We start from the raw sequence: 52834 nt of genomic DNA on the forward strand, positions 1-52834 counted from the left end.
CGCAAAAACTGCAACGCGGCAGTGGTCTTGCCCGATCCCGGCGCCCCCTGAAGCATGTAAAGATTTGATGCAGGAAGCCCTCCGCGCAGGATTTCGTTCAATCCGGCGATTCCGGTGTTAACGACAGTGGATTTCTTCTGTTTGGGCATGTTCGTCTTCCGTAAAGTGCGCGGCGCATATTGAAATCGATGGCGCCCATCATTCAGGGAAGAGCCACTTTGATCTTATATTTGCCTTTCAAAAAACTTCAATGTGGCCATGGCTTATGCAACATGCCCTTTGAATTTTGATGAAACCGGTCACGATCGGGGGATGTGAGTTTCGCAAGGATTGAAGGGAATTCTTCACTGGTCAGTACAGTAGAAAACTAAAACGTTGACGTCCCAATCTCAAATGCCTATAAGCTGAGCTATCGATTTTTTCTTGCCGAGCTTTGGTTACCACGCGACTGGCACCGCGTTTTGAACGAACCCTCCCTTTAAAACGATCGTTATCATCATCCGCAATGCCTTGCGTTGCGGTCGTCTCTATTGCTATGAAAGGGTTCATCATGACCACTGGCACCGTAAAATGGTTTAATTCCACCAAGGGCTTCGGCTTTATCCAGCCTGACAACGGCGGCGCTGACGCCTTCGTGCACATTTCTGCCGTCGAGCGCGCCGGAATGCGCGAAATCGTCGAAGGCCAGAAGATCGGTTTCGACCTCGAGCGCGACAACAAGTCGGGCAAGATGTCCGCCTGCAATCTGCAGGCTGTATAATCGGTAACTGCTTTCCTTTGACCACGGATGTACTGGCACTGTCGAAAGCAACTACCAATCGAGGTCAGGCAGATTGCCTGGCCTTTTTTTGTGCCTGACGCCAAGGCACACGCCTGCGGCGAGACCGGCCAGAAATCACAAGAGATCCGATGAGCGATAAAACCAGTGAACTTCAGGCGATCAACACCGCGTGGCAAATTGCGATCCAGGAAATTCTGAGAATGGTCGTTCGCGACCTTTACAGATCCGGCGACGAAGCTTCGTTTCACGCTCATATCAAGCGGATCGAAGAGGCTGCCGTCGACAGTATCTACACCGGGCTGATGTTGCGGGGAACTGACGAGTGGACCGAGGTTCTCGTCAAAGAGAAGGCGAGCAATTTCGTCACAAGCCTCCTGACATCGTTCACATACGATCGGGTCTAAAGCGTCGTAGCGCCCGCGAATAACCTCGGCGGCCTGTTTTTTTCTGTCTGACAAGAATATTGCGCGTGCCACCGCCATTGTTTTCGGACGAGGGGTGTTGAGCGATGTGGTCCGCGAGCCGAGTGTTCTCCATCCAACCCATGGCTTGAGCGTAATCCAATCCCCGATCTGTCACCCGGACGGTCTGTTGCGCTAACACCATATAGCAAATGAGCTTTACGCTTGAAACTGCCGAAAATTTTCACCGCGATATGCGTTGACTTGCTGATCGGAAGCTCTCAAATAAATGGAGGGCGAGAGGGCTTTCAATGCATAATCACGATCCGGCCACCCCCGATCACGGCTCGATGGCTGGCATTATTCGCAACCACGACTGGGTAAGCACCAGCCTTGGACCGATGTCGTCGTGGCCGCCCCAATTGAAGTGTGCGGTTGACATCGTAATTCCGTCGGGTGCGCAGATCGTGATGTTTTGCGGGGATGACTTCACCGCCGTTTATAATGACGCATATGCCCCATCGATCGGGAACAAGCACCCGAGAGCCTTAGGGAGGCCGGCGAAAGAAAACTGGGCTGAACTTTGGGACGACCTGGAGCCGCTTCTGCTGAAAGTTCGAGAAGGCGGCGAAACAATCGTTGCCAAGGATAGGCCCTTCTACATCGAACGACACGGCGTGCCGGAAACAGTCTACTTCGACATTTCCTATTCGCCCGTTTCCGATGAACACGGCCAGGTGCTCGCGGTGCTCTGCATCGTGAATGAAACCACGGAACGGGTTGGCTACGAGGCAAAACTCAAGCGCCTGGCGTCAATCATCGCCTCGTCGGAAGATGCGATCCTCGGTATTGACCTCGCCATGACGGTTACCGATTGGAACAGTGGCGCCGAAAAGCTCTATGGATTCTGCGCCGAGGAAATCGTTGGTAGGCCTGTCACCCTTCTCGTTCCAGACGACCGCATCGACGAGGAGGCTCGCATCATCGCCCGCATCAAGGCGGGAGAGCGGGTGGAAACCCACGAGACCGTCCGGCGGCACAGCAACGGACGGCTCCTGGACGTTTCTTTGACTGTCTCACCCATCTATGACGCAGACGGCAGGATCATCGGGGCTTCAAAGATTGCCCGCGATATTACGGCCCGAAAAGAAGCTGAGCGTGTTCAGGATCTCCTGATTGGCGAACTGAACCATCGTGTGAAGAACGTACTTGCGACGGTCGCCGCGATCGCTCGTCAAACTTTTGCCGGCGTGCCGGACATCGAACCCGCAAGGGCAGCCTTTGACGCCCGCTTACAAAGCCTGGCCAGAGCGCACGACCTGCTGACGAGAGGAAGTTGGGAAGCTGCCAGCCTTCGCGCGGCAGTCACCGAGGCGCTGTCTCCCTATCCGCCCGAGCAGTTCGAGATCAGTGGGCCTGATGTCGACGTCTCACCCAAGGCCGTGGTCGCCCTCACGCTGATATTGCACGAGCTTGCTACGAATGCCGCGAAATATGGTGCCTTGGGAGCGAACTCGGGAAAGGTGACTGTGTCATGGAACGTATCAGAGGCAAAACTCACTCTGTTGTGGAAAGAAACCGGGGGGCCACAGGTCCAGCCTCCGAGCCGTAAAGGCTTCGGATCTCGGTTGATCGAAGCGCTGTCATCTGGCCATCTTCGGGGCGAAGTCGAACTAAATTACGATGTTTTGGGCGTAAATTGCATAATCGGGGCGCCGCTTGAAACGGAATGGAGCGACCACGACCATATTCATTAACGAACCTGACGCAATGTCAGTTGCACCGTCAGGATCGTCGCAATCGCTTGATGCGGTCGACAAGCTGCTGGGGATGGTGCGGGTGGTCGAGCGGACCATCTTCACAAAGGTCGCCGGCGATCTTGGCGGTTCGCTCAGCCGAGTGTGTCACCACCACCGTGAGATCCGGTCGGATTTCCCTGGCTTTTGCAGAAAGCTGGAACCCGGACGCATCGCGCAAAGCTATGTCTGTCACCAAAATCTCGATATCTTGATGAGAGAGAGCAGTGATTGCCTCCGCGGCATCAGTCGCTTCAATGACCCGGTACCCGCAGTCTCTGAGATACTGACCAACGGTCGAGCGCTGTAGAGGATCGGCGTCGACGAGGAGGATCGTTTCGGATGCTGGCTCGTCAGTCATCGATGTTGCCCGCCAGCGGAGATAAAGCGCTTACGAGGTCCAAAACAGGTTTTTGCAGAAACAAGTCAAACAGATGCCGGTCATCATCGGTGGGTCGATGCTGGCCAGACATGACGGCAACCTTGATGTGACGATAGGACCGCTTCACCATCCTTGCCAGGTCCAGGCCTGTGGGGGCACCGGGCATATGAACATCGGTCAGCACGATTTCGAACTGTTGGTCGCGCGCCAGAACGGCAAGGGCATCGCCCGCCGTTCCCGTTTCTACGACCTCCCAGCCTTGCCCACGAAGCGTGTCTGCTATGTCCATCCGGATAAGGATTTCATCTTCGGCGATCAGCACGCGTCGCCGTGACGCCGAAGCTTGAGCGAGGTTCGATTTGTCTGCCGAAATCACAATTCGCACCTCTTACCCGCGAACGTTTCGCGGCTATGCAATGCAATGCGCAAAGTAAGAAATTGTTCCCCTGCCGCTTTAATAGATCATCGCAAGCAGCGACGTAAGATTTCAGAATTATAGTGGCCGTCTACCGAATTTTATGGAGGGGCCGGAATTCACCTGTGTCAAATACCAGCTCTTTGCCACGGCCTGCGCAGGTCTGTGCGTATCCCGAAAAGTAGACGCTTGCACTGAGACGACCGTTACCTTTGGCGGAGGCAGAATGCCGCCGAGCTGACGCGAAACCACCGGCTCGACGGCAGAACTGCTGACCGGCACGCAATATAGATCCGGGAAGGTGATAATGAGCGGGAATTCTTATCAAAGCGTTGAAAGGGTTTTCCGTGAATCTGAACGCGGCGCCGCAGCCGACTGCGGAAGCGAACGTTACAGCGAAGGTGGCCGTTGTAACTACGTCTTTGCTAAATTTTTAATCATTTATGTTCATGCTTTACTAGATATAGCACTCTCTGCCGTGTTGTGCGGAAACGTGGGCACCGGAGAGGCGCGTGCAGTCACTGAACCTAGGGGGCGTACAGGATGTTCGGCAGTTCCAACATATCGCGGATGCAGACGAAGTCGCTGAAATCGATCACGGCCAACATCATGATTGCCGACGCGGGTCTCAACATCCGCTACATGAACGATGCGGTCATGGAGCTTCTTAAAGAGGCTGAGGCGGATCTCAAGAAAGAGCTGCCTCGCTTCGACTTTGCCAAGCTTGTCGGGAGCAACATCGACATCTTTCACAAGAACCCGTCTCACCAGCGCAACATGCTGGCTGCCCTGAAGACGCAGCACAGGGCAACGATCTGGGTGGGTCACCGCGCTTTTGACCTGATCGTGACGCCTCTGCTCGAAGGACAGAAGACAACCGGATTTGTCGTTGAATGGGCCAATGCAAAGGAAAGGCTGCAGAATCTGGACTTCGCAGGCCAGATGGTGGCGATCAGCCGTGTTCAGGGCATCATCGAGTTCACCACCGAAGGTGAGATCGTCACGGCCAACGACAACTTCCTCAAGGCGATCGATTATCGACTGGACGAGATCAAGGGCCGTAGCCACAGTATGCTGGTTGATCCAGATTACGCGAAATCTCCTGAGTACAAGCAATTCTGGGACGCGTTACGCCGAGGCGAATTTCAGGCAGCCGAATTCACCCGCTATGGCAAGAACGGCAAGGTGGTCGTCATCAATGCCTCGTACAATCCGATCCTGGACGCCAAGGGCAAGGTCACCAAAGTCGTGAAGTTCGCAACCGATGTGACCGAGCGGGTTCATGCCGTCAATACCTTTGGTGAAGCACTGACCAAGATTGCCCAAGGAGATCTATCGTTCAACATCGACCAGCCGTTTGCGCCGGATTTCGAAGGACTTCGGCGCACGATGAACGAGGCGCTGAGCCAGATGCGCAATACGCTCGGCGCTGTGGCACACTCGACTGATCAGATTGACACGGGAACCCGCGAGATCAGCCAGAGCGCGGAGGATCTTTCCAGGCGAACGGAACAGCAGGCGGCGTCCCTTGAGGAAACCGCTGCGGCGCTTGATGAGATCACCGTCAATGTCAGCAATGCTGCCAAGCGCGCGGATGAGGCCCGTCATGCCGCGGCCACCGCAAGCGATAACGCGGAGCGCTCCGGCAAGGTGGTCGCCAATGCGGTTGGCGCGATGTCTCGCATCGAGAATTCATCGAACCAGATCTCGAACATCATCGGTGTCATCGATGAGATCGCTTTCCAAACGAACCTGCTCGCACTCAACGCAGGCGTTGAAGCGGCCCGCGCCGGCGAGGCCGGCAAGGGTTTTGCCGTCGTGGCACAGGAAGTGCGTGAGCTTGCGCAGCGATCCGCTCAAGCCGCAAAGGAAATCAAGGAGCTTATCTGCAACTCGAGTGACGAGGTCAGCACAGGCGTGAAGCTCGTCAGCGAGACTGGCGAGGCCTTGCGCACGATCCAGCAGAACATCGTCTCCGTGAATGAGCACATGGAAGCGATTACCAGTTCGGCAAAGGAACAGGCGACGGGCCTGTCCGAAGTCAATTCCGCCGTCAATCAAATGGATCAGGTGACGCAGCAGAACGCCGCGATGGTGGAAGAGACCAATGCCGCCAGCGCGACGCTCGCTCAGGAGACGGCGAAGCTGCGTGAGCCAATCCAGGGCTTCCAGCTTGGTGCCGATGCCCCAAGCCTCGCAACGCGCCAAATTGCGGTGGCAAATGCAAGCCATAGGCCCGTGGCATCGCCGGCCCGCCGGATGATGGCCAAGGTGGCGGCCGGATCATCGGGCGGCTGGGACGAGTTTTGAGTTCGAAGCGAAGGTGCGAACTCCGTCCGGTTTCGACGGATGATAGGCGGACGTGGGTTGGTCGAACATTCCAATGCCCGACCGGTCGATACCCACGCCACCCTCTATGACTGATATCGCCGATCGAGTTCGATAAGGGCTGACTGGATCTCGTTGATCTGGACAGCCTCTGGCGTTCCGGGCAATTGCCGAAGCGCCGGCTTCGACTCGACCACAGAGAAATCGGAAGCCCAGGCGGCGAGGATCGTCCGTTTATCATCGATCGACAGGGATGGCGCTTTCACGACATCGATTGGCCGTCGAAGCTGCATTCCTCGCATCAGAACTGTCGGCCCCATTGCCACTGCAGTGCCGACCACCTGCTGCAACCTGATGTCTCTCATGAGGCCACCCTCACTGCACATGGGGACCGCTGTTGCCCCGCATGCGAGAAGCCGCGATCACGGACGTATCAGGGGCAAGAATCTCATGCTTTTCCGCGAAGGCTGCGAACAGGCCGCGCGCGGTCTCCGCTTCGATCTCGCCGCGAAGCGCCGCCTGGCATGCTTTCATGGCAACGGTGTGTACCGTGTCTCTGAACGAGGCCGGCCACTCGACAAGGTGTCGGTAGGCGTCCATGACGCTATGAACTTCCGCAGGGAAGCCCAGGCCGACGAGAATGGTGACAGGCTTTGCGAACATATCGGGTTTCATAGCTCTCTCCTTCCCAAACCCGGAATGTTGACGGGCGCCGTACCAGCGGCGCCCTGATTTAGCGGATTATGTAGATATCAAGCCGCCTTTTGCGCCTCGATCTGCGCTGGAGCGACCGAGGTCAAAGCGGGTGTGCTCTGGATCGTGATCTTGCGCGGCTTCAAGGCCTCAGGGATCTCACGGACAAGCTCGATCGACAGGAGACCGTTGTTCAGATCCGCTCCGTTCACGCGGACATGGTCGGCAAGTTCGAAGCGGTGTTCGAACGGACGCCCGGCAATGCCGCGATGCAGGTATCCATCCGTTGAGGTCTCCTGCTTCTTGCCGGCGACCGTCAGCAGATTGGACTGGAAACTGATATCGAGGTCGTCCTGGGCAAAGCCCGCCACCGCGATCGAGATCCGGTAGCTGTCATCGCCGGTCTTGACGATGTCATAGGGCGGCCAGTCGCTGATCGAGCGGGCGCGCTGGGCATTTTCCAAAAGATTGAACACCCGATCGAAGCCGACGCTCGAGCGGTAGAGAGGTGCGTAATCATAAGATGTTGCCATAGCCATATCCTCCTTGAAGCAACATGGATACGGGATGCTACACGTAGCGCTCCCGGCGATGCCAGCCCTTTATCAGCGGCTGGCGGCGATCGATTTGGTTTTGCCGAATTTCGGATTCAAGATCTGCGACAGAAAAAATTGCACCCTTTTCGACGCCGTACGACCGCTTCGGCATTCTATCCGCGCTGCAAGGTCAAAGTGGCGTTTTTACCGCTCGCTCGCTATTGGCGCCGTGAATGCATGATCTCCAGGTACCGATGAGAAGAGCCCTCCCATCTACGACATAGCGATCGCCTTGGGCCAGGCGCTCCATGATTGCTGCGAAGCATGGGAATTCAATCCGCCGGGGGCCTCGGTTTAATGGACGGACCGACTGAAGACACGATGGGGATAGGCAGCTTTGAATTGCGATATCATGGCGCAGGCCTGCTGCAGGACACGCTCGGCCGCCTCCGGATTATCACGTGCAAGTTCGTCTGCATTGACCCGTATTGCGTTTGCCATATTCGCAGACATCACGGCAAAGCGCCCTTCGCCATAGACGAGCGCCTCCTGTGAGGCGGTCTCAAGCCAGCGGGCGAAATCCACCATGATCTCCTCCCTTACCGGGACGCTCGCACTCTTGATGATTTTGATGTTTTCTTCCATTCGGGTCTCACTCCATACACACGTGGTCAAGCGACCGGGCTCATCAAGCCCCGATCGCCGGGTGAGCTAGGAAGTGGAAAAATAAAATTCAAGGTTCATTGCAGCTTGAATTCACCGTCGACGCGCCGCCATTCGTTGGGCCCGATCAGGCGCTGATGGCTGTAGCGAACCGAATGCAGCGGCCCATCCAGAGACGACTGCCAGAAATCGAGGAATTTGCGCATTTCTGGGAAATCTGGCGCAAGGTCGTAATCCTGCCAGACATAGCTCTGCAGGACGGTTTCGAAATCGGGAATACGATAGAGGATATGCGCTGTGGTAAGGCCATAACCGTTGAGCTGCCGCTCAAGATCCGACGAAAACTGCATGCTTCATCTCCTTTTCATGACAGGCAGAAGGATGACGCAAGTGTGCTGCGGCATCAATCTTTTTTCAACTCGCCACCTCGATTATCGTTCCTTTACAGCATGTTAGCAGCCATCACCCGAGAGTGCCAATTTTTCCTGTCCACCCTCTTGAAATCAGAAAATCTCGAAAATAAATTTTTCGCGCGAAACGCTCAAAGAGGCTTCGCACCCGTCCGGGCCGGTCATCCGGTTTCGGCGCGGGGGATCAACGTCATCTTGTTTGTCCATGGAGGAAAACATGTCGTTTAGACCGCTGCATGATCGCATTCTCGTACGCCGGGTCGACTCTGAGGAGAAGACCAAAGGCGGGATTATCATCCCTGATACCGTCAAGGAAAAGCCGCAGGAAGGCGAAGTCATCGCCGTCGGCTCCGGCACCCGGAACGAAGCTGGCCAGATCCAGGCGCTCGACGTCAAGGCCGGCAATCGCATCCTGTTTGGCAAATGGTCCGGCACCGAGATCAAGATCAACGGTGAAGACCTGCTGATCATGAAGGAAAGTGACGTCATGGGTATCATCGAAGCCCAGGCCGAACAGAAGCAGGCTGCCTAGGTACGCCCGCTCATCAGTCAAAAAGCTGCCTATTGAAGGAGTGAACAAATGGCTGCGAAAGAAGTCAAATTCAACACCGATGCCCGCGAACGCATGCTGCGTGGTGTCGACGTGCTCGCCAATGCTGTCAAAGTAACGCTTGGTCCGAAGGGCCGCAACGTCGTCATCGACAAGTCGTTCGGCGCGCCCCGCATCACCAAGGACGGCGTCTCGGTCGCCAAGGAAATCGAGCTCGAAGACAAGTTCGAGAACATGGGCGCCCAGATGCTGCGCGAAGTGGCATCGAAGACCAATGACCTTGCCGGCGACGGTACCACCACGGCCACCGTTCTTGCCCAGGCCATCGTCAAGGAAGGCGCCAAGGCGGTTGCCTCCGGCATGAACCCGATGGACTTGAAGCGCGGCATCGATATCGCCGTGGATGCAGTCGTTAAAGAGCTAAAAGCCAACGCTCGCAAGATTACCAGCAATTCCGAAATCGCCCAGGTCGGTACCATCTCGGCCAATGGCGACGAGGAGATCGGCAAGTATCTGGCCGAAGCGATGGAAAAGGTCGGCAACGAAGGCGTCATCACTGTCGAGGAAGCCAAGACCGCCGAGACAGAGCTGGAAGTCGTCGAAGGCATGCAATTCGACCGTGGCTATCTCAGCCCGTACTTCGTCACCAACCAGGACAAAATGCGGGTCGAGCTCGAGGAGCCTTATATCCTCATCCATGAAAAGAAAGTCTCCAACCTCCAGGCGATGCTGCCGGTGCTGGAAGCCGTGGTGAAGTCCGGTAAACCTCTGCTGATCATCGCCGAGGACGTGGAAGGCGAGGCGCTCGCGACGCTCGTCGTCAACAAGCTGCGCGGCGGCTTGAAGATCGCGGCCGTCAAGGCTCCGGGCTTCGGCGATCGCCGCAAGGCCATGCTGGAAGACATCGCTATCCTTACGGGTGGCACGGTCATTTCCGAAGACGTTGGCATCAAGCTGGAGAACGTCACGCTGAACATGCTGGGTCGCGCCAAGAAGGTAGCGATCGAGAAAGAAAACACCACCATCATCGATGGTGTCGGCTCCAAGGGCGAGATCGATGGTCGCGTCGCGCAGATCCGCGCCCAGATCGAGGAGACCACCTCAGACTACGACCGTGAGAAGCTGCAGGAACGTCTTGCCAAGCTCGCGGGCGGCGTTGCTGTCATCCGTGTCGGCGGATCGACCGAAGTCGAGGTGAAGGAGAAGAAGGATCGCGTCGATGACGCCCTTCATGCGACCCGTGCCGCTGTCGAGGAAGGCATCCTGCCGGGCGGCGGTGTTGCCTTGCTGCGCGCGGTGAAGGCCTTGGACGGTCTGCCGACAGCCAACGACGATCAGCGCGTCGGGATCGACATCGTCCGCCGGGCGATCGAGGCGCCCGTTCGCCAGATCGCCGAGAATGCTGGCGCGGAAGGTTCGATCATCGTCGGCAAGCTGCGCGAAAAGACTGACCTTTCCTTCGGCTGGAACGCCCAGACCGGCGAGTATGGTGATCTCTACGCTCAGGGCGTCATTGACCCGGCCAAGGTGGTGCGCACTGCACTGCAGGATGCAGCCTCGGTCGCTGGCCTGCTGGTCACGACAGAAGCGATGATCGCAGAGAAGCCGAAGAAAGACGCCGCTCCGGCGCTGCCCGCTGGCGCCGGCATGGATTTCTAATCACTCACAGGCCCGCCCCATCCGCCGGGGTGGGCCATTTTGGGAGACTAAAGAGTGCCCGAGCCCATTTCGAGAGAAGATGCACGTTTGTGCGCCAGCGTTGTCAAGGAGATCGCTCGAGCGAGAGATATTGTCAAAGATCCGGTCGCGATCGGGAGCTTGACGGCATCCGTCGCCAGACTGTTCAATAGAGGCATGCGCGATCGCGAGGAGCTCCTGGCGGCAGCCATGCAGGCTGTCCCTATGTCGGCTGACTCAACCTCGCAGCAGTGAGAACCTAGGCTCTCAACAAACCACGGAACCATCGATTCGCCAAACCAGCCAAGTTAAGAGAAAGGAAACACGTATTTCTAGTCCGGGAGCAAGCCAGCGCTGACATCAACGCTTTCAGCGCGCTTTAGTCCGGCGCGAGCGCAAAGGCGTCGGGTCGACACAGCCGCGAGAGCGTTGCAATGATTGGTAAGTTTCGCGAAGCTTGGACCTTATGGCTGCACCCTTCAAAACGAGGAGGACGGTTCCTTCGTCCGATTTCACACCTAAGGGACGCAGATGAAGCGCTCTGCAGGCGTCGGGGTCGCCGATCTTATCCCGTCGGTTGCGTCCGTGCCGTGAGTTTATGTCCGTCCGGATCGCGAATATACGCGACGAATGACCCGTTCGGACGCTCCGCGGGAGGGCTCTCGATCGCTTCGCCACCGTGCGTAATGCCGGCTTCGTGCCACGCTAGAACGTGAGCGGCGCTCGCGGCCCCAAGACCAATCGTTCCACCGTTAGCTACGGTCGCCGGCCCTCCATTGATTGGTTTCGTGATCATCAACCGACCACCCTCGTGGACGTAGATCAGCCTGCCTCTCGCATCCATTTCGCCGAGCTTGCCACCCAGCGCAACCAACGTGGCGTCGTAGAAATTTCTGGCTCGCTCCAGATCGTTGCTGCCGATCATGATATGGGTGAACATTTTCTATCTCCGGTAAGATATCAAGCAATCAGAATACCGTTAGCGTCGTCGGTACGCCACGATTAAGGGAATTTGCTACCGTGCAGATCGACCAAGCACGATCGATCAAGGTTTGCGGGTCAGACCCATCCAGTGTCGTGCATCTCACGGATAGGACGGCGTTGGTGGCAACAAGAGGCGCACCATCAAGTTCCAGCTGAACCGTCACGGCTATGTCTCCGATTTCGACACCGAGGTCATGGGCAATATAGCGAAGGTCGTTGCAGTAGCAACCTCCGACTGCCAGACCGAGGAGCTGCCCGCCATTGAAGCCTAGGCCCAACCCGCCGGCCTTGCCTTCCGGCCTATCAACGACAATGGTGTGTCCACCAGCCCAACCAACTGCTGCCTCCGTAGCCGCCATATTGCGCAATTCCACGATCGACTGAACCATTTCCTTAACTCCCTCCGCGAAAGTTTGATGGCACGCTCCTGGCACAAGCTCATTGTGTCAATGGTAAACCAGACCCTTTTTGGGCAGGACGGCCGGCGTGCCATTGCTATCCGGATATCTGAAGGCTGCACGAGATGACTTGTTTCGTGGGGGGGGTGGAACGGGATCTTTCTCGGCGGCAGCGCGTCAAGACAGCGGCCAGCCGGCGGTTGAGCGGTCGTTCAGTCAAATACGTCTTAAATCTTCCATCCGGTGTTTAACCCTCGCATGTAGCCGTCATCCGGTCTCTAAACAGGATGCCGTATGCCGGATTTCTTCACGCTGTTCGTTGTCGTCCTGCTGCTCAATCTTTCACACAGCATGCTGTGGGGAATGATTGCCTATCGGTACAAGGATCTGCTAGCTCCGCGCTATTGGCTTGCCGGTAGCGCGGCAGGTGTAATTGGTGGGCTCGCTCTCTCTGTGCAAGGGGAGAGTGGCCTCATCGCCAACACAGTTGCCGGCAATGGCTTTATCATTCTGGGATTCTATCTGACCTGTGTGGCACGCGTCAGTTTCACGGTGACAAAGTTCAAGGAGCGAGAACCTCCATCCTAGTCGCTGGCAGCATATTGGCCATGCTCGCGACTTTCCACATGTGGTATGGCCGCAATCCTGTTTACACGCTGGCACAGTCGATACCGCTGATGCTAACCGCCACCTATCTTTTGCGAATACACGGAAGGGATCTCGGAGCGGTCGTCGCCGGCATAGCCATGTTGGCAGGCGTATTGTCCCACATCGTGATCGCCGGCGGCAACGTTCTGATCGTGATTGGCGCAGCGCCTGGTCTCCAACTATATCGGGCTGCGTCGATTGACCTACTGATCTTCCTGTTCGCATCGGTCGTCTGGAACTTTGGATTTCTCATTTCGGCAGTCGAACGGCTGCGCACTGAAGTCGAGCGCCTGGCAAATGAGGATGAGCTGACAGGGATCGCCAATCGCAGACTTTTTATGAAGCACCTGAGCAGTGTTTGCAAAACGGCGCACGGTGGGCAGGGTTTCAGCTTGCTCCTGTTTGATCTCGACAGCTTTAAAACGATCAACGACAAATATGGCCATGCGGCAGGTGACGCTGCCTTGAAGCATGTGGCAGATTTGATCACGAGACAGTTGGGACAGGGCGATGTCTTTGCTCGTCTTGGAGGAGACGAGTTCAGTCTGTTGATGATTGGCGCAGATGTGAACGACGCTGAGGCTATCGCCAAGCGGATCGTTGGCGAAGTCGGGAGCACGCCGCTGCATTGGGGCGCCCTGCAGGTGCCTCTCTCGGTCAGCATCGGGATCGTTTCACGAGGTCCGTCCGGGTTAAACCCTGAGATCCTTTTGGACAGCGCGGACCGCGCGCTCTACGAGACCAAGCGGCGCGGCCGGAACGGCTATACAGTTTTCGAGGCAACCGACACAGAATCGAATGTCATCCATCTTGCTAAATTTTCCCCATCCGGTTCTGCAGCCGGATCATAGCTTCGCCCTCACGAACCGCCTCTTTTGCCAATAGGTTCGGCGCGAGCAATCCCAGCGGGATGCCAGATACAGGTGAGGACTTTAGCTCTCCCCGTTAGAATGATCATACCCGGCCACAACTCTCGTAAAATAGAACTGACAGAGCATGATTGAAACACCTCGTCTTATTCTTCGTCCGCCGATTTATTCCGATTTCAAGCCTATGATCGAGATGTTCTCGGAAGAGCCTGTGTTACGACAGATCGGCAAGCTCAACCGCAGCGAAATCTGGACCAGGCTCTTACGCGACGTCGGGCACTGGCAGTTGATGGGTTTCGGGCAATTTTCGATAATTGAACGCGCGCAAAACACTTACGCAGGCAAAGTAGGGTTTGCGGTGTTCGAACGCCCGCTGGGCCGAGCGGACACAAATATTGAAATGTCCTGGACTCTTCAAAGCGGGTTCCATGGGCGCGGATATGCGACCGAGGCAGCGCAAGCAGTGCAGCATTGGTTCGAGCGCGATCACAGGCAGCCAACAGCATGTCTTATTGCTGTGGGAAACGTTCTATCACTTCGTCTCGCTGAACGCTTGGGCTACAAAGAAATCGATAAGGTGTGCCGTGACAAGGGAGACGCCATCATCTTACAACGAGATCCTTAAAACATTATCCTAGCTCGGTAGGGAGCCGAGCTGTTCAAGTTCTCGATCGGAAGCGAACCTGTGTTTCCGAGCATTAAGCGCGCTATAATCGTAACGACTTGGGCCATCTCTGAGCGCAGACCGATGATTTGATCGTCACTATTCCGTCGGTCGGTTGCTGAGGCCCGTGGCGGAGCAGCGAGAAATTCCTTCGGCCACCCTCATGGTGATACCAGCAGTTCGATACTCCTCTGCTGGACCACGTCGCCGTTCAGGATGAGCACGATCAGCTGCCGCGAAACAAGCAATTCGGTTGCTGAAAGGCACGTGCCGCATTCTCGATATTCCAGCCGAACACCCACGCCTCTGCTCTCTGCAGCCAGCCATCCCTCTCTTGGGGACACTCTGTTCTTTCAAGATACGGCATTACTGGATTTTCGCTTGCAGAGAGACCCAGAACCCGGGCGTTTATTCCCCGTTGTTGCCAGTCAAGGATTATTTCAACATCGAAAGTCATTCGATCCTCATGATCGTCGCTGGGCTCTCGCAGGCTTTAGAGCTGCCGAGGCCTTCTGCGAATCAAGGCTTGCTCGAAGCTTACCTCAGCCCATAAAGAGTTCTCACTTCAAGCGGCCGATCGCACTGGTACGTTAGCGTACACAGGGCCTTTAACCAGCTTCTAACCAACTTGCTTGGCGTCGTTTTAACAGCCGCTGTTTTACCGTCTCATCAAATAAAGGATGACGGCCCGCGAATGACAATGCAGCTTCAATCACAGTGGTTTCTACGATGGGTTTTGCCGTTTTGTGCCTCCTTGGCGCTTTGTGGTTTGCTTCTCATCAGTTTGACTTGGGCGGCAGCAAGAACCGATGAAGTCGCGGCGCTTCGGCAACGCGATCTCGTCACGCTCACGGTCGCGAAGCTAAAGGTTGGCGTTGCGAATGATCAGGAAAGCGCAACGGTTTGGGACGATGCCGTCAGAAATGCAACCAGCGGGAACCTCGAATGGATCGAGGCGAACCTTGGCTCCTGGATGCACAGCTATTTCGGCCACGACGCCGCGCTAATCCTGAGGCCTGACCTTTCATCCTTATACCAGTTCTCATCAGATCCAGACCATGCTCCAACGCCCGGCGATTTTCAGAAGGCCTATCTGCCGCTTGCCAAAATGCTCCAGGCGCGACTGTCTGTCGGAGATACCGAAGGCACCAGTGACACGATCCTATCGATAGGAGAAGCGGATCTTGCCTATGTGGGCTTTCGACCCGCGATCGTTAGTGTGAAGCCGATCGTGTCGGACACTGGTAATCTTGAGCAAATTCCTGGCCAAGAGATGCTACACGTGGCAGTCCGCTATCTCGACGGTGATCTGCCCGCAGTGATCGGCCGAGAATATGAGTTCGCTGACCTAGAATTTGCGGCAAAACAGCCGACAGGACGCAACATCGCCTTCGTACCGCTGATTGCCCGAGATGGACAGGTATTCGGCTATTTCCGTTGGAAACCATTTCGACCTGGGCAGCACGTACTTGAGGCCACTACCCCTGCCCTCATGCTCGCGTTCATCGCATTGTTTGCGGGGACCAGTTTGGCTGGACGCGCAATTTGGCGTCGCTCGGAGCGCTTGGCTGCGAGCCGCGCCGAGCTTAGGCATCAAGCCTCTCACGATGCACTAACAGGTCTTGCAAATCGCGGTCACTTTGGCGAGCAACTCGATCGAAGGCTCCCAAACGCACAGGCCGACGAGCTGCACTGCGTCTTGTTTGTAGATCTTGATCGCTTCAAGGCTGTCAACGACACGTTCGGCCACCCGGTTGGCGATAAGCTGATCAGTTCGGCCGCAACCCGTATGCGCGACCTTCTCCCTAACGCTCTCATAGCCCGCATAGGAGGCGACGAATTTACGATCCTGCTGCAGGGCGACGACGCGCGGAACGCCGAGGAACTGGCCAGAAAGCTCGTTCATGGTCTGAGAATGCCCTTCGAGATCGAGGTGGCGCATATCGTTATTGGTGCAAGCGTCGGCGTGGCGTTTGCAGCCGGCTCTTGCGATCCGGTTGAACTGACCCGCCAGGCCGATATAGCGCTTTATCACGCCAAGGCCGCCGGCAGGAATACTTACGCGCTGTTCGGGGAGCATATGGACGAGCTGTTGCGCAAGCGTAGAGCGTTGGAAAACGATCTAAGATCAGCGGTTGAGACCCGGATCCAGTTTGAAACCTTCTACCAGCCGGTGTTTGCTGCAAATAGTGGGGCCCTCTGCTCGCTGGAGGCTCTTGCCCGCTGGAACCATCCGACACTTGGCTATATCAGTCCCGATCAGTTCATTCCTCTGGCCGAAGAGATGGGCCTTATCAGCGACATCGGTGCATTTGTGTTGGAAGACGCATGCAGGACGCTGGCCGAGCTTCCTGACATCTCGGTGGCAGTCAATGCTTCTACGCTTGAACTTGAATCGCCTGGCTACGCGCTGCGCGTTTTGACAGCTCTGGCCAAGTGGCAGGTAAGCCCGGCCAGACTGGAAATCGAGATGACTGAAACGGCGACCGCAGACGACCGGGGCGAGCTCGAACGAACAATCTCGATGCTGCGAGCAGCTGGCGTTAGTTTCGCTATTGATGACTTCGGAACCGGCTATTCCTCGTTTTCACGCGTGCAAAAGATCGAGGTCGACCGGATTAAAATCGACAAGTCCTTTGTTGACGAGATGCATCGCAGCGATAGCAGAGCGCTGGTTGTTGCGATGATCGACATGGCACGAGCGAAGGGCCTCAAGATCACCGCAGAAGGTGTAGAGACCGTGGAGCAACGAGCGGCTCTTGAAAGTCTCGGCTGCGACGATCTTCAGGGTTTTCTTTTATCCCGGCCTTTGCCTCGTCAGGCTGTTGTCGCGCTCGTGACCGGGGCAAAACAAACTCTGAACGTGGCAAGCTCCGGCACCGCCTAAGCAAGGATCAAGCTGCGTGGGCAAGTGGCCACGAATAACCTCTTGACGGGCCACCGTCATCCTTGTTCACTCGTGCTATGTTCAAAGCTCCGAACGCCGCGCAGATCAGAGTTTCTATCGACGAGATCAATCCGGACATCTGGCGCCGCTTGATCCTGCCGGTTCATTGGAACCTGGAACAGTTGCACCTTGGGATCCAGGCCGCCTTCAATTGGTGGAACTATCACCTTTATGAGTTTCGCATCGGCGGTCTGCGTTATGGCGACGTCGAGATCCTGACTGAAGACGCGACTGACGAGGATCCCCGAGTGTTCGATCAGACGGAGGTTCGCCTTCTGGATTTCGAGCAAGGCGCAGAATTCAGCTACCATTATGATTTCGGAGACGGCTGGCGGCACACCATTGCGATCGAGGAGTTCTTGACGCTCGCGACTACGCCGAAACAAGGCAGCTGTATTGCCGGCGAAAGAGCGCGCCCTCCTGAAGATGTTGGCGGCGTGTCGGGCTACGAGCGGTTTCTCGAGATCATCGCCGACCCGGATGATCCGGAGTTCGAAGAGACCATTCGCTGGTGTGGTGGTCATTTCGATCCGGAATGGTTCGATCTTGCGATGACGGACAAAGATCTCCGGAATGCTCTTCGGTCGAATGCCAGGCGACGCCTGTATCAACCGAAGCTGAAAGCGGTCTCGAAGAAATGAGTTGAGCAAGCAGGCGGGCTTATCGGCAAGAACCCGTGGATTTGAGAGATTCCGTCGAAGGATCGGCCGATCAACTTACAGGATCAAATGGCCTGTCTGCGACCGCCCTCCGTTATCGATGCTGGAGGCGCTCTCGAAGCCACGAATTTTCCTTGCGGAGTTTTGCCGCCAGCATCGTCCTTAAAAGACGGTTCTCTTCCTCGAGCTGCTCGAGATCATCCGGTTCATTTTGCTCGACCGGTGTTTGTCTGCGGTCTTGTGGAAGCCGCCGTCCAGCAGGCGATCGGCGCTCGCTGACAGCCCGTCCCGACTTGCGCCGACGTATCGCCGGCACAGCAGCGCCAATGTCTTGCTCATTAGCCCTTTCCGGCGCTGCGCTGACATCATCGGTTGAAACCTCCAAACCAGCAATGTCGACCATGTCGATGCTTGCTGAGGTCGGGGCGGATTGTTCAGGGATATGAGCTGGTGCTGACGTATCCCGCGGCTTGGAAGGTTCGCTCTGGACAGGTAAAACAACCTCGACATCGCGGGCCACGGACCTCAAATACAGATCGCCCCAGATGGAGCTCGGTGCTTTGCTGTCGAGTTTTCGACGACCGGATTTGTATTCGACGACGAAACTACGCTGAGGCTTTTTCATATGGCTGTTGAAGACCTGGGATGCGCATGGAACGCTGTGTTGGATGGCGGCAGATGTCTACATCAACTTTTGCTGGAATCAAAACGGCGCCATTTGCCTCTTAGCCGGCTTGCAAAAACTCGACGTCCTCCGGTAATCTTGAGCCTGCCGATCAACAGTGCCAGACCCATGACCCAGACAGATCTTCCCTCCTGCGAACGCTCAGAACTCTCCGGCCGCTACACTGAAAACGACATCACCGTCATTGTGGAAATCTTCCGCCCCTCAGCCGGTGATGATTGGCGGATGGAGGTCACAAGCTTAGAAGACCAGGTCACCGAATGGAATGAATCCTTCGCATCTGCGCACGAAGCATGGGAAGAATTCATCTATGTCGTCAATACGGAAGGTCTCGCGGTCTTTCTCTAGACGCCTTCATCAAGGGAGATATGGTCTGGTGATCGACAGCGACAGACGGCGAATGATTTTCGATCAGGTTCGCACCAAGGCTGTGTTGCGGGGAACGCCCATCGACGATGACCCCGAGTTCGTGGGATGGGTCGAGCTTTGGATCAGCGGCGAGTACGACATGTCTGAGCTAAGGTCTCGTTACAACGACCTCGCAGTCCGTCGAGCACAACGATCGAGGTCTTTGCCTGGCGCAATAGTACCGACCGTCACCGATGCGGAACCGATTGATATCCCTGGTGCCGATAATGATCCCGGTTATCCAACTGTCCGGGATGTCGACTGAAATCTGACGGCATCTTTTCCGGCCGCCTTCACATCGTAAAGAAGTGCGTCGGCCTCTTTCAGGAGCTCCGTCACATCACGCTTTGCGTGCGTCCAGATCCCGCCGATGCTCGTGCGGACGTCAGCTTTTTCCTCGGCGATCGCGATAGGCTCGCGCATCAGCTCGAGAATGCGTTCGGCGGCGGCCTCGCCTGCGGCTCGACCACCTGCGACAACCACGACGAATTCATCCCCGCCTGTGCGTGCCACAAGATCGTTTTCTCTGATGGCGGAGGTCAGGCGCGCAGCAGTCGTTTGCAGGACAATATCGCCCATCGCATGGCCATGAGCATCGTTCACTTGCTTGAAGCCGTCGAGATCGAGTGCGAGAATGGCAAAGCCATCCGCAGATTGCAGGCTGACGTATTCGATCGACAGTCCACGGCGGTTCAGCAGCCCCGTCAGGGCATCCGTGCGCGCTGTCTCTTCCAGAATCTCGATCCGGCGTCGATCTTCGGTAAAGTCGATCGCCATTCCGACGATCTTGACTGGACGACCGTCGCTGTCGCGCAAAAGCCGGCGATCACAGCGCATCCACCGTTCGCCGTGAACTGTGTCGAGACGATACTCGGCAACATTCTGATCGAGCTTTCCGGCAATCAGCGGCGTCAGATCCGCCTGGGCGCCGTCGTTCACGTTGACCCTGTTGACGTAGCGCTCAAGGTCGAGCCGTGCGGCCGTCGGGCCACCGATAAACTGCGCCAGCCGATCTGACGTCTCAAACTTGCCTGTCAAAATATCCATTTGCCAGAAGCCACCACGGACGGCTTCCAGCGCCAGCTCAAGCTGCGCTGCCCGCTCGGCGAGCTGACGCTCATGGTCCTTGTGGCGGGTGATGTCCTCGATCTGCGAAATGAAGCGTACGACCTTACCCTGACGATCGCGCATCGCAGCGATGTGGATCAGGACGTGGACAATCTCTCCGAATGGCCGCAGGTAACGCTTTTCGATCGTGTAGCCGTCCCGCCTTCCCTGCAGCACCTGCTGAAACAGGATCAGGTCCGCTTCGATATCGTCCGGGTGGGTGAAATCCTTGAAATGCTTACCGAGCACCTTCTTGAGAGGAAGCGATAGCAGCTTGGCGAAAGCGGTGTTGCCGCGAATGATTCGCCCCTCAAGGTCTACAAGGGCAATGCCGATCGGGGCATTTTCGAAGGCGAAGTCAAACAGCGCCAGGCGGGTTTCGGGATCATCGACTGTGTAGGGTTCCGCTACCATCTATCCTCCGAAGACAGGTGCATTACCGCGATAGGTGTGTTTTAGGTAATGATAATCAAGGTGCCGGTTTTATTCCGGCACCGGTAAGCTAGGCCGGCAACTTACATTCCGCCGATCTTGGCGCCCGTGTCACGCCGTAGATGCGGCGGGACATCTTCGAGTTCGGCAAGTTTGTCATTCTGCTTCAGAAACACTCGAAAGTTCTCGCGAACCGCGTCGATGGGCCAGCGACCGTTTGCCGCCTCTCGGCAGTACCGGATAAGCGTCTCATAGGCGAGGTTGCGCTTCTCCTGTGGCCAATCGTCGAGAAAGTCGAACACGTCATCCAGCCCCGTGATTTCCTGCACAAAGTACCGGCGCTGCGCGTACAGCGGTTTATCGAACAGAGCGAGTAACATCGGAGCCTCCTTCTTTGCTCTGCATGAAAAGGGAAGCCGGCCTCGCTGAGGCCGGCGGTGCTATGGGTGATACAAGACCTTGGTCGAACGTCACCCGATCATGATTTGAGGGCTATCAAGCGAATGACCTCGCCGACTGCCGGTTCTTGCTCAGGCAACTTGACGGTCAGTTTCCAACCGAAGCGGTTCGCTGTTGGACGATCCCTGGCCGATCTCAACCTTGCGGGGCTTCATCGCTTCCGGCACCTCGCGCTTCAAGCTAATCGTCAGCAAGCCGTGTCGGAGATCGGCACCTTCCACCCTGACATGATCAGCAAGCTCGAACTTCCGCTCGAACGAACGACCGGCAATGCCGCGGTGGAGATATTCGCCCTGCAGCTCTTCGGCTCTCCCGCCTTTTATGACCAGAACGTTGCGCTCCTGGGTGATATCGAGATCGCCCTCGCCAAAGCCGGCCACCGCCATCGTGATACGATAGTCGTCTTCGCCGGTCTTGACGATGTCATAGGCGGGCCAAGTATCGATTGCATTGAGGCGCTGCGTATTGCTCAGCAGGTTGAACACACGGTCGAAGCCGATGCTCGAGCGGTACAGCGGGGCGAAATCAAGTTCAGTTCTCATAACCATATCCTCCGTAAAGCAACATGGAAGGAAGCGGTTTATCCGCTTCCTCGGTTAACCGACCCCCTCACTGGGCCGTCGGCGCCGATCGATTTGGTTTCGCATATTTCTCCGTTCAAGACCTCTTGGAAAAATTTTTCGAGCGAATGTGATGGCGTCTTGTTCGTCGCAAATCCCATCCTATTTCGATGCCCAATCCTCGACTTGGGAGCATCGAGATGGACGACTTAGCCAGCGACGGAGTTTTGGACGCTGATGTGGAAATTTTGCCGCCAGAGCATGTCACCGAGTGCGAAACGGCTATCTGCGCTTGTTGTTGTCGCCAGCGCCCGCGCTCCATGATGGACGAAGATGGCTGCGGCATTTGCGATGAATGTCTGGCGCCTTGACCCTCCCAACAGCAAACGAATGTTGCATTTCCAGCATCCGCCTGGGACCTTTGTCAGAAAGGAAAAGAACATGGCTGGTATCGCTGAGTGGCTGGACGATCGAGTACAGGAATCATTCGAGCCCCGGGCTTGCATGACGACAAGGCCGATTTCCGCGACCAGGCGAAAGTCTTGGTAGAGAGTGCCGGAGCCGAAGGTTTCACCGTCGCCGAGATCAAGGAGGCTCGTGGCGGCGACGTGGAGCGATATCTCGATCGGCAGAACGCGATGACCGATGTGAGCCGGCAACAAAGACTGGTAGACGACGAATAGCAAAGCCGGCCAGAGCCCATCGTCCTCCCGCGAAACGAAAGTCGTCAAGAAGTCTCAATGCCCGGAGCTTTGTCTCGATCTAGGTCATGGCCTTCTTACCGCACGTTGACTTTGGCACGCCGGGAAACGACTGCCGTCTCCCGGCAATCAGCATGGCTTACTTGTCGAGATCCTGGGCCATCTTATAGTGATGCTCAAGAGCCGGAAGCGTCTTCGCGGCCCAAGCCTTCAGGTCGGCGTTTTCGCCTTCTTGGCCGTAGCGCTTGAAGAGATCGACGGCGTCCTCATGAGCTTCGACCTGATCGTCGATATATTCCTTGTTGAACTCTGCGCCTTCAAGCTTGGCGAGATCATCGACTTCTTCCTTGTGATCGTCTGTCAGCGCCGTAACAGGGTTTCCCTGGACTTTGCCGCTCGTTAGCAACGCCTTAAGCTCTGCGGTGGTCTTCTCGTGATCAGTGATCATCTGCTGAGCGAACGCTTTCGTGGCATCGTCGCCCTTCTGCAGCGCGAGCTTGCTGGACTCGATCTCGAACACGTCGCTGGCCGACGCCTGAAGGATAAAGTCTTCCGTTTTCGGTGCGACGCCGAGTACGGAGTTCACGCCAGTGGATTCAGTGGCCGACTGGGCAAAAACGGCGGATGCGCTCATGACGAGTGCAGCAGTGAGTAGGGTCTTTTTCATCGGGGTGTTTCCTCATTTGCCGACCTCCAGACGGTGTCCATGGGTCGGTCATTCCAGTGATTGGCACGCAAGCTTCAGAGCGCTGTGGCTGTCGTTTCGAACCAGGTGCGATGCCGCACCTCGTCCTGATGCGCTTTCATGAAAAATGCCTTGGTCTCCGGGCGCGCGTCTTCGTGCTGCGATGCCCGCTCATAGGCCGTCACAGTGTCATCCTCGTTGGTCTTCATGGCCTTGAGGATCGTCGCATCACCCATCAGATCGGCCAGCGCGATCTTGCCGGTGGTCAGCATCTGCTTCATGTCGCCCTTAGTCGGCGCTTCGATGCCCGCTTTCGTCGCGATCTCGTTCAAGGTGGAGAGGTGATGGAGGTGATCATCGCGAAACGACGCAACTTGAGCGCTCAACGTCTTGTCGTCCAGGCGCTCGATCGTCGACTCGTAAGCCGCGATCGCATCGTACTCCAGATAGATCAAATCCTTGATCAGTTTGTCGAACGTGCTCTCGTTTCCAACCATGGTGACCATCGGCCTATCCTCCTGTGATTGTTGGCAACCAGTAACGGAACGTGCCGTCGGAAGTTCCCCAGATCTGTCAAACTGGAGCCATCGATTCCGGGTTTGTACGGCATCGTACGGTCGGGCACACCGAGGTCCTTGAACGCTTCTCAGGAGGAACCGCGCGGGAAACAATCCGTTATGACGAGGCATCGCAAGTTGCGCAGTGCGGATCAAACCCTTTACGAGGAGAATGACCATGGCAGAGAAGACTTTGGACGACCTGTTTCTCGATACGCTCAAGGACATCTACTACGCCGAGAAGCAGATCCTGAAGGCGCTTCCGAAAATGGCGCGTGCGTCGCAATCGGAAGAAGGCAAGGCCGCGTTCTTGAAGCACAAGGAGCAGACCGAAGGTCAAATCGAGCGCTTGCAGCAGGTGTTCGAACTGATCGGCAAGCCTGCACGCGGAAAGACCTGTGAGGCCATCCAGGGGATCATCTCTGAAGCCGAAGAAATCATCGACGAATTCAAGGGCTCCGTTGCACTTGATGCCGGCCTGATTTCGTCAGCGCAGGCGGTGGAACACTACGAAATCGCTCGTTACGGCACGTTGAAGAGCTGGGCTGGGCAGCTCGGCCTCAAGGAGGCGGTCGCGCTGCTCGACGCGAACCTCCAGGAAGAACTGGAAACTGATGAGCTCCTCACGAAACTTGGCGAGACGTCGGTGAATCCGAAGGGCGCCAAGCAGGCCGCATAACGGCTTAAGGTCCGGGCCTCTTGTCCGGACCTTGTTTGGTTCGTAGTTATGGGAGGATTAGATGAACAATGATCGAGAAGAATGGATCACCCGCCGCGCGTATGAACTTTGGGACCAAGCCGGCCGTCCCCATGGACAAGATCATGAGCATTGGAGGCAGGCGAGTGCCGAGTGGGAAGAGGAACAGGGCAAAGCGAGCCAACTCGACCCGTGGGAAGAAGAGACCTGATGCAGGGATCCGACATTATTGAATCGATCAGCCATTCCGGCTCGCACTGCGGAGGAACACCTCCGTTGAAACAACCTCAAGCTGGATAGAAAACCGGTCTCCCAAAAGCCTGAGAGCGGCGTCATGCGTGTCATCGGCGCCGCTGCAGACCGCGTCAGACAGTATCGCCACCTTATAGCCGAGATCGACTGCACCAAGCACGGTTGCCATTACGCAGAAATCGGTTTCGCCACCGGATATGACAAGCGTTTCGACACCGTGGCGACTTAGATCTTCATGTAGTCGTCCACCGATCCAGGGACTGTATGTCGCCTTATCGAAAACCATCGCTGGCGGCACGAAGCGTTTAAGCTCAGGGATCAGATCGATCAACCCGATGTCCATTCGCTCCAGCGTCATGTCCTCCCATTTGTCGTAGTATTTCCTCCAGGCTCCGGCGACCTGAGCGGCGTTCTGCGGCGGCATGAAGCGCGTGAATACTGTCTTGTCCGGCGACCACTCTACCGCCGCCTCGACCTGCGGAAGCACCCGGTTCATCCACTCCACATGCCAGAGCGTATCCTCAGCAAACATTCGTTGCATATCGATGCAGAGGTGTCGCCATCTGCCCATCATGATGTCACCATCTAAAGAGAAGGGGGCGCGGTGACCCGCGCCCCTCGAAATCACCGAGATTTCTTGTAGAGCTTTTCGGCGATCTCGAACATTTCCTCCGGAGCGTAATCCGGGGTGAATGCCGAGGGGACACCAACAAGCTGCTGGATCTTGCCCCCATCGGGCATCCCGTCGACAACCTCAAGCTCGCCCGGCGGATCTCCAGGGAGTGCTACTTCGTCGTTGCTCCAGATCCCGGCGATTTCCTTGTAGTCGTTCGGGCTCCAGGTATAGAGCCGGCGATGCGATCCCTCATCAAGGTATTTTTGGCATTCTGGTATCTTGTCGAGCGGAATATTGGGCGTCGGCAGGAACTTCTTGATGTCGACGCCGGTGATTTTCTGCAGGGCGAGCGCATAAGCATGCGCGTGAACAGAACCGCGCACCAAGAGGTAGCCGCACACTTCCCGCCCTGTCGGATCAGTCACCGTCTCATAGACGCGCAGTTTGTGCAGGCGTGCGCCGCATTCGAGATGGAAATTGTGAAGCAGGTCGATGACGACGTTGCCAGTGGTGGTGATGAAGTCATTGTTCCAGGAGGCGCCGTTGCTATTAACCGGCATTGCACCTCCGCCGCCCGACAAAAACGCTGCCGCGAGTCTGATATCCTTCATATCCTCGAAGGGCGCGCCGGAGATGTCTCCGCCGTCACCGACGTCGCCATCGGGAATATCAGGCCCGTTATTCAGCATCGCAACGCCGTTGCTCACGAGCTCCACATGTCCAAGCTCTTCAGCCGTGATGCTGGCGACGAGGCTATAGAACGGCTTCAGTTTCGACTTGGACCTGAAATTGAACGACTGAAACATGTAGTTGCCGAGCGTCGACATCTCGCCGTATTTTCCGCCGAGCAGTTCCTGAAGGGCTGCGGCGGCATTCGGATCGGCCTGTTTCGGCGCTGGTAGCTCCGCCTGCAGTTGGTCTACTCTCATAAACATGGAAGTGCCTTTCGGTTGGAGACGTTAGCCCAACCAGAGGATGAGATGATAGTTCCTCAGGTTTTTGGCCTGTCCGATACCGTACGAGGGATATCTCCTATGCCAACCGCATGACGTCCTTGAACTTGACGATGTCGGCTACCACCCCGTCATCGCTGGTCAACTCAAAGGATTCACCATTGACCAGGTCTCCGCGTAGCACGCGTTGTGACAATAGTTCCCGAGCGGATTTGATGGCTTCGGCTCTGGCTAGATCAAGAGTTGCGAACTCTGCGCCCTCGGGATCCCGAGCGAGATCCTCGCCGTTACGGATGTGAAAATAGTATCGCGGCATCGACCTCTCCTTTTGCAGACATCGGACCGAACTCCGCGTGATGGAATAAGTTTCCCTCGAGGCACAAAGCTTGCAAAGCGTGGAAGTTGCCAAGCAATGCCATATATTCATGCCCGCGAAGACCGAAGACAGACACCGGAGCGCCCATGACCTGGACCAAGAACAAGCTTTTATCGATGCTTCCAGAAAGCGACACGGAGGCCCTGCGTCAGCACCTTGAGCCTGTCATGTTGACCCAAGGAGAAATACTGTTCGGTTCGTATGAGCCGTTCCGCCATGTGTTCTTTTTCGAGGGCGGATTGTCTTCCGAGATCGCTGGTAGCGATGGCACCAAGCGCACCGAGGTCGGGTGCATAGGATTGGAAGGATTCTCGGCAGTCCCGGCAATACTCGGTGTCGACAGCACACCTCACTATGCCTTCATGCAATGCGGCGGCCCAGCGCTTCGGATCGAGATCTCAGCACTCCGCGCGGCAATCGACACCAGTCGCTCTCTTCGGGACATTCTGCTGAAATATGCCCACGTCTTCCTGATCCAGGCTGCGGCGACGGCCTTGGCAAACAGCCGCTACGAAATCGAACCACGTCTGGCACGTTGGGTTCTCATGAGCCAGGATCGTCTGGGCGACCAACTGCCACTGACCCACGATTTCCTCTCGCTCATGCTTGGTGTTCGCCGTCCAAGCGTGACTGACGCGCTCCACAAGCTTGAGGGAACAGGGGCAATCAAAGCGGAGCGTAGCTTGATCGTTGTGCGCGACCGGCAAAAGCTGGAGGATATTGCCGGTCAGGCTTATGGCATTCCCGAGCTAGAATATGAGAGACAACTCGGACGAGACTGGAGGGCATAGTCGTAGGTATATTGAGGAACCATCGAGAGCGACGTCGTCGGCGAATTGTTGACCCCGTAAGCACTATTCGACTGTTTCGACCGCCATCCCCCAGACACCCGGATCGCCCCGCCAGCGCCCAGGCTCCGCTGGACTGCACGGGTCTGGCTAGCGTCAATGTCCGCCGAAACTTCGATCTCGCCTTACAACGGGGCGTCCTGGCGCCCGCCCAATTCATGAGACACACGTCACCGCCAAACGGCACTGAACCCACTGTGTTTCCTGCAAAGGCGGACTGAACGAAGATATCCGCTGTCGAATTTCGTGCTGCTGAACGAGATGTCTCGACGGCGAGGTCTGCCCCCTGCAGGTATCCAACGTGTCGCGGATCGTTGTGGTGCTATTGCCGGCCGTAGGCTCTGTCTGGGTTGATCGGAAGGATGATAACGGCTGAAGGCAGTGGCAGGTGCATGCTAGATCTGGTCTTCTGGCAGATCGCCGGATGCATCTTTCAAACCTTGTTCAGCTTTTTTTCTGAGTTCCTCGCGCTCGCGATCCGCAACCTTTGGATCAGTTCGCGCAGCATCGCTGGTTGGGTCAGGCTTCTTATCTGTCATAGTCGGCTCTCCTTCTGAAATCTGTTCTCTACCGGTACGCCCTTGGCTTGAAATCTTCGCCCCGCACCGCCCTTGCGGTCAGCCGTTCGGCCGGATGACGACCTTCACACAGCCGTCTTCCTTGTCGCGGAACTTTTTGTAGGCGTCCGGCCCTTCCTCAAGTCCGATCCGATGGGTGATAATGAATGAAGGATCGATCTTTCCCTCAGCGATCATGTTCATCAGCGGCTCGAGATAGCGCTGCACATGCGTCTGGCCCGTTTTCAGCGTTAGGCCCTTGCCCACAAATGCTCCGAGCGGTGCTGGAACGGCTGGGCCGACGAACACGCCCGGAAGCGAGACAGTACCGCCCGGCCTGCAGGCGAGGATCGCCTGGCTCAATGCATAGGGACGCTCGGTCGATGTGAGCTTTGACTGCATCGTCTCCATCATTCCGCCCACACCATGGCTCTCCATCCCTACGGCCTCGATTACAGCGTCCGGACCTTTGCCGCTGGTCATGTCAAGGATCCGCTGCTGGAGGTCCTCGTCAGTATAATCTAGAGTTTCCGCACCCGAGGCCTGCGCTAAGGCCAGCCGTTCCGGAACACAGTCCATGGCGATCACGCGTTCAGCGCCGAGCAAAAAAGCCGACTTGATCGCGAACAGGCCAACTGGGCCGCAACCGAATACGGCGATCGTTTGGCCCTGCTTGATGTCGCAATTTTCAGCCGCCATGTAGCCTGTCGGAAAAATGTCCGACAAGAACAGGACCTGCTCGTCGCTCAAACCATCCGGAACCTTGATCGGGCCGACGTCGGCGTAAGGCACGCGAAGATACTGGGCCTGGCCACCGGGAAAGCGGCCGTACATTTCCGAATAGCCGAACAGTCCGGCGGTAGGGTAGCCGATCTGCTTGGCCTGCATAGCGCCCGAAGGGTTTGATCGTTCGCAAAGCGAGAAATGCCCCCATTTGCACTGACGGCACTCACCGCAGGAAATCGTGAATGGCACCACGACACGATCGCCGACCTTGAGCTTGGAATTGCCACGTCCCACCTCGACGACCTCACCCATCGTTTCATGCCCCATGACGTCACCTGCGTGCATGCCTGGCACGAATCCACCGTAGAGATGGAGATCTGATCCGCAGATTGCGCAGCTCGTCACTTTGATGATTGCGTCACGATCGTCCTGAGTAATCGGATCGTCTACGGATTCGCAGCGAATGTCTCCACTACCATGCCAGGTTAGAGCTTTCATAAAGGTCTCCTCGTCGATTGAACGTGACGGCTGAACGAATGAACAGCCGCGAGTGACAAGACCGCAGCTGGACAGGTTGGGTGCTCGCCTGGCGCTTCGTTGCCCGCATCGAGAAACCGGAAAAACCGATGCGTCCACCATCCCTGTCGCGTCCGGTTGACACAGCCGCGATCTCGAAAGCTGAACCTTGCTCGGCGAGCTTTGTTCCCGGCTAACCACTCTCACCCTTGCGATCGATCGTGAGGAACTGCTGATCGTCTGCGTACAGACGGAAAAAAGTCTCGGCACCAGTCTTGGCATGGCCATCACGGCCGAGGGCGTCGAAACTGCCGAGCAATTGGCTCGTATCCGCGGAGAGCGTTGCACGCACGTGCAGGGATACCTTACCGGCCGGCCGATGGACACTGATCAAATCCCTGTCTTCCTGGCGGGAAACGATTTGGACAAAAGGATTTAACAATGGCTGTTAGCATGTACCGGCTCGTTTAATACAGCCGCGACCATATCGCTCACGATCAAGCGCTCTTCGCCTCGAATGTGGAGGAAATCCAGCTAAGAGCCGGATAAACAACCGACGCGACGGAATAACCGGGGCGCTCCTCTTCAACGCCGGGTGCTTTGCCCAGGTGCTGGAGGGCCCCCTCGACAAGGTCGAGGCCGCGTTCGAGCGCATACAGCAAGACGAGCGCCACGGGGATGTGTCGTTGCTTGCGCTAGATCCGATCAATCACCGGTCTTTCTCGAACTGGGCAATGGGCTTTATCGGCACCTCGGACTTCCACGCGAGGCGGTTTGCCGATATTGGTGCATCAAGCGGATTCGACCCTTCCCGGCTGAGTGGCGACGAAATCCATTCGCTGCTGAAAGAACTCGCGATCGAAGAGGAGGCAGCCTGAGATAAATGATGAACGACCGGCTTGTACACGCTGGCTCCGCCCATAGAGCCTCGCAAAGCCCTCGCTCTCGAACTCCATATCTTTTATGTCAGCATTGTAGACGGTGCTCACAATGAACTTCCCACCTACTTCGATAATCTCGACGTTCCACACCACAGATTCTCCTATGCACACGCGCACGCGCACCTTCGATAAAGTGCCGATCAAGACTGGCCAGGAATAGGTCTCAGCCCATTCCCTTACTGTGGAGCTCTTTGAGCGCCTTTTCGGACTTGGGCAGGTGAAGGCCCATGCCGCGCAGAACATCAGGTGCTTTGGTGAACTGCAAATCGCCGTACTCGACCACCTCGATCCGGTTACCCCAGGGGTCGAGGAAGTCGAGAAAATCTCCATCCAGCATTTTGGCGCCCGCTTTGATCGCGAGATCACGCACAGCACTCCGATCATTGACGACAAGACCGAAATGCCGATCCTGATCCGGACGCTGATGGCGTCCTCGGCTCAGAGCAATGAACTGATCGCCCAGATCGATAAATGCCATCACCACCCGACCGTCGCCATCCTTGTGTGACCCTCTCAGGTCGAAAAAAAAATGCTGCCGTAAAAGTGCAGCGCCTCTTCGATATCGCCAACCTCGAGCGCGATATGGTTCAACCCGACCAGCCGGGGCTTGCCTCCAGACATCCGATCAATCCTTCTGTTCGCCGGGATACTGGCTGGCTTTCAGCAAGCCCGCCAGATGAACCGTGTTGCGTACCAGCATATCGACCATGGTGGTGACGGTGTCAGGGACCGCTTTCAGGTCCACGAAATTCGTGCTGCCCATTGCCTCGCCGACCCAGTAAGCCACGGCGTTTGCCGGGATCGTGAAGCCGACATCATTCAGGGCCTGATAGACGTCCGCGGAGACGTTGTGGGCACCGTCCTCGTTTCCGACGACCGCTACCGCCGCCACCCGGCCATAGGAGACCATCCTACCCAGATCGTCGGTTTCCGAAAGGAAAGCATCCATGCGCTCAAGCGCACGCTTGGTGACCGATGACGTCTGGCCCATCCAGATTGGCGTGCCGACGATCAGGATATCGGCCGCAAGCAGTTTTTCGCGGATGGCCGGCCATGCGTCCCCCTCCCCTTCATCCGAGGTAACGCCGGGCAAAATGTTGTGGTCGGCCAGTCGGATGACATCGGTGTCGATACCATGCTTCTTCAGTCCGTCGGCGATCAATGCGAGCAGACGATCGGTGGAAGAGGGGTCGCCACCAGATGATTTCAGCGTTCCGTTGAATGCGATTGCCTTGAGGGTCATGGTTCTCTCCGACTTTGAGCCATCGGCTGAACCCGCAATTCACGGCCAGGTTCCCGAAGAGGGGGCTGCCAGAGACCGATTGCCTCTCCCTGCTGTGCTGAAGCTAGCGAATAGCCGCCTCGATTTTCGCAAACAGATCGAGCTCGGAATAAGGCTTGCTGAGGAACTGTGTCCCCTCCTCAAACCCTTCTGGCAATTCCGCATAGCCGGTGGAGACCATGACGGCGAGTTCAGGTTTGATCAGACGCGCCTCACGCACCAGCTCGGCGCCTGACATCCCGGGCATCGAATGGTCCGTGATCAACAGATCGATCTTCTGCCCGTTGCCGAGGATTTCGAGGGCCTCGGCTCCCGAATGCGCTTCGATTGCCTCGTATCCCAGCGCCTCCACCATATCGACCGCGGTCAGCGCGATCAGAGGCTCGTCGTCGACGATCAGGATGCGTGTTGTCACCGGGGCCTCCATTCGTTGTCCTAAAACACGTTTCGGCCAATAATTTAGGACGCTTCCCGGTTATGTCACGGCCTCTTTGAAGACGCTTGGAACATTCCGCTTGCGCCGTCGGTTTTCCACATTCTGAAACGGGTCTGCGACCCGTCCGCGATCACGCCATTTCAAACGCCGGACTAAGAGTGCTGATGGCCGGTTACGATTGGAAGGTGCTTACAGGAAGGAAAAGCGATGACGAACTACCCGACTCCCCCGTTTGATACCCCTCGTCAGCCAATGCCCGGCTCAACACGTGCCATGTCGCCGCTCCCGGATCACGGCGAAGAAACTTACAAAGGTTCAGGGCGCCTTGCCGGCAAGAAGGCAGTCATTACCGGTGGCGATAGCGGGATCGGCCGGGCCGTTGCCATCGCCTATGCGCGCGAAGGCGCCGATGTGCTGATCTCCTACCTGGACGAGGATGAAGATGCCGAGGAGACCAAGGCCTGGGTCGAGAAGGCCGGCCGCAAGGCGATCCTGATCCCGGGTGATATCCAGTACGCGCCGCACTGCAAGGAAATCATCGATAGGGCCGTCTCGCAGCTCGGAGGGATCGATATTCTTGTCAACAATGCTGCACACCAGGCGAGCTTCTCCGATATTGGCGATATCAGCGACGAGGAATGGGAGGTGACTTTCCGGACGAACATCCACGCGATGTTCTACCTAACGAAGGCGGCCGTTCCCCACATGAAGCCGGGCAGCTCGATCATCAATACCGCATCTATCAATGCCGATAGCCCAAGCCCCCATCTTCTCGCATACGCGACGACAAAAGGCGCGATCCAGAACTTTACGGCAGGCCTTGCACAGATGCTGGCCGACAAGGGCATCCGTGCGAACGCTGTCGCGCCCGGCCCGATCTGGACGCCGCTCATTCCATCGACCATGCCGGATGAGAAGGTGAAGAACTTTGGCAAGCAGGTCCCGATGCAGAGGCCGGGCCAGCCGGCGGAGCTCGCAACATCTTATGTGATGCTCGCCGATCCGCTCTCCAGCTACGTGTCCGGCGCGACCATTGCCGTCACGGGCGGTAAGCCGATTCTCTGATCAGCAATCCAGCAACAGGAGGAGACCATGGGCAAACCGGAAGATGATGCAAAGGGCCAATACGCGCCGTCGCAAGCGGACCGGAAGGCCACTGGCGTTCATAGTGCCAAGCCGACTGTCGTGACGGGATCCGAGGATGCGACCGTCAATCGCACCCCGCCCGGCCAGAAAAAAGAAAAAGACTTCGATCTGAACTATGATCCGACCGACACCAGCGGCGCGGATGAAAATTCACGATAGATTGACGTGCAACGACTTCGTATCAGTATCCGCCCGACATGTCGCTGCCGGGCGGATGGCCTGTAAATTCTTTGCGACTATATAGCGTTCGCCTGATCGCCGGGCTTCGCTTTTGCTCCGCTGCGGGCCGGCTTTGCCGGTTTGCTTTTCGAGGCTTTCGTTCTTTGCGATACCCCTCCAGCGTGATCGGAAGACCAGGTCTGCGGCAGGGCGCTCGATTGCGTTGCCTCTTCAGCTTCGCGCCAATGACGCTCATGCTGACCATCCGGCCGGCCCTCCGCCTCCCAACGTGAATAGGCCTGTCTGCTGATTTCCTCTCTACTCATCAGATCTCCTCCTGATTTTGGCTGGCGAATGTCTCCGCCGGCCAAGTAAATTAGGGCATCTTTTTGTTGCGCCAAGGATCGCATTTGATCCTGCTTGCTCAGGCTCTCATCGCGGAACTTCGTCTGGGTTTCGCAGTTATTTTTGCGTCTGACGAACTTAGGGAGATGTTCCATGCCCCGTGGCGACAAGTCCGCTTACACGGACAAGCAAAAACGAAAAGCTGAACACATCGAGGAAGGCTATGAGGATCGCGGCGTCCCGGAGAAAGAGGCCGAACGGCGGGCTTGGGCGACCGTGAACAAGGAGAGTGGTGGCGGTAACAAATCCGGTTCCGGTCGCGGTCATGCCGAAAGCCATACGTCCTCGGAAAACGGCGGCCGCAAAGGAGGCCAGGCATCTGCTGCACGGACGAAGGAAGAGCGATCCGCCTCGGCGAAGAAAGCTGCTGCAACGCGAAAGCGTAACGAGCACCATGCGCATCACTGATAAATCCGGTGGCGCTGATACACCTCGGCGCCCATTTGTCCAATCAAAGCCCGAACGACGACACCAATGAAATTCTTCGACGAGCTGATGCCAATCACACCCACTTGGCCGGATATTGGCTTGCGGATTGCCGCCACTTTGGTTGCTAGCGTCCTTATCGGCATCAACCGGGAGCGGGGCGGCCATGCAGCAGGCCTCAGGACCACGGTATTGGTCGGGCTGGCGGCCTGCATCTCGATGATTCAGGCCAATCTGCTTTTGTCGACAAGTCAGACAGCGAATGGGTCGATGGACGCGCTGAGGTTGCCGCTTGGCATTTTGACCGGCGTTGGCTTCATCGGTGGCGGTGCGATCCTCCGGCGTGGCGATGTCGCGACGGGCGTCACGACTGCAGCCACGTTATGGCTGATGACGGCCGTCGGTCTGTGTTTCGGCGGTGGGCAGCTGATCGTCGGCGCTATAGCCTCGGCGATCGCTTTTGTCACGCTTTCTCCGCTTAAGGCGTTCGGTCTTTGGTTATCCAGCGAGCAGAAGGGATCGGTCGGTATAAAAGTCCCGGCGGGCGACAAGCTCCCTGACATTGCTCCGTCGCTGCCGCCCGGCGCCGAGGCCTGTTTTATCGCTATTCGTCCGATCGATACGCATCACGAGGAAGTCGTGTTCGAACTGCGCTGGAAGACGAAAGCGGGGAAGCCGACGTCGAGCGAGCTCGTGAGTGCCATTCGCGCTCGTCATGACGTTAAAAGCTTCGAACACCGAACAACAGTGACCTGACATAGACCGGTAGTGCCGGCTGCAAGGTGATGTGAAGGGCCGCGCCGCGGATTGCCACCCAGATAGGGCTGCCGGCGGCGCAGGCCCTTACCTCGCGAAAAGATCATGACCGTCAGCATACTGGAGGCAATGATCCCCAGTATCTTATCGACGCAGCGCCGATCCGCGTCGCGCAGATGCGGCGCGCGAGCTGCGTAAGAAACCCTTCACCGTGACGTCATTCCTGCAGTCTTTCTATCATATCGTCGTCGCGACGGCCTGTCATCGCCAGAACAATGGCACCTATCGCGCCAGCGGCTACCGATCCCGCAAGTATCCCGATTTTCACCCGATCCTGCACCGCCGGGTCGTTGAATGCCAGCAGGCCGATGAACAGGCTCATCGTGAAGCCGATCCCACACAGCAAAGCTGTGCCCGCCATCTGACCCCAGGTCGATCTCGCAGGCAGGTCGGCAAGGCCCAGCTTAACCAGAAGAGCGACCGTGCCCAGAACGCCGACGAGTTTGCCTAGCAGCAAACCGGCGGCGACACCGAGGGTCAGATGTTCCGTCAGGACCGACGTAGAGATCCCGGCAAAGGAAACACCAGCATTGGCAAATCCGAAAATCGGCACGATCACGAAAGCTACCGGCTTGTGAAGCTTGTGCTCGAGCTTGTGGAGAGGCGATTCGTCATGAGTGGCTTCAGGCGTGCCGGGCGTCAGCTTGAGCGGAACCGTAAGCGCCAGAACGACGCCAGCCAGCGTCGCGTGGATGCCGGACGCGAACACGAGAACCCAAAGTACAGCGCCGAGTACCAGGTAAGGCCAAAGAGCCCTGACGCCCATGCGGTTGAAAATGATCAGATTCCCGGTAACGATGCCCGCTCCTGCGAGCGCAAGGAGATTGAGATCCGCCGTATAAAAGATTGCAATGACGATAACGGCGCCGAGGTCGTCGATGATGGCCAGCGCCGCCAAGAAGATCTTGAGCGAGGCAGGAACACGTTTTCCCAGAAGCGAAATGACGCCGAGAGCAAAGGCGATGTCAGTGGCCGTCGGGATAGCCCATCCGCGAAGCGTTCTCGGATCGTTCCAGTTGAAATAGACATAGAACAGCGCCGGAAACAGCATGCCCCCTACCGCTGCAGCGCCGGGAAGGATGCGTCGGCTCCAAGTGGACAGCTGACCGTCGAGCATCTCGCGTTTGATCTCAAGACCGACGAGGAGGAAGAACAAAGCCATGAGGGCATCGTTGACCCAATGCTGGATGCTCAACGGGCCAACATAGACATGAAGCGCGTGGAAGTATGCCCCCGCCATCGGCGAGTTGGCGGTCACGATTGCAAGTGCAGCGACCACCATGAGGATGATGCCGCCGGACGCCTCGTTGTCGAGGAAATGGCGGAGTGTGGAATGAATGCGGCCCTTGGGTACTGTCGAAGACATGGGTTCGCGCTCCCTTGGTTGGAACGTTGATCGAAGTCTCCGTGGATTTCGGGGGAACCCGCAGCACCGCAGCACGCGCTGTACACGGCAGATTAGGATACTCGAGTGCCGAAATCCAATACAATCGCCTCGAAGATATCAGCGCGGCAACCCTTGGCAAAGATATGGAACAGCTCGCTGGTCTTAAGCCTACGCTAGACTTCCCTCCCGCCTGCTCGCCACACGCTGACGGGCAACTGTGTTATCTGACCTGTCGCCTTGAAAGGGATTCGAACCGACAACACGCAATACCATCTCGATAAGCCTCTGATAAGTTGCGTGATTTTCGAAAAAGTGCCGTCCTGCCTGCATGCGTACATCAGCGAACTATTATTCATTTCACCAATACCACAGTTTTCTGGGTGATGCCGCCGGCCAGAAAGACACCGCCGTTGAGACCGATCTGGCCTAATTGAGAAAAGAAATTTTTCGGCTCATCGTGGTTCATTCGAAGATGAGACAGGAAACGGTGCCGCATCTGCCCTCATTCTGGCAAATATTGATATGAAGGAGCTTCACGAGACACTGATCCACACGCCGGGCAAAGAGCGACGCCACCGGCACACCGTCATCACCCTGCTTGAGGATGAACGACTTCTGGGCATCCGAAAAATTTGATACTTTCATTGTTTCCGCTCTTGTTCCCAGCCGGGAATCTAGCGCGGAAAACTCCAATAAAAAACGATCCAGTGCTTGGGGATCAGAGCTGCAATCTACGCATCGTCCTTGATGCCGTTTCGGAATTCTCGAATACCTTTTCCGATATCGAGCATCAGCGCGGGAATCTTACCGCGTCCGAAAAGAATGAGCACGATTGCCAGAACGATGATCCAGTGCCAGACGCTGAAAGATCCCATGTGTTAATATCCTTGGTCGGTTAATTTGCGCGGTTGGACGGTGCCCAATCAGCTTCGACGTCGGGATGCTGCGCGAGCACCTTCTGTATCGCCGCCGTTTCCATCAGCGTAAACGCGGTCGAGAGCGCGTCTGCCCGAGTTGCATCGGGTGCAATGACGGTCATTCTGCGATAGCGCTGCACTGTGGAAACGCCTTGGGGAGAGATGATATGCCCCCAATTCCGTGCCTGATCGAAGTGAAGTCCATTGGAACTCGATGTCGCCACAGCCTTGTTGATGACAAACACCGAATGGTCGATGTCGGTATCGCTTTGGTTTTCAGAGATACCGACTTTCCAGGGCGCTCCATCCGGTTTTGCACCGATCGCGCGGACTTCGCCCATATCGACAAGGCTGCTTTCTACACCGCCACGCCGAAGGAGGGCGACAATCCGGTCCGTTATATAACCCTGCGCGATGCCGTTCAGCGTCACGCCCATACCGCGTTTGGACAGAGCGATACGATGCGCGTTGAAACTGACATGCTGTAAGCCGACGAGTTCACGTGCGCTTTCAAGCACGGATCGATCCGGGCCTGACGGATTTGCGTCGCCTCGGGAAAAATATTCCGCATACAGCTTCCACAAAGGCTGTACGGTGGGATCGAACAATCCGTCTGTTTCTTCCCATACGGAATGACAGACAGTCAGCAGATCCACCAGCTCCTGCGGCGGGAAGGCGAGAGCACCGGCCCTGTTGAGTTCACAGAGCGCTGAAGCCGGACGGTAAAGGCTAAAAATATCCTCCAGCCTGCTCACCTCGGCGATCACCTGACGTACAAGACCCTCCGCGTGATCACGGTCAGGATGGCTCAGGATCAGTGTCGTCGGTGCGCCGAGCGCATGCCCACGCCAGACTAGAGGCTCGGGGTGAGAAAACGCTTGTGTTCCACTCAGAACGAGCGGCAGACCAGCTCCCGCCGCCATGATCCGCAAGGCCCTGCGGCGTGTGATGGTCTCAACCATGGTGATGCCCGCCTGCCCCGTGAGCTTCGGGAGCCTGAGCATCGGAAGGCGGAACTTGCGAACCCAGAATGTAATTCTCGGGAATGTCCTTGAAGCCGACAACACGACCGCCGTTTTTTGCGGCGAAGGCGATGGCATCCTGCTCCACAGAGAATGGTACGGCTTCAGCCGTACCCATGCCGCCCACACGAGAACTCTCGATCACGTAATGCGCCTTGCGAGCATCGACCCAATTTTCAGCGCCGGGCTTTTCCCAGCTTGGCGCCTTGCTCATGTCGGACACGTAGATCGCCGCGATGTCGCGCGGCTCTTCCGGCAGCATCGTGAAGGCAACGGTATCGCGGGCCGACGAGAACCAGATGACCTCTTCCGTCTGCTGCATGATCACCTGCCCCTTCGGACCATCATGCTCCATGACGTTCATGCCGCAATATCGTCCCATGGCTTCAGCGGTCATGGCTGTAGGAGCTGGCATGATGGCATTCTCTTTGGGGCTGCAGCCGGCAAGGAAAATGGCGGCCAAAGCCACGGTCGCGAATGTCAATTTCATGCTTCTCTCCTTGCGAAAACGATATTGGCAATGCCAAGCGGCACGATTGCCCAAAGCAATAGCGCCGCAGTCAGGATAGGTGCGGACAGGCTGCTGCCGGCGGCAACACCGCCCATGCCTGACAATGTGCTGGCGGCACCCGAGCCGAGGTTGAGCAGACGGTAGGCGTCTGTCGGATTTGCCAAAAGCAGGCCGTCCAAGAGCAGTGCCGACACCGAACGTCCATGCGCCGCGACAAGGCCACCAAGCAGCGCCATGTCATAGATCAGCACAAAGAACAGCCATACGCCGATAGCCACACCACCTGCAGTGCTGCGCTCGCGCACCAAAGTGCTGACCAGATAACCGATGGACAGGAAGACTGCTCCAAGAAGGATCGAGGCCCCAAGCATGATGGCGAACGCATGCCAGCTTGCCGGAGAGATCGCGGTTCCGGACGCGACAAGCGCTACGGCGGCGGCGCCAAAGCCGATCAGCGTAGAGAATGCCAGAATGGAAAGATGACCCAAAAACTTGCCGATTACGATCTCGCTGCGACCGACCGGATAGCTGAGGAGCAGGAGCAGCGTTCCACGCTCGCTTTCGCCTACGATAGCGTCATGCGACAAAAGCAAGGCAATCAGCGGCAGCAGGAAGATCGCAAGGCTGGACAGGCTGACGATCACCACATCCAACTGGTTGACGCCGACATTACCGGTGGGTGCGCTTCCCAGAAAAGTCAGGGTCAGTGCAAGTCCTGCCAGAAGAAGCGTGGTTGCCAGAACCCAGCGATTGCGCCGCCCTTCCTGAATTTCTTTTCTGGCGACTGTGAGAATATTGTTCATCGAACCGCCTGCCTTCCCAGAAAATGCGCATAGAGTTCATCAAGCGTCGGCTCGGCAAGCGTCAGGCTTTCGAGAAGCGAAGGCTCCGATGTGATTTCTTTTAAAAGCGCGATCTTGTCTGCCGCATCGACACTGACCTCCCACGCACCACCCGACTGCCGGCACCATTCACCGGACCATTTTGGAGAGGCCTCCATATCCGACATCCTTGTGATCACTCTGGTCGGCAGGCTTGCGATATGGCGCAATTCGTCGAGAGTGCCGTCGGCAATTTTCACGCCCCGGTCGATGATGATGACCCGATCCGCGCGGTTTTCTAATTCCGTCAGCGCGTGTGAAGACAAGAGTACGGTCGCACCATAGGCACGAAGTTCGCTGATCAGGTCATAAAAATTGTGCCGCAGTGCCGGATCCAGACCACTGGTCGGCTCATCCAGCAACAGAACGCGCGGCGATCCAAGCAACGCCTGCGCAAGCCCCAGGCGCTGACGCATGCCCTTGGAATAGGTGCGAACCGGCCGGTCGACGGCGTCCGCAGCCAAACCGACGCGTTTGAACAGAAGTTCGGCGTTGGAAAACTCGACACGTTTCAATCGGGCATAAAAGGCAAGCGTTTCACGCCCTGTCAAAGCCATGTGGAATGACACGCTTTCCGGCAGATAACCGACACTTTGGCGAACATGAAAATCGCCACGAGCCGGATCGCCGCCGAGCATCGTCACAGACCCGCTGGTGGGACGGATGAGCCCAAGCATAAGCTTGATAAGCGTCGTTTTGCCCGCACCATTATGGCCGACGAGCGCGATCGTCTCACCAGCATTCAGCTCGAAGGACACATCCCTGACGGCGGCAACGCCGCCATATTGCTTTGAAACACTTGTGGTAATGACCAAGGCTGTCATTGGGTACTCCTCTCGACAGAGGTAGGCGTCATCAGTGGGCGACTATCGACCACGCCTCCGGGCAGCAGCGCTGGAAACTGCGCCTGCGCCCAGCGAATGACTTGAACGGCTGGACTGGTCATCAGCAGTTTTGCCTGAGGCGCGGTCCACAGGACCTGATCGATCAGGTCGTTTGGCCGATAGGGATTGTCGGCAATGCCATCACCGTTCAGATCGAAGCCGGGATTGTCGCTCCAGTAATTGCCGCGCCCTTCATGCGACCAATCGAGATAGCGCGTGCCGACATATTTGACCTGATTGCGGTTATTTATGAAGGCGTTTCCACTCATGCTGTTGCCTTCGGATCCGGCGGTAAAATGGATACCGATGGCGCAATTCTCGAAATGATTGTCCACGAACCGGTTGCGGTTGGCGTTGTAGATGAAAACGCATTTTTCCGGTCCGAGGCGTCGATTTTCGGTCTCGCTTGCAATGTCGCTATCGCTTGCAGGCATGCCGTGCTCACCGGACTGAATGCCAGCGGAAAGCCAGCGATCGACGGGTTGCATTTCACCCAGAACGATATTGCCACTGATCTGCGAGCCGTTTGCGGTGTTCAGAAGCAGCCCATGGTCACGATCTCCTCGCGACACATTGCCCATGATCTTCAGCCGGCTGGAGAACATGATCGCGTAACCGACCGAGTTACCTGAAGAGATGTTGCCGCTGATCTCGCTGTCATTCGTGTACATGTAATGGATGGCGAAACGCAGATGGCTGAAGCGATTGCCACTGAAGACGTTCATTCTGCTGGCATTGGTCGCGATGCCGTCGCGGCCGAAGCTGATATCATTGTCGAGCACCTTGGCACCGGGCGCATTCCAGACGGTTACGCCATTTCCCATTTCGCTCGACCTGCCGCTTTTGAGGCCAACGATGCGATTAGCGCGCGCAATCGAATTTTTCGCGCCGTACAGATAGATCCCGAACAGGTTGCCCGTCACGGTATTGTCTTCGATCAGCGCATCGGTCGCCGTCCTGTCGGCGTAGATTCCGGAATCGCGGGTTTCGAGGCTTGGCCCCGAACCGCTGACGGAAATTCCACGAACGGCCACACCAGCACTGGCAATGGTGATCACGCTTCCTTTGCCATTGCCGACGACGGCGGCGCCAGTCTTGCCGCGCAATTCGATCGACTTGTCGATCACCACAGGTCCGGCATGCTCGCCCGGTTCGAGCACGAGAACGTCACCGGCGACGGCCGTGCCGATCTGGCTCTGTATAGAGACACCAATCGGCACGACACGTTCGGCAGCGTTCGCAACGGCCGGGATGGCGACCATAATGGCCGCCATCCTTGCTATCCTGATCAGGAGACGTTTCATCAAGCCGACCGTGGCTCAACGAACATGCGACCCTTCATTTCCATGTGCATGGCATGGCAGAACCACGAGCAGTAGTACCACCATACGCCCGCCTTGCTGGCCTTGAAGGTAACCGACGCAGTCGCATTCGGGCCGATTTCCATGTTGACGCCATAGTTGACGATGGCAAAGCCGTGGGTCAGGTCCTCGACTTCATCGATATTGGTCACATAGACAGTGACCTCATCGTCCTGCTTCACCGTGAAATCTTCAAGCCAGAAGGCCGGAGCCGAGGACGGCATGTAGACGCGAACCTTGTTTCCGTCGCGGATGACAGTGGCATCGAGTTTCAGATCGACGCCGTCTGCCTTTGCCTGGGCGACCGCATCCGCGAAAAACGCGTCATCGCGGCTCCAGATATGAACCGGGTTGATCTTCGACGCATGGACGATCGTGGCATCGTGCGGTTCGGCGAAAGAAGGTCCTTCATGAACGATGACCATTTCATCGCCAGAGATATCGATCAGCTCATCGTTTTCCGGCTTGAGCGGACCGACATTAAGGAAACGGTCCTTGGAGAACTTGTTCAGCGAAATCAGCCACTGACCATCGGCTTCCTTGGTCTGTCCCATCGACGTGTGATTATGGCCGGGCTGGTAGTGAACGTCGAGCTTCTGGCGGATCGGGTTGACCTTCTCGCCCCCATAAGCGCGCTTTGCGTCCTCGATACTCCATTTGCAAATCTGGCTATCGATGAACAGGGTTGTGTAAGCAAAGCCCTTGCCGTCATAGGCCGTGTGGAGCGGCCCGAGACCGAGTTCGGGTTCGGCGACGACCGTATCGCGCGGCTTGATCTTGCCGGCGAAAAGGTCATCAAATTTTCTGACATCAAAAACAGTTGCCGTCGGCGAAAGCTTGCCGTTGGCAATGACATGGATGCCGTCAGGAGCGGTGTTGATGCCGTGAGGGCTGTTTGCGACCGGGATGTAGCGTGTATATGGCGAGCCATGGCGACCGTCGATGACAGGCACTCCGCCCATCGTCTTGAAATCACCCTTGGCAACAGCTTCCTCGATCTTTTTGAGATCGAAGATGACGATCCAGTCCTGCTCGTTCGCCATCATCTCTGCGAGATTGACGCCTTCCTCAGAGTTGTAGCAGGTGGCGAACGCATATTTGCCCTGGTAATCGCAATCGACGTTATCGAGGTTGCCATCGACCATAACCTGCCAGGCAACCTTCATCGTGTCGCCGTCAACGGCCGTGAAGATGGCGTGATATTGCTTGGGATCGTTGAGAACCTTGCCATCGTTCGGGATCGGCGCACGGTCTTCGCCGTTGCAGAAGACATAACCCGTACGCGGATATTTCTGCACACGCAGGCCATGGACCGTATGCTGGTTGGGCAACTGGATGATCTTGTCGCATTTCATAACGTCGAGACGAATGCGGCATACCCGCGTATTGGCCTTGTCGTTCGCGAAGAGATACCGGCCATCATATGTGCCATCGGTGAAGGACAAATGGGGATGATGCAAATCGCCGTTCAGGTAGATGCCGCCTTTGTCCGCAAGAAACTCCTTTTCTTCCGGCAACAAGCCTTCGGTCAGAATTTTGCGGCTTTCGTTCGTCAGGCCCCAGCCAGTGGCACTGCAGCGATTGAATACGGGGATACGCATAAGCTCACGCATGGACGGCAAACCGACCACACGAACCTCACCGGTCTGACCGCTGGAAAAGAAAGTATAGTACTCATCCAGTTCGCCCGGCTTCACTTCGTGGCTGTGTCTCTCCGCAGCCTGCGCGAGGGCGGGGGAAGCGCTTGCGGCCAGCAGGCCTGTCCCAGCGCCGACACCTGCGGCTCCGGCGGCCGCTGCAAATGCGGCCGAGCCCAGTAATTGCCGGCGATTGACGCCCGGTTTTTGTGATTGCTCTGACATAGTGTCCTCTCCTTGTGAAATTTCAGTTTGTTCCGCTGAGTGGTGATGGTGAGACTTTTTCAATCGGCGCGCCGTTATGGGTAACGACCGTTCTGGCCGGCGCCTCGCCACGGGATGCGGGGGATGAAAGAGCCATGAATTTTTCCCTTTTCTTGCGGACCTGGATCATGTGCGGACAGCGCTGATCGTCGTGGTAGAGCTCCTGGCAATGCATGCAGTAGATGCATTCGTTGACATTGATCTGGCCCTCGGGATGGATCGCGTTGACGGGACATTCCTTGGCGCAAAGATGGCAGGGAGAACCGCATTCGCCCCAGCGCTTGAGCCATTCGAACATGCGGATCCGACCGGGAATGGCGAGCGCGGCGCCAAGCGGGCAGAGATAGCGGCAATAGAACCGTTCGATGAACAGCCCGGCGCTCAGCATGGTCAGGGCAAAGATGACGAAGGGCCATTCACGGGCAAACTTGAGAATGATCGCAGTCTTGAACGGCTCGACCTCCGCAAATATTTCAGCGAGCGCGACGGAATAGAGCGACAATCCGAACAGGCCGAGGAAGATGATGTATTTCACCGGCCACAGACGCTCGTGCAGACCCCACGGCAATTTCAGCTGCGGCACCTTCAGCCATTGCGCGATATTGTTGGTCAGTTCCTGCAGCGCGCCAAACGGACAGAGCCAGCCGCAGAAAGGTCCTCTTCCCCAGAACAGAAGACCGGCTGCTACAGCAGCCCACAGAACGAAGATCAGCGGCGCGGAAAGGAAGAATTCCCAATTGAAGCCGGTACGAAGCAAGTTGAAGAAGGTAAGAACATTGACGACCGACAGCTGTGCATTGGCGTACCAGCCTAGCCAGACCAGCGCGAACAGCAGATAGCCCCGACGCAGCCACTTGAAGAACACCGGACGCTTCATCAACCAGTCCTGGAAGAAGAAGATCGCGGTCAAGATCAGCAGAGCAACGACCGTGATGCCGATCTTGATACGGTTCATATCCCATATCCGCATCCACAGCGGCACTTCTTCGATGACGGTTCCTTCAGCACGGATTTCGGCAGCGTGCTCGACCACCGGATTGATGGCCGCCGGTTGCGCCTCTAAGCGTTTCTCGACCTTTTCGACGATGACGTAGCTATCAGGCAGTGCGTAGGAGAGAAGATAGGGAATGACAGACTTGTCGCGCCCTTCCGCATTGCGCTGGACCAGCATTTGTAAATCGAAAGACTGGGTGACGTCGAAGGTGAACTCTTCCGGCACCACGAACAGTGCGATCTCGCGAAGTTTTGGCGCACCTTCTGCTGCAAGCACCGGCACGCGGGTATGGTTGCGGTCGCGGAAACGATATCCCTGCCCGTCCTGCAACAGTTCGATACGATCGAAGATACCGCCGCGCACATAACCCGACCCCTTGAAGGAATAGGCACCATCTCCGGCGACGAGAATGGCCGACTGACCGGGCTTGAGGCGCGCCGCGAGACGCTCGTAGGCAACATCACCCAGCAGTGAGCGGCCAATTGACGGAACACTGGCAGGCGCAAGGTAGAGATCGATGAACCTGTCGTTCGGATCGTGGGTTTCCGGCTTGTCTGCAGCCACGGCCTTTCCGGCCTTGCGAAAATCTTCGGAAACCTCACCAACCGTCATGCGCAGGCTGCGCACGGAGCCGTCGCCGATCAAAGTCTGCCAGTCACGGATCTCGGATTTCGAGGTATCGAGCTTGCGAATAAACGTCGGTTCGGCTCTCGTGAGCGCGACATCGCCACCAAGTCGGTTGGACCGGATAAGCTGGACCGCAGCGCGCGAAATACTGTCGCCCATGACCAGAACGGTCACTGTCGCACCGCTGACGATATCGACCTGCGGCGGCATTTCAGCGCCGGAGGCGACACGTCCGAGATCCTTGTTCAACAAGGCGTTCATGGAGGCGACGACTTTCGCCTCGGGAATACCTATCAGGACAATAGGCTCGTCGTGATGAACAAGCTTGAGCCCGCGAATAATGCCCTTCTGGTCGATCCCAACGACGATATGGATAGGCTTGCCCGAATAACCGATGGAGCTGGAGAAATCCGAGTTGAGATAGGCAAAGCCTAAAACCTCATCGCCGCGAAGGACAGGAGCGATGGGCGGCTCGCCCACCGGTGTCCCAAAACGATCCGCGCCCTCGAACAGTTCACTCGGCTTTACATCTTCAAGATAGGTGGGCAACCGGTTGGCTGCTTGACCGGGCGAAGCCCAACCAAACATCAGAACGAGACATGCAAAAACCGCCAGCATGAAAGTTCGAATTGAAAGATATTCCAGCGGATTTCGAGACTGCTCGCACATAAGGCTTTTCGCTTCCTCCACGTTGCCATGGTGTCGCGAACGCGTTTAGAGGCGGTCTCAAGAAAGAACGTTGATCCAAATCAAGTATTTAAGATGCATCTTTTAAGGTGTGTATTATCAGAACTGCGCTTTGTTAAAGCGCTGCAAATAACGTCATAAAACCAAAGGGGGTGGCGCCGTCTATAAACAGCAGCGAATTTTCTAAAAATCGAATATTATCGTGTATCGCGGTTACGGATCGACAATTCGCCAGACAGACGCGGTGACCCGTTGCGCGCATGATGTCGTCGTGTCAGGCGACTCTCAGAAAATCGAAATCTTCAGAGCGGGAGACCATATCGGCAAGCGTATACCGATCAAGCACCTGTAAGAAGGCCTGCATGGCTTCTCCCAGGACGCCACGCAAACGACAGACCTGGCCGATTTTGCAGCAGCCACGTTCGCTCATGCATTCGACGAGATCGAACCCGTTTTCAGTCGCCCTAACCAGGCTACCAACAACAATTTGCTCAGCGGGCCGCGCCAGGCTCAGGCCACCCGTGCGACCACGTACGGCCTGCAAAAAACCTTCCCGCACCAGAAATTGCGCCACCTTCATCAGATGCGCTCGCGAGATGTCGTAGGCTTTGGAGGCGTCTTCAATCGTAACGCGCTGCCCCTTTGACACCGCGACATACATCATCAAGCGAAGGCTATAATTTGAAAAAAGCGTCAGCTGCATCGATTTACCTTACCATACCCACAGATTGCGGCCGATCGCCGTCCACGAAAATCACGGATGAAACTCCATGGCGGCATGTCGGCTTGGCATTTCGCCATCTTGTTTGATCTGGCGCATTGAGCGAACGGAAATGCGCCGATAGCTAACGGAGCGAACAACCAGACACGGACCGTTATGGACGCTCGGCTGCCCTATATCGAACGCCTGCTGATACGCATTTTATGCGTTGTGGCATTCGTCATGGTCGACGCTTCACACCGACTTCCATCTGCCGCCGAGCGTTGGGAGATTGTTCACTCTCACCAGAGCATGCTGCCCGATGGCAGCATTCCGTCATTATGCCTGACGTCCGGAGAAGCACATCCACTCCATGACGGCCATGATCAGCACCAGAAGACGGCATCCGCCGGCTGCGAAGCCTGCCGTCTTGCTGCATCTAGCCTTCTTCCGCTTCCGGCAGACATATCGGGCCTGACGACACGCTTTTACACGGTTGTGGAGCAGATCAAACGCGACATCTTGCCGTCACGCAGGGTTTTCTCGCCGAACAACAGTCCGCGCGCACCACCTTTTTGGATGACTTAAACTGGCTGAGACCCTTTTGGCCCGCCGGGCCAAAATCAGCCGAAAGACTTTCGCATCCACAGCTGCGGCAGGTGCTTTTCTCCTGCCTAAAGCACTGGATTCCACATCGTTATCGGAAAATCATCATGTTTAAATTCGTTCTCCGTGCCGTTCGCATGGCGTGCGTCGCTGTATTGTGCATCGTCGCGTTCACGTCCACCACATATGCAAAGATCGACACCACCGACATTCTCGGTCGCAAGATTACTCTCGAAAAACCGGGCGAACAGGTCATGCTCGGTTTCTATTTTGAGGATTACATCGCCATCACAGGTCCGACTGCAATCGACCGGCTGAAGGCTATCTCGCTGAATTATTGGAAAGGTTACCGGCCGCTTCAGTATGAGGCCTATCTCAAGATCGCACCTGAGATCGCCGATCTTATGGACGTCGGTGATGCCGATGCCGGAACGATGTCGGCAGAAAAGATAATCGCCTCGCAGCCAGATGTCGTCATCCTATCGGCCGGACAGTACAAGTATCTGGGTGCTTCTGCCCAGACAATCGAGCAGGTCGGCATTCCGCTCGTGGTTGTCGATTATAATGCGCAGACGGTCGACAAACATGTCGCCAGCACGCTGATCATCGGTCAGGTCATGGGAGCGGAAGATCGCGCCGCCAAACTCGCCGAGCAATACAAAGCCGGCGTTGACGACACTCTTCTACGCGTCGCCAAGGCCTCGGCAGAGAAAAAGAAAGTGTATGTCGAACTCGGCCAAAAGGGCGCGTCGGAATTCGGAAACACTTATGGCAAAGGCATGTGGGCCGGCGTTGTAGACGCCGCAGGCGGCCTCAACATTGCCGAAGGGCAAATCGCCAACTGGGGACCTCTCAACCCGTAATACGTGCTTTCGGCCAAACCGGACGCCATTTTCATTACCGCCTCTGAATGGGTGAGCCTGCCTGATGCCGTTTTGATGGGGTTCGACATTCCCCGTGAAACCACGATGAAACGTGCTGCCCCTTTCCTTGAACGCGCCGGCTGGGCCGATCTTCCAGCAGTCCGGGAAAGCGAGGTCCATGTGATCTATCATGGCGGCACCAGAACGCTCTACGATTACATATTCCTGCGCTACATCGCCAAGGTTCTGCATCCTCAACTCTTTGCAGATGTCGATCCTGAAGCAGAGATGTATGAGTATTATCGTACCTATCTCCCGGTCACACCGAACGGCACATTCATGATGAAACTGGATGCGAACAAATAACTGTGGGCACTGTTACGCATCAATCGGATCTGTACTCTCTTTATAAAAGGGACCTTAGAAAGCGGCTTGCCCTGATGGCAGGCTGCGCCATTCTTCTGGCAGCAATCATGGCGGTGGATCTGGTGACAGGTCCTTCGCAACTGACGGCGCCGCAGGTTTTCGCAGCATTGGCCGATGGCCCGGAAGGTGGCAACCGGGCCGCAGCCGCCATCATATGGGCGATCCGCCTACCAATGACCTTCATGGGCGCATTGGTTGGCATGGGTCTCGGCATTGCCGGGCTGCAAATGCAGACCATTCTCGATAATCCCCTCGCCAGTCCATTCACCCTCGGCTTCTCGGCCGCGGCCGGTTTTGGAGCGGCTCTGGCGATCATGTTCGGCGGCATCCTGCCGATAGCGGCATGGATCATCGCGCCGATCTCGGCTTTTGCCATGACACTTGTCGCCAGCGGGCTAATTTATCTGATTGCCCGCTGGCGCAGCGCCAATGCCGAAATTCTGGTGCTGGCCGGCATCGCGGTCATGTTCATGTTTCAGGCTTGCCAGTCACTGCTGCATATCTTGCAGAGCCGGAAGTGCTGCAGCAGATCGTCTTCTGGCTATTCGGCAGCCTGCTCAAATCGAGTTGGACAAGCGTGGCGGTACTTGCCGTCGTTCTGGCTGCGAGCGTTCCGCTTCTGGCACGTGACGCCTGGAAACTGACGGCCGTGCGACTGGGAGACGCGCATGCCACAAGTCTTGGAACGAACATTCACGCATTGCGGCGCCGGACGTTTCTGGTGATCGCCATGCTGACGGCAGCATCCGTAGCATTCGTCGGGACGATTGGCTTCATCGGACTGATCGCCCCCCATGCTGCACGTGCCATGGTCGGAGAAGACCAGCGGATATTGCTGCCGGTGTCGGCGCTGACCGGCGCAATGCTGGTGAGTGCCGCTTCAATTCTGTCCAAGCTGCTGGCGCAAGGAGCCGTCATCCCGGTCGGGATCGTGACAGCGGTTGTCGGCGTGCCTGTATTGTTTGCTCTCGTTATGCGCCGTGGCGCGGGAGGATGTCAATGACGCACGATCAAGGCCTGATCCTCCAGAACATATCGGTCGAACGCGGTTCTAAAACGATCGTCCGGAATATTTCCGCCACTTTCCCGCGCGGCGAAATCACCGCCATCTGCGGACCGAACGGCGCAGGAAAATCCACTTTGATGGGAGCAATGGCAGGTAATTTTGCTCATGCTGGCGACTGCACTTACAAGGGGCGCAAACCGACGAGTGAAGAACTGTCATTCATGCCGCAGGCGCTCGGCCTGCGAGCACAGCTATCGGTTCTCGAAGTCGTGCTACTGGGCAGACTGGACCGCTTGGGATGGACCTTGCGGCCCGCCGATATAAGCGCGGCGGAAGCGGCGATGGTCTCTGTCGGCATCGAGGATCTGGCGACCCGACGGGTCGATACGCTTTCCGGCGGCCAGCAGCAACTTGTGCTGCTGGCCCAGCGGCGGATCCGCAAACCTGAAATACTGCTGCTGGATGAACCGACCAGCGCACTCGACCTTCGCAGACAGCTTGTCGTTCTGGACATCCTGAAGACTTACGCACGGACACACAACCCGGTCGTCGTTATCATCATGCACGATCTTTCACTTGCTGCACGTTATGGCGAATATCTGCTTCTTTTGCAGGATGGCCGATGCGCAGGTAGTGGAGTTCCGGCCGCTATTCTCGATGAGCGGACAATTCGCAGTGTTTACGGCGTGGATGCCGAAGTGTTGTACACGTCGGAAGGCATACCCGTCATCGCTCCACTCTGCCCGTCATCTTCGATGCGAAATTTTTCCGGTGTCAGCAATGAACGGAAGATGGCATGACAACCTGAAATGTTGTGATGCAACAAGGTAATGTCGGCGTCAGACCCCGGCAATAATCATCCAGCAGGCCGGAAACTTTTCACCACAGCCGCGTCCGTCTCGATTCGGCCTGCACCGATCAGATCCAGACAATATGGTATTGCCGGAAAAACGGCATCTAGCGACATATCAATCGCTGCTGGCTTGCCCGGCAGATTGAGAAAGAACGTTTTGCCGCGCGTGCCTGCAGTCTGACGGGACAGAATCGATGTCGGGGTTTGTTTCAGCCCTTCTCTACGCAGCAATTCACCGAAACCCGGCAGTTCCTTTTCAAGCACCTGCGCCATTGCTTCCGGCGTCTGATCGCGTGGCGAAGGTCCGGTCCCACCCGTGGTCAGCACCACGTCGGCCTGCTGGCGGTCGCTCAGGTCGATGAGTGTGTCGCGAACACTCGCAACTCCGTCAGGAATGACCACGCGTGACAGTGCGTAAGGGGTCGTGAGCGCCTTGCTCAACCACGCCTCGATGGCAGGCCCGCTAATGTCTTCATACTCACCGCGGCTGGCGCGATCCGAAATCGTCACGACAAAGATTTTCATCTCAAGATCCGTCATTTCATGTCCAAGAAACCATAGTCCGCGTGCATAGCTTGAAAAAGCTCAACTATCTTTAAATCGCACAAAATATGATCTATAATCACGAAAATATCGTAAAAATTAATCAATCACAGGTTGCTACGCCTACATATTCAGCATTTTTCATTTTTACTTGTCCTACGTCAAAGATGACCGACGGCACATTGCATAAACTATGAGCAAACTCCTCCGATTCATACCAAGCGGATGCATACATGAGCGACACCAGAACCCTATCGGAGAAAGCCAGTTTCCGCCAACGGCGACGCCGTGAGCTTTTTACCTTCGTGGTGCTGGCTTTCGGCATCTGGCCCATTGTCGCGGTCGGCACCGTCGCCAGCTACGGCTTCATGGTCTGGGCTTACCAGATCGTCTACGGCCCACCCGGTCCGCACGACATAACCCCGGCGCGGCCGAATTCTGCGGAGTAACCCCATGGCTCAAGTCGCCACCACGCGTCGCGCCTTTTTGAGAGGCAGCGCTTTGCGGGTCGCTCGGGGATATTACCCACCCGGTGTGACGGAAGAATCCGTTCGCAACTGTTCGGGCTGCGCAGAATGCGAAAAAGCCTGTCCCACGCAGGTCATCCTTATGCGGGATGGCGTACCGACCGTCGATTTCAGCGCCGGCGAATGCACTTTTTGCGGTCAATGTTCGGAGCGATGTCCTGAGCGGGTTTTCCCGCCCGAGCCGGCCGTATCGTTTGCCCATCACGCCGTCATTGCAGACACCTGTCTCGCGTTGAACTTCGTCGATTGCCAGGCCTGTCGCGATGCGTGTCCGACAACGGCCATCCGCTTCAAGCCGCGGCTGGGCGGGCCTTTCGTGCCCGTGCTCGACACCGATGCCTGCACCGGCTGCGGCGCCTGCATTTCGGTCTGCCCTACCCGGTCCATCACCATGACGGCAAACACAAGGGAGGGGGCGCATGCGTGAGCCGCAGCATCACATATCGAGCGCGGTCGTCGTCGTGCGACCAGAAGCGGTCGAACGCATGACGGCGGCGCTCATCGAGATCGAAGGTGTCGAGGTGCATGCCACCGGCGGCGGCAAGATCGTCATCGTCATCGAGGGTCCGAGTTCGGGCTTTCTCGGTGAAACACTGATTGGAATTTCGGCGATGGACGATGTCATCGCCGCGCACATGGTTTTCGAACAGACAATTGCAGAAAAGGAGATGTCGGATGACGGCAGAACTCACGCGGCGTGACGTGCTGAAAGCCCAAGCCGCTGCGATCGCGGCGTCGACCGCAGGCATCGCCATGCCGGCAGCCGCCCAGTCCGTGCCCGGCGGTGTGGCGTCGCTGGAAATCAAATGGTCGAAAGCGCCCTGTCGCTTCTGCGGCACCGGTTGTGGCGTCATGGTCGGCGTCAAGGAAAACCATGTCGTCGCCACCCATGGTGACATGGAGGCCGAGGTCAATCGCGGCCTCAACTGCGTCAAGGGCTATTTCCTCTCGAAGATCATGTACGGCAAGGATCGCCTGACGACGCCGCTTTTGCGCAAGCGCAACGGCGTGTTCGACAAGGAAGGCGAATTCGAACCCGTCACTTGGGAGGAAGCCTTCGACATCATGGCCGAAAAGGCCAAGAAGACCCTGAAGGAAAAAGGCCCGACGGCGCTTGGCATGTTCGGGTCCGGCCAGTGGACGATTTTTGAAGGCTATGCCGCCACCAAACTGATGCGCGCCGGCTTCCGTTCGAACAATCTCGATCCTAATGCCCGCCACTGTATGGCGTCTGCCGCTTACGGCTTCATGCGCACCTTCGGCATGGATGAGCCGATGGGCTGTTATGACGATTTCGAACATGCCGACGCGTTCGTGCTGTGGGGCTCCAACATGGCGGAGATGCACCCGATCCTGTGGACGCGTCTGGCCGACCGTCGCCTCGGCCATGAGCATGTGAAGGTTTCGGTCCTCTCGACATTCACCCATCGCAGCATGGACCTTGCCGACATTCCGCTGGTTTTCAAACCCGGCACGGATCTGGCGATCCTCAACTACATCGCCAACCACATCATCCAGACCGGCCGCGTCAATCAGGCGTTTATCGACAAGAACACCAAGTTCATGCAGGCAACGACCGATATCGGTTACG

At 56.8% G+C, this 52834-nt stretch carries 69 protein-coding genes and 3 pseudogenes (1 of these 72 cut by a window edge); 31 read left to right on the forward strand and 41 right to left on the reverse strand.

Annotated features, from left to right (window positions below; translation table 11 throughout):
* On the reverse strand, positions 1-149 hold a 149-nt coding region (locus tag AAIH70_RS24760), incomplete at its 3' end, for an ATPase domain-containing protein (protein ID WP_430036427.1).
* Between the two features lie 401 nt (positions 150-550).
* On the opposite strand from AAIH70_RS24760, the gene AAIH70_RS24765 reads away from it, so the two are divergent.
* From AAIH70_RS24765 to AAIH70_RS24775, 3 genes are all read left to right on the forward strand, one after another.
* Positions 551-760 carry a cold-shock protein gene (locus AAIH70_RS24765; RefSeq protein WP_027687039.1) on the forward strand — a complete coding sequence of 70 codons (210 nt, stop codon included), beginning with the start codon at positions 551-553 and terminating at the stop codon, positions 758-760.
* A 149-nt stretch (positions 761-909) separates the two neighbouring features.
* Positions 910-1185, forward strand: a complete 276-nt coding sequence (locus AAIH70_RS24770) for a hypothetical protein (RefSeq protein ID WP_206828806.1) — start codon at positions 910-912, stop codon at positions 1183-1185.
* A 308-nt stretch (positions 1186-1493) separates the two neighbouring features.
* The gene (locus AAIH70_RS24775; protein ID WP_430036119.1) at positions 1494-2939 is read left to right on the forward strand and encodes a sensor histidine kinase; all 1446 of its coding nucleotides are present in this window, start codon (positions 1494-1496) and stop codon (positions 2937-2939) included.
* A gap of 28 nt (positions 2940-2967) precedes the next feature.
* On the opposite strand, the gene AAIH70_RS24780 is transcribed toward AAIH70_RS24775, so the two are convergent.
* Positions 2968-3339 carry a response regulator gene (locus tag AAIH70_RS24780; RefSeq protein ID WP_153353340.1) on the reverse strand — a complete coding sequence of 124 codons (372 nt, stop codon included), beginning with the start codon at positions 3337-3339 and terminating at the stop codon, positions 2968-2970.
* The gene (locus tag AAIH70_RS24785; RefSeq protein ID WP_430036122.1) at positions 3332-3682 is read right to left on the reverse strand and encodes a response regulator; all 351 of its coding nucleotides are present in this window, start codon (positions 3680-3682) and stop codon (positions 3332-3334) included. Before AAIH70_RS24785 ends, AAIH70_RS24780 begins: the two co-directional genes overlap by 8 nt.
* Positions 3683-4318: 636 nt before the next feature.
* Between AAIH70_RS24785 and AAIH70_RS24790 the strand changes: the two genes are divergently transcribed.
* Positions 4319-6085, forward strand: coding sequence for a methyl-accepting chemotaxis protein (locus AAIH70_RS24790; protein WP_430036124.1), 1767 nt, complete (start codon positions 4319-4321; stop codon positions 6083-6085).
* Between the two features lie 104 nt (positions 6086-6189).
* On the opposite strand, the gene AAIH70_RS24795 is transcribed toward AAIH70_RS24790, so the two are convergent.
* The 5 genes from AAIH70_RS24795 to AAIH70_RS24815 all read right to left on the reverse strand — a co-directional run bounded on the left by AAIH70_RS24795 (position 6190) and on the right by AAIH70_RS24815 (position 8345).
* The gene (locus tag AAIH70_RS24795; RefSeq protein WP_430036126.1) at positions 6190-6468 is read right to left on the reverse strand and encodes a hypothetical protein; all 279 of its coding nucleotides are present in this window, start codon (positions 6466-6468) and stop codon (positions 6190-6192) included.
* Between the two features lie 10 nt (positions 6469-6478).
* Entirely contained in the window at positions 6479-6778 is a 300-nt protein-coding gene (locus tag AAIH70_RS24800; RefSeq protein ID WP_430036128.1) for a DUF982 domain-containing protein, read from the reverse strand.
* Positions 6779-6855: 77 nt separating this feature from the next.
* Positions 6856-7329 carry an Hsp20 family protein gene (locus tag AAIH70_RS24805; RefSeq protein WP_430036130.1) on the reverse strand — a complete coding sequence of 158 codons (474 nt, stop codon included), beginning with the start codon at positions 7327-7329 and terminating at the stop codon, positions 6856-6858.
* A gap of 357 nt (positions 7330-7686) precedes the next feature.
* A complete protein-coding gene (locus tag AAIH70_RS24810; protein ID WP_153353336.1) occupies positions 7687-7977 on the reverse strand; it encodes a hypothetical protein in 291 nt (96 codons plus the stop codon).
* 95 nt (positions 7978-8072) lie between these two features.
* On the reverse strand, positions 8073-8345 hold the full coding sequence (locus AAIH70_RS24815; RefSeq protein WP_153353335.1) for an usg protein: 273 nt from the start codon (positions 8343-8345) through the stop codon (positions 8073-8075).
* 277 nt (positions 8346-8622) lie between these two features.
* On the opposite strand from AAIH70_RS24815, the gene AAIH70_RS24820 reads away from it, so the two are divergent.
* Both AAIH70_RS24820 and groL read left to right on the forward strand, forming a co-directional pair.
* Positions 8623-8937, forward strand: coding sequence for a co-chaperone GroES (locus tag AAIH70_RS24820; protein WP_430036133.1), 315 nt, complete (start codon positions 8623-8625; stop codon positions 8935-8937).
* 48 nt (positions 8938-8985) lie between these two features.
* The gene (groL, locus tag AAIH70_RS24825) at positions 8986-10614 is read left to right on the forward strand and encodes a chaperonin GroEL (protein WP_430036135.1); all 1629 of its coding nucleotides are present in this window, start codon (positions 8986-8988) and stop codon (positions 10612-10614) included.
* A 583-nt stretch (positions 10615-11197) separates the two neighbouring features.
* Here the strand turns inward: groL and AAIH70_RS24830 are convergent.
* On the reverse strand, positions 11198-11572 hold the full coding sequence (locus tag AAIH70_RS24830; protein ID WP_153353332.1) for a VOC family protein: 375 nt from the start codon (positions 11570-11572) through the stop codon (positions 11198-11200).
* Positions 11573-11600: 28 nt separating this feature from the next.
* Positions 11601-12005 (reverse strand): OsmC family protein, encoded by a 405-nt coding sequence (locus AAIH70_RS24835; RefSeq protein ID WP_153353331.1) that lies wholly within the window; start codon positions 12003-12005, stop codon positions 11601-11603.
* A gap of 303 nt (positions 12006-12308) precedes the next feature.
* On the opposite strand from AAIH70_RS24835, the gene AAIH70_RS24840 reads away from it, so the two are divergent.
* The 3 genes from AAIH70_RS24840 to AAIH70_RS24850 all read left to right on the forward strand — a co-directional run bounded on the left by AAIH70_RS24840 (position 12309) and on the right by AAIH70_RS24850 (position 14156).
* Positions 12309-12602, forward strand: a complete 294-nt coding sequence (locus AAIH70_RS24840) for a hypothetical protein (RefSeq protein WP_430036138.1) — start codon at positions 12309-12311, stop codon at positions 12600-12602.
* A gap of 20 nt (positions 12603-12622) precedes the next feature.
* Entirely contained in the window at positions 12623-13513 is an 891-nt protein-coding gene (locus AAIH70_RS24845) for a GGDEF domain-containing protein (protein WP_430036140.1), read from the forward strand.
* A gap of 145 nt (positions 13514-13658) precedes the next feature.
* Positions 13659-14156 (forward strand): GNAT family N-acetyltransferase, encoded by a 498-nt coding sequence (locus tag AAIH70_RS24850; protein WP_153353329.1) that lies wholly within the window; start codon positions 13659-13661, stop codon positions 14154-14156.
* Between the two features lie 265 nt (positions 14157-14421).
* Here the strand turns inward: AAIH70_RS24850 and AAIH70_RS24855 are convergent, their stop codons facing one another.
* Complete coding sequence (locus tag AAIH70_RS24855) at positions 14422-14652, reverse strand: CrpP-related protein (protein WP_153353328.1); 231 nt, start codon at positions 14650-14652, stop codon at positions 14422-14424.
* 237 nt (positions 14653-14889) lie between these two features.
* Between AAIH70_RS24855 and AAIH70_RS24860 the strand changes: the two genes are divergently transcribed.
* Both AAIH70_RS24860 and AAIH70_RS24865 read left to right on the forward strand, forming a co-directional pair.
* On the forward strand, positions 14890-17082 hold the full coding sequence (locus AAIH70_RS24860; protein WP_430036143.1) for a putative bifunctional diguanylate cyclase/phosphodiesterase: 2193 nt from the start codon (positions 14890-14892) through the stop codon (positions 17080-17082).
* 77 nt (positions 17083-17159) lie between these two features.
* Entirely contained in the window at positions 17160-17783 is a 624-nt protein-coding gene (locus AAIH70_RS24865; protein ID WP_430036429.1) for a plasmid pRiA4b ORF-3 family protein, read from the forward strand.
* Positions 17784-17895: 112 nt separating this feature from the next.
* Here AAIH70_RS24865 and AAIH70_RS24870 read toward each other — a convergent pair whose 3' ends face one another.
* Positions 17896-18426 (reverse strand): hypothetical protein, encoded by a 531-nt coding sequence (locus AAIH70_RS24870; RefSeq protein WP_430036145.1) that lies wholly within the window; start codon positions 18424-18426, stop codon positions 17896-17898.
* Here AAIH70_RS24870 and AAIH70_RS24875 point away from each other — a divergent pair, their 5' ends adjacent.
* On the forward strand, positions 18427-18834 hold the full coding sequence (locus AAIH70_RS24875) for a hypothetical protein (RefSeq protein WP_430036147.1): 408 nt from the start codon (positions 18427-18429) through the stop codon (positions 18832-18834).
* Between the two features lie 28 nt (positions 18835-18862).
* Entirely contained in the window at positions 18863-19159 is a 297-nt protein-coding gene (locus AAIH70_RS24880) for a hypothetical protein (RefSeq protein ID WP_430036149.1), read from the forward strand.
* Here the strand turns inward: AAIH70_RS24880 and AAIH70_RS24885 are convergent.
* The 3 genes from AAIH70_RS24885 to AAIH70_RS24895 form a co-directional block, all read right to left on the reverse strand.
* Positions 19132-20415 (reverse strand): diguanylate cyclase, encoded by a 1284-nt coding sequence (locus AAIH70_RS24885; protein ID WP_430036151.1) that lies wholly within the window; start codon positions 20413-20415, stop codon positions 19132-19134. The two genes, AAIH70_RS24880 and AAIH70_RS24885, sit on opposite strands and share 28 nt — an antisense overlap.
* 101 nt (positions 20416-20516) lie before the next feature.
* The gene (locus AAIH70_RS24890; RefSeq protein WP_430036153.1) at positions 20517-20813 is read right to left on the reverse strand and encodes a DUF982 domain-containing protein; all 297 of its coding nucleotides are present in this window, start codon (positions 20811-20813) and stop codon (positions 20517-20519) included.
* Positions 20814-20963: 150 nt separating this feature from the next.
* Positions 20964-21434 (reverse strand): Hsp20 family protein, encoded by a 471-nt coding sequence (locus tag AAIH70_RS24895; protein WP_430036155.1) that lies wholly within the window; start codon positions 21432-21434, stop codon positions 20964-20966.
* Between the two features lie 518 nt (positions 21435-21952).
* Here AAIH70_RS24895 and AAIH70_RS24900 point away from each other — a divergent pair.
* Positions 21953-22135, forward strand: a complete 183-nt coding sequence (locus AAIH70_RS24900; protein ID WP_430036157.1) for a hypothetical protein — start codon at positions 21953-21955, stop codon at positions 22133-22135.
* Positions 22136-22292: 157 nt separating this feature from the next.
* On the opposite strand, the gene AAIH70_RS24905 is transcribed toward AAIH70_RS24900, so the two are convergent.
* Positions 22293-22820: a DUF4142 domain-containing protein gene (locus AAIH70_RS24905; protein ID WP_430036159.1), complete on the reverse strand. Its 528-nt coding sequence runs from the start codon at positions 22818-22820 to the stop codon at positions 22293-22295.
* 74 nt (positions 22821-22894) lie between these two features.
* The gene (locus AAIH70_RS24910; protein ID WP_430036161.1) at positions 22895-23344 is read right to left on the reverse strand and encodes a DUF2383 domain-containing protein; all 450 of its coding nucleotides are present in this window, start codon (positions 23342-23344) and stop codon (positions 22895-22897) included.
* 229 nt (positions 23345-23573) lie between these two features.
* On the opposite strand from AAIH70_RS24910, the gene AAIH70_RS24915 reads away from it, so the two are divergent.
* Both AAIH70_RS24915 and AAIH70_RS24920 read left to right on the forward strand, forming a co-directional pair.
* Entirely contained in the window at positions 23574-24074 is a 501-nt protein-coding gene (locus AAIH70_RS24915) for a ferritin-like domain-containing protein (protein ID WP_430036163.1), read from the forward strand.
* Positions 24075-24135: 61 nt separating this feature from the next.
* Positions 24136-24303 carry a DUF2934 domain-containing protein gene (locus AAIH70_RS24920; protein WP_430036165.1) on the forward strand — a complete coding sequence of 56 codons (168 nt, stop codon included), beginning with the start codon at positions 24136-24138 and terminating at the stop codon, positions 24301-24303.
* 27 nt (positions 24304-24330) lie between these two features.
* Here AAIH70_RS24920 and AAIH70_RS24925 read toward each other — a convergent pair whose 3' ends face one another.
* The 3 genes from AAIH70_RS24925 to AAIH70_RS24935 all read right to left on the reverse strand — a co-directional run bounded on the left by AAIH70_RS24925 (position 24331) and on the right by AAIH70_RS24935 (position 26229).
* Entirely contained in the window at positions 24331-24918 is a 588-nt protein-coding gene (locus tag AAIH70_RS24925) for a cysteine hydrolase family protein (protein WP_430036166.1), read from the reverse strand.
* 50 nt (positions 24919-24968) lie between these two features.
* Positions 24969-25895, reverse strand: a complete 927-nt coding sequence (locus AAIH70_RS24930; RefSeq protein WP_430036168.1) for a manganese catalase family protein — start codon at positions 25893-25895, stop codon at positions 24969-24971.
* A gap of 97 nt (positions 25896-25992) precedes the next feature.
* Entirely contained in the window at positions 25993-26229 is a 237-nt protein-coding gene (locus AAIH70_RS24935) for a DUF6894 family protein (protein ID WP_430036170.1), read from the reverse strand.
* A 146-nt stretch (positions 26230-26375) separates the two neighbouring features.
* Between AAIH70_RS24935 and AAIH70_RS24940 the strand changes: the two genes are divergently transcribed.
* Positions 26376-27080, forward strand: coding sequence for a Crp/Fnr family transcriptional regulator (locus tag AAIH70_RS24940; RefSeq protein WP_430036172.1), 705 nt, complete (start codon positions 26376-26378; stop codon positions 27078-27080).
* Positions 27081-27172: 92 nt separating this feature from the next.
* On the opposite strand, the pseudogene AAIH70_RS24945 reads toward AAIH70_RS24940, so the two are convergent.
* The 4 genes and pseudogenes from AAIH70_RS24945 to AAIH70_RS24960 all read right to left on the reverse strand — a co-directional run.
* Positions 27173-27449 (reverse strand): annotated as a pseudogene (locus tag AAIH70_RS24945) (hypothetical protein); the annotation flags it as partial.
* 83 nt (positions 27450-27532) lie between these two features.
* Positions 27533-27676, reverse strand: coding sequence for a hypothetical protein (locus AAIH70_RS24950; protein ID WP_153354114.1), 144 nt, complete (start codon positions 27674-27676; stop codon positions 27533-27535).
* Positions 27677-27754: 78 nt separating this feature from the next.
* A complete protein-coding gene (locus tag AAIH70_RS24955; protein ID WP_430036431.1) occupies positions 27755-28918 on the reverse strand; it encodes a zinc-dependent alcohol dehydrogenase in 1164 nt (387 codons plus the stop codon).
* 211 nt (positions 28919-29129) lie between these two features.
* Positions 29130-29330, reverse strand: a complete 201-nt coding sequence (locus tag AAIH70_RS24960) for a hypothetical protein (protein ID WP_235938053.1) — start codon at positions 29328-29330, stop codon at positions 29130-29132.
* Between the two features lie 172 nt (positions 29331-29502).
* Between AAIH70_RS24960 and AAIH70_RS24965 the strand changes: the two genes are divergently transcribed.
* Positions 29503-29814 carry a BLUF domain-containing protein gene (locus tag AAIH70_RS24965; protein WP_430036433.1) on the forward strand — a complete coding sequence of 104 codons (312 nt, stop codon included), beginning with the start codon at positions 29503-29505 and terminating at the stop codon, positions 29812-29814.
* A gap of 226 nt (positions 29815-30040) precedes the next feature.
* Here the strand turns inward: AAIH70_RS24965 and AAIH70_RS24970 are convergent, their stop codons facing one another.
* From AAIH70_RS24970 to AAIH70_RS24985, 4 genes are all read right to left on the reverse strand, one after another.
* Positions 30041-30355, reverse strand: coding sequence for a VOC family protein (locus AAIH70_RS24970; RefSeq protein WP_430036174.1), 315 nt, complete (start codon positions 30353-30355; stop codon positions 30041-30043).
* Positions 30356-30390: 35 nt separating this feature from the next.
* On the reverse strand, positions 30391-30498 hold the full coding sequence (locus tag AAIH70_RS24975; RefSeq protein WP_410769434.1) for a VOC family protein: 108 nt from the start codon (positions 30496-30498) through the stop codon (positions 30391-30393).
* Positions 30499-30502: 4 nt separating this feature from the next.
* Positions 30503-31120, reverse strand: coding sequence for a flavodoxin family protein (locus tag AAIH70_RS24980; RefSeq protein WP_153354113.1), 618 nt, complete (start codon positions 31118-31120; stop codon positions 30503-30505).
* 103 nt (positions 31121-31223) lie between these two features.
* A complete protein-coding gene (locus tag AAIH70_RS24985) occupies positions 31224-31574 on the reverse strand; it encodes a response regulator (protein WP_430036177.1) in 351 nt (116 codons plus the stop codon).
* A gap of 228 nt (positions 31575-31802) precedes the next feature.
* Between AAIH70_RS24985 and AAIH70_RS24990 the strand changes: the two genes are divergently transcribed.
* Together AAIH70_RS24990 and AAIH70_RS24995 are read left to right on the forward strand one after the other, a co-directional pair.
* The gene (locus AAIH70_RS24990) at positions 31803-32660 is read left to right on the forward strand and encodes an SDR family oxidoreductase (protein WP_430036179.1); all 858 of its coding nucleotides are present in this window, start codon (positions 31803-31805) and stop codon (positions 32658-32660) included.
* Positions 32661-32687: 27 nt separating this feature from the next.
* Positions 32688-32900 (forward strand): hypothetical protein, encoded by a 213-nt coding sequence (locus AAIH70_RS24995; protein WP_430036181.1) that lies wholly within the window; start codon positions 32688-32690, stop codon positions 32898-32900.
* Positions 32901-32977: 77 nt separating this feature from the next.
* Here the strand turns inward: AAIH70_RS24995 and AAIH70_RS25000 are convergent, their stop codons facing one another.
* A complete protein-coding gene (locus tag AAIH70_RS25000) occupies positions 32978-33400 on the reverse strand; it encodes a DUF2934 domain-containing protein (RefSeq protein WP_430036183.1) in 423 nt (140 codons plus the stop codon).
* Between AAIH70_RS25000 and AAIH70_RS25005 the strand changes: the two genes are divergently transcribed.
* Both AAIH70_RS25005 and AAIH70_RS25010 read left to right on the forward strand, forming a co-directional pair.
* Positions 33399-33713: a plasmid stabilization protein gene (locus tag AAIH70_RS25005; RefSeq protein ID WP_430036185.1), complete on the forward strand. Its 315-nt coding sequence runs from the start codon at positions 33399-33401 to the stop codon at positions 33711-33713. The genes AAIH70_RS25000 and AAIH70_RS25005 overlap by 2 nt on opposite strands.
* A gap of 66 nt (positions 33714-33779) precedes the next feature.
* Positions 33780-34487, forward strand: coding sequence for an MgtC/SapB family protein (locus tag AAIH70_RS25010; protein ID WP_430036187.1), 708 nt, complete (start codon positions 33780-33782; stop codon positions 34485-34487).
* 217 nt (positions 34488-34704) lie between these two features.
* Here the strand turns inward: AAIH70_RS25010 and nhaA are convergent, their stop codons facing one another.
* The 11 genes and pseudogenes from nhaA to AAIH70_RS25065 all read right to left on the reverse strand — a co-directional run bounded on the left by nhaA (position 34705) and on the right by AAIH70_RS25065 (position 46422).
* Positions 34705-35913 carry a Na+/H+ antiporter NhaA gene (nhaA, locus tag AAIH70_RS25015; RefSeq protein WP_430036189.1) on the reverse strand — a complete coding sequence of 403 codons (1209 nt, stop codon included), beginning with the start codon at positions 35911-35913 and terminating at the stop codon, positions 34705-34707.
* Between the two features lie 373 nt (positions 35914-36286).
* Positions 36287-36430, reverse strand: coding sequence for a hypothetical protein (locus AAIH70_RS25020; protein ID WP_430036453.1), 144 nt, complete (start codon positions 36428-36430; stop codon positions 36287-36289).
* A 241-nt stretch (positions 36431-36671) separates the two neighbouring features.
* A pseudogene (gene tatA, locus AAIH70_RS25025) lies at positions 36672-36809 on the reverse strand (twin-arginine translocase TatA/TatE family subunit); the annotation flags it as partial.
* A gap of 20 nt (positions 36810-36829) precedes the next feature.
* Positions 36830-37774: an FAD:protein FMN transferase gene (locus AAIH70_RS25030; protein WP_430036435.1), complete on the reverse strand. Its 945-nt coding sequence runs from the start codon at positions 37772-37774 to the stop codon at positions 36830-36832.
* A gap of 31 nt (positions 37775-37805) precedes the next feature.
* Positions 37806-38363, reverse strand: a complete 558-nt coding sequence (locus tag AAIH70_RS25035; protein WP_430036190.1) for a nitrous oxide reductase accessory protein NosL — start codon at positions 38361-38363, stop codon at positions 37806-37808.
* Positions 38360-39187 carry an ABC transporter permease subunit gene (locus AAIH70_RS25040; RefSeq protein WP_430036192.1) on the reverse strand — a complete coding sequence of 276 codons (828 nt, stop codon included), beginning with the start codon at positions 39185-39187 and terminating at the stop codon, positions 38360-38362. The genes AAIH70_RS25035 and AAIH70_RS25040 overlap by 4 nt, the downstream gene beginning before the upstream one ends.
* Entirely contained in the window at positions 39184-40089 is a 906-nt protein-coding gene (locus AAIH70_RS25045; RefSeq protein ID WP_430036194.1) for an ABC transporter ATP-binding protein, read from the reverse strand. Before AAIH70_RS25045 ends, AAIH70_RS25040 begins: the two co-directional genes overlap by 4 nt.
* Entirely contained in the window at positions 40086-41423 is a 1338-nt protein-coding gene (locus AAIH70_RS25050; protein WP_235937961.1) for a nitrous oxide reductase family maturation protein NosD, read from the reverse strand. The genes AAIH70_RS25045 and AAIH70_RS25050 overlap by 4 nt, the downstream gene beginning before the upstream one ends.
* Positions 41424-41452: 29 nt before the next feature.
* Positions 41453-43372 (reverse strand): TAT-dependent nitrous-oxide reductase, encoded by a 1920-nt coding sequence (gene nosZ, locus AAIH70_RS25055; RefSeq protein ID WP_430036196.1) that lies wholly within the window; start codon positions 43370-43372, stop codon positions 41453-41455.
* A gap of 22 nt (positions 43373-43394) precedes the next feature.
* Positions 43395-45650, reverse strand: coding sequence for a 4Fe-4S binding protein (locus tag AAIH70_RS25060; protein WP_430036198.1), 2256 nt, complete (start codon positions 45648-45650; stop codon positions 43395-43397).
* Positions 45651-45993: 343 nt separating this feature from the next.
* On the reverse strand, positions 45994-46422 hold the full coding sequence (locus AAIH70_RS25065; RefSeq protein ID WP_430036200.1) for an RrF2 family transcriptional regulator: 429 nt from the start codon (positions 46420-46422) through the stop codon (positions 45994-45996).
* A gap of 174 nt (positions 46423-46596) precedes the next feature.
* Between AAIH70_RS25065 and AAIH70_RS25070 the strand changes: the two genes are divergently transcribed.
* From AAIH70_RS25070 to AAIH70_RS25090, 5 genes and pseudogenes are all read left to right on the forward strand, one after another.
* On the forward strand, positions 46597-47007 hold the full coding sequence (locus AAIH70_RS25070) for a DUF2946 family protein (protein WP_430036202.1): 411 nt from the start codon (positions 46597-46599) through the stop codon (positions 47005-47007).
* A gap of 125 nt (positions 47008-47132) precedes the next feature.
* Positions 47133-47888, forward strand: a complete 756-nt coding sequence (locus tag AAIH70_RS25075; protein ID WP_430036203.1) for an ABC transporter substrate-binding protein — start codon at positions 47133-47135, stop codon at positions 47886-47888.
* A gap of 3 nt (positions 47889-47891) precedes the next feature.
* Positions 47892-48254 (forward strand): hypothetical protein, encoded by a 363-nt coding sequence (locus AAIH70_RS25080; RefSeq protein ID WP_430036205.1) that lies wholly within the window; start codon positions 47892-47894, stop codon positions 48252-48254.
* A gap of 107 nt (positions 48255-48361) precedes the next feature.
* Positions 48362-49317 (forward strand): annotated as a pseudogene (locus AAIH70_RS25085) (FecCD family ABC transporter permease).
* Positions 49314-50120, forward strand: a complete 807-nt coding sequence (locus AAIH70_RS25090) for an ABC transporter ATP-binding protein (protein ID WP_430036207.1) — start codon at positions 49314-49316, stop codon at positions 50118-50120. The pseudogene AAIH70_RS25085 and the gene AAIH70_RS25090 overlap by 4 nt, the downstream one beginning before the upstream one ends.
* Positions 50121-50176: 56 nt before the next feature.
* Here AAIH70_RS25090 and mog read toward each other — a convergent pair whose 3' ends face one another.
* Entirely contained in the window at positions 50177-50698 is a 522-nt protein-coding gene (mog, locus tag AAIH70_RS25095; protein WP_430036437.1) for a molybdopterin adenylyltransferase, read from the reverse strand.
* 251 nt (positions 50699-50949) lie between these two features.
* Here mog and napE point away from each other — a divergent pair, with 251 nt between their 5' ends.
* The 4 genes in view from napE to napA are tightly spaced (at most 4 nt apart) and all read left to right on the forward strand, a layout consistent with a single transcriptional unit that may run on beyond the window.
* Positions 50950-51165, forward strand: a complete 216-nt coding sequence (napE, locus tag AAIH70_RS25100) for a periplasmic nitrate reductase, NapE protein (RefSeq protein WP_430036209.1) — start codon at positions 50950-50952, stop codon at positions 51163-51165.
* 4 nt (positions 51166-51169) lie between these two features.
* On the forward strand, positions 51170-51670 hold the full coding sequence (locus tag AAIH70_RS25105; RefSeq protein ID WP_430036211.1) for a ferredoxin-type protein NapF: 501 nt from the start codon (positions 51170-51172) through the stop codon (positions 51668-51670).
* Positions 51663-51944 carry a chaperone NapD gene (locus tag AAIH70_RS25110; RefSeq protein ID WP_430036213.1) on the forward strand — a complete coding sequence of 94 codons (282 nt, stop codon included), beginning with the start codon at positions 51663-51665 and terminating at the stop codon, positions 51942-51944. Before AAIH70_RS25105 ends, AAIH70_RS25110 begins: the two co-directional genes overlap by 8 nt.
* Positions 51919-52834, forward strand: the 5' portion of a protein-coding gene (gene napA / locus AAIH70_RS25115; RefSeq protein ID WP_430036215.1) for a periplasmic nitrate reductase subunit alpha. The gene runs 1589 nt beyond the window's last position; 916 of the gene's 2505 nt are visible here — the first part of the coding sequence; it begins with the start codon at positions 51919-51921; its stop codon lies beyond the right edge, outside the window. The genes AAIH70_RS25110 and napA overlap by 26 nt, the downstream gene beginning before the upstream one ends.

This window comes from Neorhizobium sp. BT27B, from assembly GCF_050455485.1.
In the GTDB taxonomy this organism is placed as follows: Bacteria; Pseudomonadota; Alphaproteobacteria; order Rhizobiales; family Rhizobiaceae; genus Neorhizobium.

Coding starts and splice junctions, on each gene's coding strand:
- AAIH70_RS24815 (WP_153353335.1), bottom strand. CDS start 8,345: ATGCAGTTTTCGTCGGATCTTGAGCGGCAGCTCAACGGTTATGGCCTT.
- AAIH70_RS24885 (WP_430036151.1), bottom strand. CDS start 20,415: ATGGTAGCGGAACCCTACACAGTCGATGATCCCGAAACCCGCCTGGCG.
- AAIH70_RS25010 (WP_430036187.1), top strand. CDS start 33,780: ATGAAATTCTTCGACGAGCTGATGCCAATCACACCCACTTGGCCGGAT.
- AAIH70_RS25110 (WP_430036213.1), top strand. CDS start 51,663: ATGCGTGAGCCGCAGCATCACATATCGAGCGCGGTCGTCGTCGTGCGA.
- AAIH70_RS24955 (WP_430036431.1), bottom strand. CDS start 28,918: ATGAAAGCTCTAACCTGGCATGGTAGTGGAGACATTCGCTGCGAATCC.
- AAIH70_RS24895 (WP_430036155.1), bottom strand. CDS start 21,434: ATGAGAACTGAACTTGATTTCGCCCCGCTGTACCGCTCGAGCATCGGC.
- AAIH70_RS24995 (WP_430036181.1), top strand. CDS start 32,688: ATGGGCAAACCGGAAGATGATGCAAAGGGCCAATACGCGCCGTCGCAA.
- AAIH70_RS24910 (WP_430036161.1), bottom strand. CDS start 23,344: ATGGTCACCATGGTTGGAAACGAGAGCACGTTCGACAAACTGATCAAG.
- AAIH70_RS24860 (WP_430036143.1), top strand. CDS start 14,890: ATGACAATGCAGCTTCAATCACAGTGGTTTCTACGATGGGTTTTGCCG.
- AAIH70_RS24775 (WP_430036119.1), top strand. CDS start 1,494: ATGCATAATCACGATCCGGCCACCCCCGATCACGGCTCGATGGCTGGC.
- AAIH70_RS24805 (WP_430036130.1), bottom strand. CDS start 7,329: ATGGCAACATCTTATGATTACGCACCTCTCTACCGCTCGAGCGTCGGC.
- AAIH70_RS24795 (WP_430036126.1), bottom strand. CDS start 6,468: ATGAGAGACATCAGGTTGCAGCAGGTGGTCGGCACTGCAGTGGCAATG.
- AAIH70_RS24865 (WP_430036429.1), top strand. CDS start 17,160: ATGTTCAAAGCTCCGAACGCCGCGCAGATCAGAGTTTCTATCGACGAG.
- AAIH70_RS24870 (WP_430036145.1), bottom strand. CDS start 18,426: ATGAAAAAGCCTCAGCGTAGTTTCGTCGTCGAATACAAATCCGGTCGT.
- AAIH70_RS24875 (WP_430036147.1), top strand. CDS start 18,427: ATGGCTGTTGAAGACCTGGGATGCGCATGGAACGCTGTGTTGGATGGC.
- AAIH70_RS24820 (WP_430036133.1), top strand. CDS start 8,623: ATGTCGTTTAGACCGCTGCATGATCGCATTCTCGTACGCCGGGTCGAC.
- AAIH70_RS24975 (WP_410769434.1), bottom strand. CDS start 30,498: ATGTCTGGAGGCAAGCCCCGGCTGGTCGGGTTGAACCATATCGCGCTC.
- AAIH70_RS25000 (WP_430036183.1), bottom strand. CDS start 33,400: ATGGAACATCTCCCTAAGTTCGTCAGACGCAAAAATAACTGCGAAACC.
- AAIH70_RS24905 (WP_430036159.1), bottom strand. CDS start 22,820: ATGAAAAAGACCCTACTCACTGCTGCACTCGTCATGAGCGCATCCGCC.
- mog (WP_430036437.1), bottom strand. CDS start 50,698: ATGAAAATCTTTGTCGTGACGATTTCGGATCGCGCCAGCCGCGGTGAG.
- AAIH70_RS25005 (WP_430036185.1), top strand. CDS start 33,399: ATGCCCCGTGGCGACAAGTCCGCTTACACGGACAAGCAAAAACGAAAA.
- AAIH70_RS24830 (WP_153353332.1), bottom strand. CDS start 11,572: ATGTTCACCCATATCATGATCGGCAGCAACGATCTGGAGCGAGCCAGA.
- AAIH70_RS24855 (WP_153353328.1), bottom strand. CDS start 14,652: ATGACTTTCGATGTTGAAATAATCCTTGACTGGCAACAACGGGGAATA.
- AAIH70_RS24790 (WP_430036124.1), top strand. CDS start 4,319: ATGTTCGGCAGTTCCAACATATCGCGGATGCAGACGAAGTCGCTGAAA.
- AAIH70_RS24990 (WP_430036179.1), top strand. CDS start 31,803: ATGACGAACTACCCGACTCCCCCGTTTGATACCCCTCGTCAGCCAATG.
- AAIH70_RS24935 (WP_430036170.1), bottom strand. CDS start 26,229: ATGCCGCGATACTATTTTCACATCCGTAACGGCGAGGATCTCGCTCGG.
- AAIH70_RS24980 (WP_153354113.1), bottom strand. CDS start 31,120: ATGACCCTCAAGGCAATCGCATTCAACGGAACGCTGAAATCATCTGGT.
- AAIH70_RS24810 (WP_153353336.1), bottom strand. CDS start 7,977: ATGGAAGAAAACATCAAAATCATCAAGAGTGCGAGCGTCCCGGTAAGG.
- AAIH70_RS25090 (WP_430036207.1), top strand. CDS start 49,314: ATGACGCACGATCAAGGCCTGATCCTCCAGAACATATCGGTCGAACGC.
- AAIH70_RS24925 (WP_430036166.1), bottom strand. CDS start 24,918: ATGATGGGCAGATGGCGACACCTCTGCATCGATATGCAACGAATGTTT.
- napE (WP_430036209.1), top strand. CDS start 50,950: ATGAGCGACACCAGAACCCTATCGGAGAAAGCCAGTTTCCGCCAACGG.
- AAIH70_RS25035 (WP_430036190.1), bottom strand. CDS start 38,363: ATGAAATTGACATTCGCGACCGTGGCTTTGGCCGCCATTTTCCTTGCC.
- AAIH70_RS25045 (WP_430036194.1), bottom strand. CDS start 40,089: ATGACAGCCTTGGTCATTACCACAAGTGTTTCAAAGCAATATGGCGGC.
- AAIH70_RS24930 (WP_430036168.1), bottom strand. CDS start 25,895: ATGTTTATGAGAGTAGACCAACTGCAGGCGGAGCTACCAGCGCCGAAA.
- AAIH70_RS24835 (WP_153353331.1), bottom strand. CDS start 12,005: ATGGTTCAGTCGATCGTGGAATTGCGCAATATGGCGGCTACGGAGGCA.
- AAIH70_RS24940 (WP_430036172.1), top strand. CDS start 26,376: ATGACCTGGACCAAGAACAAGCTTTTATCGATGCTTCCAGAAAGCGAC.
- AAIH70_RS25030 (WP_430036435.1), bottom strand. CDS start 37,774: ATGGCGGCGGGAGCTGGTCTGCCGCTCGTTCTGAGTGGAACACAAGCG.
- AAIH70_RS25065 (WP_430036200.1), bottom strand. CDS start 46,422: ATGCAGCTGACGCTTTTTTCAAATTATAGCCTTCGCTTGATGATGTAT.
- AAIH70_RS25060 (WP_430036198.1), bottom strand. CDS start 45,650: ATGCTGGCGGTTTTTGCATGTCTCGTTCTGATGTTTGGTTGGGCTTCG.
- AAIH70_RS24845 (WP_430036140.1), top strand. CDS start 12,623: ATGCTCGCGACTTTCCACATGTGGTATGGCCGCAATCCTGTTTACACG.
- AAIH70_RS25020 (WP_430036453.1), bottom strand. CDS start 36,430: ATGCGGCACCGTTTCCTGTCTCATCTTCGAATGAACCACGATGAGCCG.
- AAIH70_RS25075 (WP_430036203.1), top strand. CDS start 47,133: ATGTTTAAATTCGTTCTCCGTGCCGTTCGCATGGCGTGCGTCGCTGTA.
- AAIH70_RS24950 (WP_153354114.1), bottom strand. CDS start 27,676: ATGACAGATAAGAAGCCTGACCCAACCAGCGATGCTGCGCGAACTGAT.
- AAIH70_RS24800 (WP_430036128.1), bottom strand. CDS start 6,778: ATGAAACCCGATATGTTCGCAAAGCCTGTCACCATTCTCGTCGGCCTG.
- AAIH70_RS24840 (WP_430036138.1), top strand. CDS start 12,309: ATGCCGGATTTCTTCACGCTGTTCGTTGTCGTCCTGCTGCTCAATCTT.
- nosZ (WP_430036196.1), bottom strand. CDS start 43,372: ATGTCAGAGCAATCACAAAAACCGGGCGTCAATCGCCGGCAATTACTG.
- AAIH70_RS25040 (WP_430036192.1), bottom strand. CDS start 39,187: ATGAACAATATTCTCACAGTCGCCAGAAAAGAAATTCAGGAAGGGCGG.
- AAIH70_RS24970 (WP_430036174.1), bottom strand. CDS start 30,355: ATGGCATTTATCGATCTGGGCGATCAGTTCATTGCTCTGAGCCGAGGA.
- AAIH70_RS24850 (WP_153353329.1), top strand. CDS start 13,659: ATGATTGAAACACCTCGTCTTATTCTTCGTCCGCCGATTTATTCCGAT.
- AAIH70_RS24915 (WP_430036163.1), top strand. CDS start 23,574: ATGGCAGAGAAGACTTTGGACGACCTGTTTCTCGATACGCTCAAGGAC.
- AAIH70_RS24765 (WP_027687039.1), top strand. CDS start 551: ATGACCACTGGCACCGTAAAATGGTTTAATTCCACCAAGGGCTTCGGC.
- AAIH70_RS24920 (WP_430036165.1), top strand. CDS start 24,136: ATGAACAATGATCGAGAAGAATGGATCACCCGCCGCGCGTATGAACTT.
- AAIH70_RS24890 (WP_430036153.1), bottom strand. CDS start 20,813: ATGTTACTCGCTCTGTTCGATAAACCGCTGTACGCGCAGCGCCGGTAC.
- AAIH70_RS24780 (WP_153353340.1), bottom strand. CDS start 3,339: ATGACTGACGAGCCAGCATCCGAAACGATCCTCCTCGTCGACGCCGAT.
- groL (WP_430036135.1), top strand. CDS start 8,986: ATGGCTGCGAAAGAAGTCAAATTCAACACCGATGCCCGCGAACGCATG.
- AAIH70_RS24770 (WP_206828806.1), top strand. CDS start 910: ATGAGCGATAAAACCAGTGAACTTCAGGCGATCAACACCGCGTGGCAA.
- AAIH70_RS25070 (WP_430036202.1), top strand. CDS start 46,597: ATGGACGCTCGGCTGCCCTATATCGAACGCCTGCTGATACGCATTTTA.
- nhaA (WP_430036189.1), bottom strand. CDS start 35,913: ATGTCTTCGACAGTACCCAAGGGCCGCATTCATTCCACACTCCGCCAT.
- AAIH70_RS25050 (WP_235937961.1), bottom strand. CDS start 41,423: ATGGCGGCCATTATGGTCGCCATCCCGGCCGTTGCGAACGCTGCCGAA.
- AAIH70_RS25105 (WP_430036211.1), top strand. CDS start 51,170: ATGGCTCAAGTCGCCACCACGCGTCGCGCCTTTTTGAGAGGCAGCGCT.